Below are 54,702 nucleotides of genomic sequence, written 5' to 3' on the forward strand. Positions count from 1 at the left end.
AAGCTGCAAGACAGCCTCGACGCCGGCGTGGGCAACCTGGTCGACGCCGACCTGGCCAAGGAAAGCGCCAAGCTGCAGTCGCTGCAAACCAAGCAGCAACTGGGCATCCAGGCGCTCTCGATCGCCAACCAGTCGACCGGTTCGATCCTGAGCCTGTTCCGTTAATCGGACCAAGCCAAGTTCAGTAGCGTTAGTAGCGTAAGAAGGGCGGGTCCTCGGACCCGCCCTTTTCTATTGGGGAACCGCGCCCGGCAGGGCCTTGCCCATCCGCACCAGCGGCACCTCGACCCCGCTGGAGGTCGGGGCGGTGAACCGCTCGATCTCATGATAACCGCAGGCCCGGTACAGCGGCTCGCCCGCCAGGGTCCCCGCCAGCTCGCAGCGCGTGAACCCCTCCCCGGCGGCCGCGGCCTCGCAGGCGTCCAGGATCATCCGACCGACGCCCTTCCGGACGTGATCGGGGTGGGTGTACATCGCCCGCACCCTGGCCGCGTCGCGGGCCGGATCCAGCAGGGCGGCGTCGCGCCCGGCCGAATGGTCGCCGCCGAACAGGGTGGCCCGCCGGCTCCAGCCGCCGCAGCCGGCCACCGCGCCATCGTCCTCCACGACGAAATAGGTGCCGTCGACGATCAGCTGGCTGTCCAGTCCCATGATGTCGAAGGAGGCCGCCACCGCGTCCAGGGGCAGGAACGGCTTGAGCAGCTCGCCGATCGACGCGTTCATCAGGTCGCGCAGGACGGGCAGGTCCTCGGGAACGGCGAGGCGAAGGGTCAAACTCACGGGCGGCTCCTTCCGGGCGCTCGGAGTTTGGCGGCCCGCCTCGCCCTCGCCAAGACCGTCGGCCCAAGGAAACCAAGGTTTTCAGCGGCGCACGAAAAATATCCATGACAACGTTGTCACGAACAGGCGGTTGCGCTATAGAGATCCCAGCCCTTCTGGGCGTTTCCTCCTATGCGACTTCGGCCGTCTTCTCCTCCTGTAGAAGGCGGCCTTTTTTCATTTGTCGCTAGGTCCGGCGGCCGATCCGGGCGAACGCCCCCACCGCCTCCGCAGCGAACATGCCGCTGCGCCAGGCGCTCTCGCGATCGGGGGCCTCGCCCTGGGCGGCGACGCGGGCGTCGAAATCCATCACCTGCCAGGTCCACTCGTCATTGCCGGCGTGGATCACCACGGCGTAGTCGCGCACCTGGATCTGGTCGAAAGGCATCGCTCGGCTCCCTGCTCTGCCGAACAGGTCTAGGCAGGCGCGGTCGCCGCATCGTGGCGGAGGTTTCCACGGGCGGCGGACGGACCGTGGAGTTTTCGTGCAGACCTCAGGCCGTGACGACCCGCCCCTCCTCGACCCGGACCGGCCAGGGCGACAGCCGCGCCCCGACGCACGGGCCGCCGACGCTGACTCCGGTCTCGGGTTCGAACAGCGCCCCATGCCAGGAGCAGGCGATCAGACTCCCGTCGTCGGTCAGGTAGCGGTCCAGCACCTGGGCCAGCGGCAGGCCGGCGTGCGGGCAGCGGTCGACATAGCCGAACACCGCCTCGCCCCGTCGCACCACGAAGCCGTGGAAGCGCTTGTCGCCGATCTGCAGCACGTAGTTCCGCGCCCCGGGATCGGCGATCTGATCGACCGGACCCAGCTTGACGCCCGCCGGCGTGGTCCAGGCCCGGCCGGCGGGCGCCGCTTCTGGCGCGACTTCCGGCGCGGCGTCTTCGCTCAAATGCGCTCGACCGTCTGCTCGATGGCGCCGAAGATCGAGTGGCCCTTGGCGTCATGCATCTCGATGCGGACCGTGTCGTCGCCCAGCAGGAACGGCGTCTTGGGATGACCGGTCAGCAGGGTCTCGACCGTGCGGACCTCGGCCAGGCAGGAATAGCCGAGACCGCCGTCGGCCACCGGCTTGCCCGGGCCGCCGTCGGCGCCGCGGTTGCTGACCGTGCCCGACCCCACGATGGTGCCCGCCGACAGGGCGCGGGTCTTGGCGGCGTGGGCCACCAGGGTCCCGAAGTCGAAGGTCATGTCGACGCCGGCGTCGGCCTTGCCGAAATCCTCGCCGTTCAGGGTGACCAGCAGCGCGCCGTGCAGCTTGCCGTCCTTCCAGGCGTCGCCCAGCTGGGCCGGCGTCACGGCCACGGGCGAGAAGGCGCTGGCCGGTTTGGACTGGACGAAGCCGAAGCCCTTGGCCAGTTCCGCCGGGATCAGGCTGCGCAAGGAAACGTCGTTGCACAGCATAACCAGGCAGATGGCGGCCAAGGCCTCCTCGCGGGTCGCGCCCAGCGGCACGTCGCTGACGATCACGGCGACCTCGCCCTCCAGGTCGCAGCCCCAGGCGGAGTTGGCCAGCGGAATGGTGTCGCGCGGCCCCAGGAAGCCGTCCGAAGCGCCCTGGTACATCAACGGATCGGTCCAGAAGCTTTCGGGCATCTCGGCGCCGCGCGCCTGCCGAACCAGCTGCACGTGGTTCACATAGGCGCTGCCGTCGATCCACTGATAGGCGCGGGGCAAGGGACTGGCGGCCTCGTGCTCGTGGAAGCGCTCCTGGGGCACGCCGCCGTGCTCGAGGCTCTCGGCCAAGGCCCGCAGCATCGGTTCGCAGCGTTCCCAATCGTCGAGGGCGGCTTGCAGGGTCGGGGCGATCGTTCCGGCGTCGGTGAACCAGGCCAAGTCGTTGGAGACCACCACCAGCCGGCCGTCGCGGCCGCCCTTCAGAGACGCGAGCTTCATGGGCGCTTCCTCTTTGCTTCGTTGTTCTCAGGGCAGGCTTGCTTTGCCTAAGGCAGTTTGGCCTTGGGAAAGCCCGTCCAGCATGCGTCATAGTCGGCCTGAAGCGCCGAAGTCTCCAGAGCGTATTTCGTAGGGCGGATCACCCAGCGGCTCTCGAACATGAAGGCCATGGTTCCGTCGATCTTGTGGGGCTTCAACTCGACCCGCGTCGCCGCCTCGTGGCTGGCGACGTCGGGGCCGTGGTCGCTCATGGCGTTGTGCAGACTGGCCCCGCCGGGGCTGAAGCCGCCGGCCTTGGCGTCGTAGGCGCCGCGCACCAGTCCCATGAACTCGCTCATCACGTTGCGATGGAACCAGGGCGGGCGGAACGTGTGCTCGGCCACCATCCAGCGCGGCGGGAAGATCACGAAGTCGACATTGGCCGTGCCGGGGATCTCGCTGGGAGCGGTGAGCACGGTGAAGATCGACGGGTCGGGATGGTCGAAGCTGACCGTGTTGATCGTATTGAACCGCGCCAGGTCGTACTTGTAGGGTGCCAGGTTCCCGTGCCAGGCGACGACGTCCAGCGGGCTATGACCCCAGGTCCCCATCCACAGGCCGCCCTGGAACTTCTGGATCACCTGCGTCGGACACGCCAGGTCCTCGAAGGCGGCGACGGGCGAGAGGAAGTCGCGGCTGTTGGCCAGGCCGTTCGAGCCGATGGGCCCCAGGTCCGGCAGGCGGAAGGCCGCGCCGTAGCTTTCGCAGACATAGCCGCGCGCCGGGCCGGCGACCTCGACCCGGAAACGGACGCCGCGGGGGATCACGACGATCTCGCCCGGGGCGACGTCCAGGCGGCCGAACTCGGTGACCAGATGCAGGTCGCCCTGCTGGGGCACGATCAACAGCTCGCCGTCGGCGTTCTGGAACACCCGGTCGATCATCGAGCGGTTGGCCAGATAAAGGTGGGCGGCCATGCCGGCCTGGGTCGCCACGTCGCCGTTGCCGCCCAGGGTGACCAGGCCGTCGACGAAGTCGGTGGGCTCGGCCGGGATTTCCAGTGGGTCCCAGCGCAGGCGATTGGGCGTCGGGGCCGCGGCGTCGAACGGACCGCTCTTCAGGCGATCCTGGGCGTAGGGCGCATAGGGCCCATGGCCGGCGCTGGGCCGCAGACGGTAGAGCCAGCTTCTGCGGTTCTCGTGGCGCGGCGCGGTGAAGGCCGTGCCCGACAGCTGCTCGGCATAGAGGCCGAACGGCGGCGTCTGCGGCGAGTTCTGGCCCACCGGCAGGGCGCCGGGGACCGCCTCGCTGGAGAAGTGGTTGCCGAAGCCGGATTGGTGCTGGAGGTCCATGGTTGGGTCCCTGGCTCGTTCTCTCGGAAGCACCCTAACGCTGTCATCCCGGACAACCCCAGCAAAAGCTGGGGCCGATCCGGGACCGCCGGAAGCGCGGCGCTCGGGCGTCGGTCCCGGATCGGCGCGCTACGCGCTTGTCCGGGATGACAATCGTTATGGGATCAGGCCTCGACCGTGATCACGCCGCGACGGATCTGGTCCAGCTCGATGCTCTCGAACAGGGCCTGGAAGTTGCCGTTGCCGAAGCCTTCATTGCCCTTGCGCTGGATGATCTCGAAGAAGATCGGCCCGAACAGGTTCTCGGTGAAGATCTGCAGCAGCAGGCCTTCCTCGCCGACATTGCCGTCCAGCAGGATGCGGTTCTTGCGCAGCCGCTCGGTGTCCTCGCCGTGGCCGGGCACGCGCTTGTCGACCAGCTCGTAATAGGTCTCGATGGTGTCCTGCAGCTTGACGCCACGGGCCCGCAGCTTCTCGACGGTGTCGTAGATGTCGGGCGTGGTCAGGGCCAGGTGCTGGATGCCCTCGCCGTTGTACTGGCGGATGAACTCCTCGATCTGGCTCTGGTCGTCCTGGCTCTCGTTGAGCGGGATGCGGATGGCCTTGTCGGGGGCGATCATCGCCTGGCTGAACAGGCCGGTCGCCTGGCCCTTGATGTCGAAGTACTTCTGCTCCTCGAAGCCGAAGACGTCGCGATAGAAGGTCGACCAGGTGCGCATCTGGCCGCGTTTGACGTTGTGGGTCAGGTGGTCCAGCAGGTCGAGGCCGACGTTGTTGGCGGCTTCCGCCTCGGCCGCGCCGGGGACCGGGGCCCAGTCGGCGAACACCGCGTCGGGGCCGGCGACCAGGTACAGCATCGAGCCGCCGATGCCTTCCAGCACCCGGGCGTCCTGGCCCAGCAGGGTCTTGGACGCGTCGGCCGCCACAGCCCCGCGCTTCAGCGCCTCGGCATAGGCCTGTTCCACATTCTCCACGGTGAAAGCCATGCCGTTGGCCGAGGGGCCGTGGGCGGCGCGGAACTCGGCGACCTGGCCGGTCGGCTCATCATTGACCAGCAGATTGATGCGGCCCTGCTTGAAGCGGGTCACGGCCTTGGTCGGATGGGTCGAGGCGGCGACGAAGCCCAGTTGCTCGAACAGGGCCTTCATGGCGGCCGGTTCGGGGCTGGTGAACTCGACGAAGGCGAAGCCGTCGAGGCCCAGGGGGTTTTGAGCGTTGGTGGTCATGGGATGGCTCCAGCGAAGCGATCGTAGTGGAAAGGTGGTGCGCCCTCGTCCTTCGACAAGCTCAGGATGAGGTCGAATGTGACGGCGGAGCAGAAGAAGAGCGGCGCACGAACAACCTCATCCTGAGCTTGTCGAAGGACGAGGTTTCCGGCACGGCCGATCTCCATCACACCGCAAGAGCGGCCGGCAGGGCGGCGATCAGGCGGTCGTTGTCGGCGGGACGGCCGATGGTGATCCGGACCCAGCCGCCGGGCACCGGCGTGGGGCGCACGATAAGCCCATCCTGCAGCAAACGCATGGCGGTCGCTTCGGCGCCGGCCGGGCTGCGCAGGAAGACGAAGTTGGCGGCGCTGGCGGTGTGCTCCACGCCCATGGAGTCCAGCACGGCCTCGACCCGGCCGCGTTCGGCGATCGTCAGTGCGACGGTGCGCTCCAGATGCTCCACGTCGTTCCACGCCGCCAGGGCGGCGGCCTGGCTGATGGCGGTGACGTTGAACGGCGGACGGATGCGGTCCAGATAGCCGACCAGCTCGGCCGACGAGCAGATCCCGTAGCCCACCCGCATGCCGGCCAGGCCGTAGGCCTTGGAGAAGGTGCGGCCCGACACCCAGGTCCCGCCCCAGGCCTTCAGCAGGTCGAAGGTGTCGAAATCCTCGTGATATTCGCGATAGGCCTCGTCGACGAAGACCACGGTCGAACGCGGGGTGACGGCCAGGATCTCGCCGATGTCGACGCCGCTCAGGGCGTTGCCGGTCGGGTTGTTGGGGGTGCACAGGACCAGCAGCTTGGGGCCCTTGGCCGCCTCGGCCTTGAAGGCCTCGACGTCCAGGCCGAAGCCGGGAAGACGCGGCACGTCGATGAAGGTCGCCTCGGCGCAGCGGCCGAAGATCTCGTAGGTCGGGAAGGTCGGCGAGCTCAGCAGGATGCTGTCGCCCGGGTGCAGCACGGCGCGGAACAGGTAGTCGATCAGGGCCTCGGAGCCCGGGGTCATGACGATGCGGGCCGGGTCGACCTTCAGCCGCTCGCCGATCGCGGCGCGCAGGGTCTCGCAATAGGGGTCGGGATAGATCTCGGGGCTGGCGAGCGCCGCCTGCACCGCTTCGGCGACCTTGGGGCTGCAGCCCAGCAGGTTCTCGTTGCTGGCCAGCTTGGACAGGTCGGCGCGTCCGGCCAGGCGACCGGCCTGCGCCAGGGTCATGCCGGCCTTGTAGGCGGTGACGCCTTCCAGGGCCGGGCGCACCGGCGAGATCACGGCGGGCGACAGGGACTTTTGATCGACAACCAGCATGCGCCGCGCTCCGGGAGGGGTACGCGCGGCAGGATAGGGCGTTGCTGGTGGCGGGATGTGGCGATGATGACCGCAGATTATCCACAAACGGTCATTTTCTGCCATTTTTTGTTATTTCATTGGATCTTTGAGACCGCTTCGCCCGACCATGCCCTTGAACATGTCCTCAACGGACGCGGCGCCTGGTCTGGAACACGCGCGAGCGCATGTCCCCGTCCGGATCACGCCGGCGGGATGGGGAGGCGCGGAGCGGTCCGGGCCCAGCCCGGATGACCGTGGGTTTGAGTGTGCGTTTCGGCTAGACCTGACCGCTCCGCCGAACCGTTTTGACCGAGGGACGGCGACTGAGGGCCTGTTTCATCCCGATCGACGTTCCCCCTCGGACGGGCAGGATCAGGTCGCCCGGAAGGGGCCGTCGGCGACTCCGACTGATCCTGGAACAGGCCCCGCCAGGCCAGCCAGGCCCCGCTCGGTTCGATCTCCATCGCCTGCTTGGGCCGGTACCAAGAGCCCTCCCCCGCGATGGGGACGGGTTTATTGTGCAGGAGGTTTGAGCGCTGGCGGATCGGTGACGCTGATTATTTTTCAGGGCGTTGAAGTTGTTGGCGTTCTTCTAGCGGCTGACGGGGATGAACGCCGCTCGATCCCCCTAAACCACCGTCATCCCGGGCCTTGTGCCCGGGACCCCTGGTTCAGCTGACGGTGAAGCGAAATGGCGCGCCGGCGCGCCACACCTCCGCACCTGCGGCGGACAGAGGGGTCCCGGGCACAAGGCCCGGGATGACGGTTCCAAAAGGGGAAGGCCCTACCCCTTTAAACCTCCGCCCGCAGCGGCGAGGCCGCGCCTTGAAACCTTGGAGGCGAGCCTGCTCTGGCGTCTGGCCGTGTCAAGGACTGGCCTCCGGCCAGCCGCGTCGCGGCGGCGCGACGCGCCGTCCTTGACACGGCCAGACGCCAGAGCTCCGATCCACCAAGGCTTTAAGGCGCGGCCCCATCCGGGGCGGATGCGGGCTTGCGCCAAGCGGACGTTCCAAACGTCCGAGAAGGGTGGGGAGCGGTCATTGACAGATCGGAAGAGCANGCCGCGTCGCGGCGGCGCGACGCGCCGTCCTTGACACGGCCAGACGCCAGAGCTCCGATCCACCAAGGCTTTAAGGCGCGGCCCCATCCGGGGCGGATGGGCGGTCGACCGGCGGCCCAACCCAAGGGGGGACGATGAAGGCCTATCTCGTGCTCGACCTGGAGGTCCACGACTTCGCCAGCTTCAGCCCGTACATCGCGGCGATCCCCGCGCACATCGCCCGGCACGGGGGGCGATACATCGTCCAAGGCGCCGAGCCGACCTACATCGAGGGCGACTGGAAGCCCCAGCGTCTGGTGATCATTGAGTTTCCCGACCGCGCGAACGCCGAGGCGTTTCTGGGCGATCCCGGCATCCAGGATCTGTTCAAGGTTCGACACGACACGACGACCAGCAAGCTCGTGCTCGCCGACGGATGCTCGTAGCCCGCCCCCCTACTCCAGATAGTCCAGCGGCAACGCCGTCGCGTCCTTGATGGTCTCCAGCACGAAGCTGGAGCGGATGTCCTTCACGGCCGGCATCTTCAGCAGGCGCTTCATCGTGAAGTCGGCATAGGCGTCGAGATTGGGGGCCACCACCCGCAACAGGTAGTCGTAGCCGCCGGTCATGGCGTGGCAGCCCACCACCATCGGCTCGCGCCGCACGGCCTCGGCGAAGGCCTCGGCGGCGGTCTCGCTGTGGCGGTCGACCTGCACCTCGACATAGGCCAGAAGGTCCAGCCGCGCCTTGCGCCGGTCGAGCAGGGCGACGTAGCCGCAGATCAGGCCCGAGGCCTCCAACTGCTTGACCCGCCGCAGGCAGGGGCTGGGCGACAAACCCACCCGCTCGGCCAGCTCGACATTCGTGACCGAGCTGTCCTGCTGGAGGATTTCCAGGATCTTGCGATCGGCGCGGGTGAGCTTCATCGTGACCCAATCTTCAGGCGGCTTGGCAGATCATGCCAAGTCTAGCGCGATCGGGCGGCTTGGAACACCACGGCGGCGTTGGCCGGAGCCTTAAGGCAGGCCGGACGTTGGACCCCGCGAGGACGATCAACGTCCCCCTTCCGGAGAATCCCATGCGCGTCGCCCTACTGATTTCCGCCTCGATCGCCAGCCTGTCGCTGATGGCCTGCTCGCAGAAGACCGAGGACCACACGGCCGCCGCCGCCGATCAGGCCGGCGCCGCCGCCTCGTCGGCCGCCCAGGACACCGCCAACAACGCCAATACGGCCGCCGCCAACACCGCCGCGGCGACGGACAAGGCGGCCGACAACACCGCCGCCGCCGCCGACAAGGCCGCTGAAAACACGTCCGACGCCGTCGCCGCCGCCGAGCGCAAGACCGACGCCGCCGCCGACGCGGCCGCCAAGACCCACTAGATCATCCGCAAAGCAAAACCCCCGGAGCTCTCGCTCCGGGGGTCTCGGTTACGCTTACAGGTACGCCACTAAACTTATCGGGACTTTCAGTTGGCCAGGCGGCGCAGGAAGGACGGGATCTCCAGATCCTCGCCTTCGTCGGCCGCCGGCTGGTCCAGCGGCTGCAGCTGCGGGCGGGCCGAACCCGTCTGGCGCGGCTGCTGGGCCGTGGGTTGCTCGTAGCGCTGCTGGCGGCCGCCGCCGAACAGGCTCATCCAGCCGCCCGACTTCTGGGCTCGGCGGTCCTCGTAGGTTTCGCTGTAGAGCGGCTCGTCCTCGACCTCGGCGCCGTCGGCGACCAGCGGGTCGACGATGCGGGTGACGCGCGGCGCCGGGGCGGCGATGCGCGGCTCGACTTCCATCACCGGCTCTTCGAAGTGCAGGTCTTCCTGGGCTTCGACGACCGGAGCGGGTTCTTCATAGGCCGGTTCCGGCGCGTAGGACGCGGTCGCGGCCGGACGCTCGATCGGGCGCGGCTCGTAGCGCATGCCCGGACGGCCGGCCTCGGCGGTGACCGGGGCGGGCGCGGGCTGCGGCGCGGCGGGACGGGTCTCGGCGATCAGCGGCTGGGCCGTGGTGTTGCGCGAGACCGGCTTGGGTTCGATCTGGGCGATGGAGGCGCCGTCCATGCCGGTGGCGACCACCGACACGCGGATCACGCCGTCCAGCGACGGGTCGAAGGCGGCGCCGAAGATGATGTTGGCTTCCGGATCGACCTGGTCGGAGATGGCGTTGGCGGCCTCGTCGACTTCCAGCAGGGTCATGTCCATGCCGCCGGTCACGTTGACCAGCACGGCCTTGGCGCCCTTCAGCGAGACTTCGTCCAGCAGCGGGTTGGCGATGGCGTTCTGGGCGGCCATCAGGGCGCGGTCTTCGCCGGTGCCCTCGCCGGTGCCCATCATCGCCTTGCCCATTTCGGTCATGACCGTGCGGACGTCGGCGAAGTCGAGGTTGATCAGGCCCGGCAGGACCATCAGGTCGGTGATCGAGCGGACGCCCGAGTGCAGCACCTGGTCGGCCATGCCGAAGGCTTCGGCGAAGGTCGTGCGCTCGTTGGCGACGCGGAACAGGTTCTGGTTCGGAATGACGATCAGGGTGTCGACATAGCGCTGCAGCTCACCGATGCCGGCGTCGGCCAGGCGCATGCGGTGGCGGCCTTCGAAGTGGAAGGGCTTGGTGACCACGCCGACGGTCAGGATGCCGCGCTCGCGGGCGCATTTGGCGATGATCGGGGCCGCGCCGGTGCCGGTGCCGCCGCCCATGCCGGCGGTGATGAACACCATGTGCGCGCCGTCCAGGTGCTCGCCGATCTCGGGGAAGCTCTCCTCGGCGGCGCTCATGCCGACTTCGGGGTGAGCGCCCGCGCCCAGGCCCTGGGTCACTTGCACGCCGAGCTGGATGCGACGGTCGGTCTTGGCGAACTGAAGCTGCTGCGCGTCGGTGTTGGCCACCACGAACTCAACACCCTCGAGGCCGGCCTCGATCATGTTGTTGACGGCATTGCCACCAGCCCCGCCGACCCCGAACACCACGATACGCGGCTTCAGTTCAGTGGTGCGCGGCGCGGAAAGAGAAATAGCCATGGGAGCCTCGCGTCTTAAACGCCGAATTCGTCAACTGCCGAACAGATCACCGTCGGGAGTCATCTCGACGATCCGGTTAACAGAACAACCACCAACCTTAATCGGTGGTTAACTCCATAAAGTGAGTCGGCTCCCGGTCGACCCCGAACGGGTCGAAAAAATCCAGTTATCCAAAGGAATCACAGGGGATTCCGCAGGTTCCCCAGGGTACCCCGAAGGGCCATGCGGCGGAACGCCGCTGACCGGAAAAGCCTTGGAAAACCCCGTTTTCGGAGCCTTGAAAACTAGGCTGTTAGGTGTTTCCGACACTTAGATCGTAAACGCTTATGCTTAAGTTCTGTTAAGACTTGGCCGTTGTTCTTGGCGTCTGACGCCAAGACGAAAAAATTGCCGTCGACGGGGAATTTTACAGTCGCGCTCCGACGGGCGCGACTCAGCCAAGCTTGCGTCGCGCGGGCGCGCGTCCCGCGACCGCTCTATCAGAGATTGTCGCGCAGCCAGGCGGCGGCCTTGGCCACGGGACTGGCGTTGGGGTCCATCGGACGCTTGCGGATCGCCGCGCCGGCCAGGGCCTTGGGCGAGACCACCTCGCGCGGGCCGAACGCCGTGCGGTGCAGGACGCCGGCGGCGGCGCAGAAGGCCGGACCCGACGCGGCGTCGGCCAGGTGCGGCACCCGACGGGGACGGCCCAGGCGGACCGGACGATCGAAGACGCGCACGGCCACTTCGCGCACGCCGGCCAGCTGGCTGGCGCCGCCGGTCAGGACGATGCCCGCGCCCGGCTCGACCGGGGCGCCCGAGGCCTTCAGGCGCTCGCGCAGCAGCTCCAGCGTCTCCTCGACGCGCGGCTGGATGATGCCTTTCAGCAGGCTGCGGGGCGCGATCACCGGACCGGCGCCCGGATCGTCGCCGCGCGGCGGGGCCTCGATCATCTCGCGGTCCTCGTTGGCCGAGGCGATGGCCGATCCGTGCAGGGTCTTGATGCGCTCGGCGCCGGCGACCGAGGTCTGCAGGCCGCGGGCGATGTCCTGCGTCACGTGCCCGCCGCCGACGGCCAGGCTGTCGACGTGGCACAGGGCGCCGTTGTTGAACACCGCCACCGAGGTCGAGCCGCCGCCCATGTCGATGCAGACGGCGCCCAGGTCCATCTCGTCCTCTTCCAGGGCCGCCAGGGCCGAGGCGAAGGGCGCGGCGACCACGCCCTCGAACGACAGGTGGGCCCGCTCGACGCAGTGGGCCAGGGTGTGGAAGATGTTCTCGTTGATCGAGACGACCAGCAGCTCCAGACCCAGGGCGCGGCCGAACATGGCGCGCGGATCGCGGATGCCGCGCTGGCCGTCGACCGACCAGGCGATCGGCAGCAGGTGGATCGGCTTGCGGCCGGGAATGCGGACTTGCGCCAGGGCCGAGGCGATGGCGCGCGACAGGTCGCCGTCGCCGATCGGGCGGGCGCCCAGCGACACCTGGGTCTGGACGCGGTGGCTGGCCAGCTGGCCGCCGGCCGTGCAGACGCTGACGCCCTGGACGTTGACGCCGGCCACGGTCTCGGCGCGCTCGACGGCCTGGGCGATGGCTTGCGCCGCCTCGTCCAGATTGACGATCGCCCCGCCGCGCACGCCGCGCGACTGCACATAGCCGACGCCGGCCGTGGTCAGGGTGCGGTTGTCGCGATGGATCCCATCGGCCTTCATGATGAAGCAGGTGACCTTGGACGCGCCAAGATCGACGGCCGCGACCGCCGGCTGACGCACGAGCGTCGCCTTCAGGCCTTCGCGGGCCTGTTTCCGGTCATCCAGTCGCGACATCGCTACAGTCACCTCACACACAAGTTCATGTTCAAGCCCCGCCGGCGACGGGCTGCCCGGGCAGCACCGCGTCACGAGGCCTCACGGCCACCATCTCGGGATCGCGCAGATCGATGCGCGCGAAGCCGAGATCGAGGATTCGTTGTCGTTGATCGAGCTGATCCAATTGAATCAGCGCGGACTCTTCGTCAATGGCCGGAAGCTGGATCAGCGAACCATCTTTCAGGCGCAGGTCCCAGCGGCGGTCGTCGACGCGCACCAGGGCCTCCAGACGGTCGCGCAGGCGCGGCCGGGCGTTGACGGCCGGCAGGATGGCGCCGGCGGCCTGGTCGGCGCCCTGCCCCACCACCAGCGGCAGCTGCGGGAAGCGCGCGGCGTCGGCCTCGCGGATGATCCGGCCCTCGCCGTCGATCACCCGCATGGCGCCGGAATGCTGCCAGACGGCCAAGGCCGGGCGCTCCTCGACGGAGATGAACACGGTGTCGGGCAGCAGGCGCACGACCTTGGCGGACTTGACCCAGCCCACGGCCTCGACCCGCGTGCGCAGGGCGGCCAGGTCCAGGCCCAGGGTCGGCTGGTCCTGGTACAGGGCCGCGGCGTTCATGATGTCGGCCTTCGCCATCGGCGAGGCGCCCTCGATGTGCACGGTCTTCAGCTTGAAGCCCATGTCGGCGAACTCGCCGTCGACGCCGCGCATCAGGGCCTGGCCCAGGCGCTCGATCCGGTGGCCGGTGGCCAGGGTGGCGACCAGGGCGACGACCAGCGCTCCGCCGGCCACGGTCAGGGCCAGGCGGGGCGACACGCCCACGCCGCCGCGCGCGGCTTGCAGTTTCCCGGCCGGCGGCGCGGCGGTGCGCGCGGCCGATCGGGCCTTCGGACTTGCGGGCGCTTCGGCCCGGGGGCGCGTTGGCTTACGCGATCCCCCCCGCAAACCTGCGGGCATAAGCGTCCTCCACAATCCAGAACACTAAACGATCAAACGAAACACCGGCGTGGTCCGCCTGCTCGGGGGCGAGCGAAGTGGGTGTCATGCCGGGCTGCGTATTGACCTCTAGAAGGACCAGAAGGTCGTTAATGTCGTCATAACGGAAGTCGACCCGAGTCACACCTCGGCAACCAAGACTTGCATGGCCAAGCTCGGCGGCGCGCAGGGCCCGATCCCTTACGGCGTCGGGAATCGGGGCCGGCAGGAGGTGAATCGAGCCGCCTTGCGAGTACTTGGCGTCGTAGTCATAGAAACCTGTGGATGAGCGAATTTCGGTGACCGCCAGGGCCCTGGGACGATTTGACTCACCCACCACCGCGACGGCCAGCTCCAGTCCGGGGACATACGGCTCGACCATCACCGTTTCGCCGTAGGCCCAGCCCGGCGCGGCCAGTTCGGTCGGCGGGGCGTTGGCGCCCTCGGGCACGATGAACACCCCGACCGACGATCCCTCGGCGTTGGGCTTCACCACATAGGGCGGCGGCATCACATGGTCGCGGGCGACATCGTGGCGGTCGAACAGGCCGCCGCCCGGCACGGCGATCCCCGCCGCCGCCAGCACCGCCTTTGACCTGGCCTTGTCCATCGCCAGGGCCGAGGCCAGGACGCCGGAGTGGGTGTAGGCCAGGCCCAGGGTCTCCAGCACGCCCTGCACGCAGCCGTCCTCGCCCCAGCGGCCGTGCAGGCCGTTGAAGACGAGGTCGGGCCGCAGGGCGGTCAGGACCTGGGCGATGTCGGGGCCGGGATCCACGCGCGTGACCCGCGCCCCCAGCCGCTCGAGCGCGGCGGCGTAGGCCGCGCCGGTGGCCAGGCTGACCTCGCGCTCGGCCGACGGGCCGCCGAGCAGGACGACGATGTGCTGGTTGGCGAGGGGCTGGGTCATGGACCGCAGCGGTAGCGGGGCGATGTGGAGCTGGGAGGGAGAGAGAGTGGAGCTTTGATGCGCCCTCTCCTACCCCAGCTCGTCATCCGGGCCTTGTGCCCGGGAACCCTGGTTCAGCTGACGGTGAAGCGCCGTGGCGCGCCGGCGCGCCAAACCTCTGCCCTTGCGATGGACAAAGGGGTCCCGGGCACAAGGCCCGGGATGACGGCTGAAAGGTGGATGGACGAGCTAGTGACCCGCCGGCGTCGCCGCCTTCGCCGCCGTCAGCGCCCGGAAGTCGATGTCGCTGTCGGCCGCGAAGTACAGCAGCGACGCCCAGGCGGCGACGTTCTGAGCCAGGTTCTCTGGCTTGACCTTGTCCAGGGTGTCGTCGGCGCTGTGGTGCAGGTCGAAGTAGCGGCTGGCGTCCTGGGTCAAGCCGAAGGCCGGCACGCCGGCTTCCTGCAGGCCCTCGACGTCCGAGCCGGCGTGGCCGACCGGCTCGCGGGCCAGGAAGATCTTCAGCGGCAGCAGGGTGTTGACCGCCGCCTTCATGGCCGGATGGTCGGCCGAGCCGGCGGGCAGGCGGACCTCGAAGATCCGGTCGCCGCCGACGTCGCTCTCGCCGGTGAACACCGTGCGGGCGACCTCGTCCTTGTGGGCGGCCATGTAGGCGTCGCTGGAGCCGCCGGTCTCTTCCGAGCCGAACATCACCACGCGGATGGTGCGCTTGGGATGCTTGGGCAGGTCGCCGATCAGCTTGGCGGCGGCCGTGGTGATGGCGATGCCCGCGCCGTCGTCGATCGCGCCCTCGCCCGGATCCCAGGCGTCAAGGTGGCCGCCGATCACGATCAGTTCCTCGGGCTTGGACGAGCCGGGGATCTCGCCGATTACGTTCCAGGCCATGGCCTTCTCGTCGACGTGCGACTGCAGGTTCAGCTTGATCTTCACGGTTTTGCCACGCGAAGCCAGACGCTGAAGGAGGTCGGCGTCCGGCACGCCCAGGGCGCCGGCCGGCACCTTGGGGCCGTCGCCGACATAGGCCATGGCGCCGGTGTGGGCCTGGCGGCTGTCGCTGGTCGAGACCGAACGGGTCAGGTAGGCGACCGCGCCCTTCTTGCCGGCCAGGGCCGGACCGGTGTAGCGGACCATGGTGCCCGCGCCGTAGCCCGAGCCGTCCTGGGTGCGGGTCATCGGCTGGTTGATGACCACGATCTTGCCCTTCACGGCGCTGTCGGGCGCGGCGGCCAGGTCGGCCAGGGTGGTGAACACCACGATCTCGGCCTCGACGCCGCCCGCCGGGGTGGGGACCGAGTTGCCCAGGCCCAGGATCGACAGCTTCATCTCGTAGGGCGCGGTGATGGAGGCCGACTCCTCGCCGCGGATCCACGACGGCTTGGCGAACGGTTCGGCGCGGACGTTCTGGAAGCCCAGGGCCTTGAAGGTGGCCAGGCCCCAGTCCTTGGCGCGGATCGCGCCGGGCGAGCCGACGTTGCGCGGACCGATGTCGGTGGTCAGGGCTTCCAGGATGGTCCAGCCGGTCTTGTCGGTCAGGGCCTTGTCGCGCAGGGCCGCGCCCGTGGCGGCATCCTGGGCGTGAGACGCGCCGGCCATCAGGGCGGACACGGCGGCGGCGGTCAGCAGAGTGCGAAACAGGCGCATGGAGACTCCCTCGTTTGGGACATTCTCATAGCACCGCTCTGACCGGCGGATAGGCAACAGTCGGATGAACTATCGGTAACCTTTGGGATGCTCAACCTTGAGTCGCCCCGAACGAAGATGGGGACACACACTCGCGGCAAGACCTTGGCCACCTCGGCCGAAGCGGTGGGGCGAGTGTGTGTCCCCACCTCTGTCCCGGGCCTACTCCGCGACCCGCCCGATGCGCTTGATTTCCCAGTCCAGCTGCACGCCGGTCTTGGCCAGCACGTCGGCGCGGACCGTGTCGCCCAGGCCTTCCAGGTCGGCGGCGGTGGCCTCGCCGGTGTTGATCAGGAAGTTGCTGTGCAGCGGCGAGAACATCGCCCCGCCGTACAGCCGCCCGCGCCAGCCGGCCTCGTCGACCAGCTTCCACGACGAATGGCCCGGCGGGTTCTTGAACGTCGAGCCGCCGGTCTTCTCGCGGATCGGCTGGGTTTTCTCGCGGCGCTCGGTGATGGCGCGCATGCGGGACTTGATCTCGGACGGCTCGTCGGCCGCGCCTTCGAAGACGGCGTCCAGCACGATCGCGGTCTCGCCGTCCTGCAGGGCGCTGTGGCGATAGGTGTAGTGCAGGTCCTCGACCGCCAGTTCGCGCGCCTGGCCGGCGCGGTCCATCAGCCGGACGGACTTCACGACATTGACGGTCTCCGAGCCGTAGCACCCGGCGTTCATGATCACCGCGCCGCCGATCGTGCCGGGGATGCCGGCGTAGAACTCCAGCCCCGCGATGCCGGCGTCGGCCGCCTTGCGGGCCAGGATGGCGTCGGGCACGGCCGAGCCGGCCTTGATGCGGTTGTCGCCCAGCGCCTCGACCGTGTTGAAGCCCTTGCCCAGCCGGATCACCACGCCCTCGACGCCGCCGTCGCGGACCAGCAGGTTGGAGCCCACGCCGATGGCCAGCACCGGTACGGCCGGGTCCAGGGCCTTGAGGAAGTCGGCCAGGTCCTGCTCGTCGGCCGGCAGGAACACCAGGTCGGCCGGCCCGCCGACCCGGAACCAGGTGAACGGCGCCAGGGCCTCGTCGACCAGCAGCTTGCCGCGAACGGCGGGGAGTTGGGTTTTCCAGGTCAAGGCTGAACCTCCGCCTGCGCATAGCGGTCAGCGGCGACGTCGAAACCGCCGCCCTCCGCCGCCATGAGCATGTAGAAAGCCTCATCGGCGGCTTCGAACGGCGACAAATATTCCAGACCCGCATTCTCCTTGGTGCGATGCGCTTCGTCGTGGGCCTTGAGCGCCGCCTGGCGCTGCTCGCGTTCGCGAGGATAGTCAGCCCCAAAGAAACCCATTGTGGCGCGAACCATATTGGCCATGTTCGGCAGGCCCAGCGTATCGAAAGCCGCAACGGCTTCCGGCGCGACTATGCCGGACGAGTTCGAGAAGTATTGCCAGAAGCCGCCGTTGCAGACTTCGCCCATGGTCAGATCGGCCAGGAGCAGCACCCTGACCTTTTCCGGCATGACGGCAAGATCCGACTCGAAAGCCTCGGCTCCGCCGTAGATGTTCAGCTTGTCCTGATACGGTTCGATCAGGGCGACGTATCCGCTGTCGCTCATTTCCGACAGCCTCCGGTTACGGACAGGATGTTCACTTCGCCAGCGCTTCCAACTGCCCCGGCAGCGCATAGGCCCACGACGTGATGTCGCCCGCCCCCAGCAGCACCACCAGGTCGCCCGCCTGCGCCTCGGCGGCGATCAGGGCCGGCAGGGCGGCGGGGCTTTCCAGCGGCAGGGCGCGGCGGTGGCCGAACTTCTTGAGGCCCTCGACCAGGTGATCGCGGTCGACGCCCTCGATCGGCTGCTCGCCGGCTGTGTAGACGTCGGCGACGATCACCGTGTCGGCGTCGTTGAAGCAGCTGCTGAACTCGGTCATCAGGTCGCGCAGGCGGGTGAAGCGGTGCGGCTGGACCACGGCGATCACCTTGCCGGTCGAGACCGCGCGGGCGGCCTTCAGCACGGCGGCGATCTCGACCGGGTGGTGGCCGTAGTCGTCGACGATGCGAATGCCGTTGGCCACGCCCGTGGTGGTGAAGCGGCGCTTGACCCCGCCGAAGCCGGCCAGGCCGGCGCGGATGGCGTCGGCGTTCACGCCGAGCTCGCGGGCCACGGCCACGGCGGCGGTGGCGTTGAGCACGTTATGGTGGCCGGCCATCGGCATCTTCAGGCCCTCATAGAGGACCAGGTCGCCCGACAGCGGCGAGATCAGGATGTCGAACTTCGCGCCTTCCGGGCCCATCTCGATGTTGGAGACGCGGACCTCGGCCTGGGGATTGGTGCCGTAGGTCACCAGGCGGCGGTTCTCGATCCGCGAGGTCAGGGCCTGGACTTCCGGGTGGTCGGTGCAGACCGCCGCGAAGCCGTAGAACGGGATGTTCTCGATGAAGTCCTGGAAGCCCTTCTTGACGGCGTCGAAGTCGCCCCAGTGATCCAGGTGCTCGGCGTCGATGTTGGTGACGATGGCCACGGTGGACTTCAGCTTCAGGAAGCTGCCGTCGCTTTCGTCGGCCTCGACCACGATCCAGTCGCCCTCGCCGACCTTGGCGTTGGTGCCGTAGGCGTTGATGATCCCGCCGTTGACCACGGTCGGATCCAGGGCGCCGGCGTCCAGCAGGGCCGCGACCATCGAGGTGGTGGTGGTCTTGCCATGGGTGCCGCCCACGGCCACGGAAAACTGCAGGCGCATCAGCTCGGCCAGCATCTCGGCGCGGCGGACCAGCGGCAGGCGCTTGTCGCGGCCGGCGGCCATCTCGACGTTGTCGGCCTTGATCGCCGTCGAATAGACGATGGCCGAGGCGCCTTCGACATTGGCCGCGTCCTGGCCGATGAAGATGCGCGCGCCCAGCTTTTCCAGCCGCTCGGTGTTGGCGCTGGCCTTGGCGTCGCTGCCCTGCACGGTGTAGCCGATGCGGATCATGATCTCGGCGATGCCGGACATGCCGATGCCGCCGATGCCGATGAAGTGCACGGGGCCGAGTTCGAAGGGGACGGGTCGTCGACGCTGGATCATCTGGCTCGATTAGACGATTTGTCAGCGGGGTGAAACGGGATGTTTGGTGCAGATCGTGTGGATTTCTCTCTCCTCACCCGTGAAACGGGGGAGGTGGCCGCGCAGCGGACGGAGGGGGCGGCCGGCCGCCGCACGACGCCCCCTCCGTCGCGACGCGTATTCGCATCGCGCCACCTCACCCGTTTCGCCGCGCTGCTCGGGGGAGGAGTCATCGCCCTCGCCTCCCCCGCCTTTGCGCAGACGCCGGCCCCGGCCCCGGCCCCGCTGGAGTTGCGCCTGGCCGACGTTGGCCGCTTCGCCGTCTTCGTTGACATGGGCGGGATCGCCTGGACCGGCCGCACCGCTCGGCTGCGCGTGCTGCAGGTGGCCGAGGAGGGCTTCCTCGCCGGGACCGAGGCGTTCTGGGGCGGTTGGCGCCACGCGGTGCTCGACTGCGACGCCCGCACCATCGCCCACGCCGGTTTCTCCAGCGTGAGGGTCGGCGGCAAGGAGGGCCCAATCAGCGGCGACCAGCGGCCCGCCGAGCCGATCCCAACGGGCGGCGCGGACGACGCGGTGGCCAAGGTGGTCTGCGACGGCCGGCGGCCGTATGCGGGCGTGGCCGTGGCGACCAGCGTGGAAGACGCCGTCAAGCTTGGACGACCTCTTATCGCGACGGGCGCGGAGCCCTGATCGCTCTTTCGGAAGCGGCGCCATGCGGGACGACCTCGTCGCGGAAGAATGGCGCGGCCTCGCGCTCCATTGATCCGCCGTTTCAGGTCACGACGGCTTCAGGTCCTCGCCATGGCGTCGACGCCAGAGGCGCGACCTGAGCCGAGGACCAATCACCACGGCGATCGGCAACGCGATGACGAAGGTCGCGGCGATCATGACTGGAAACAGGCTGGAGGGCGCGCCGAAGACCAGCAAGCCAAGTATGCCCAGTCCGAAAACCACGGCCTGCACCATGGGATAGATCAGGGCGATGATGGCGATGTTCGTGCGCATGAGTGTTCTCCCGAACACGGAACCAGGTCTGAGGAACGCGCGAACGGGTTCGCTGATCCTTCGCCGGCGGGCGGCTTCGATTTTCGCAATCGCCCCCAAGCGCGACACAGGAGGAGCGCTATCCTGGGCGACAACCTCCATAGTCCCCCTGAAAGGTCGTCATGACGGCGAGTTCTCCGCTCCAGACCCGCCGCGGCGCGATCGCCGCGGGCCTGATCACCAGCGTCCTGGCCGCGACACGCGCCGAGGCCCTCCCCGCGGGCGAGGATCCGAGTCAGGGGATCACCGGCGGCCCCGACGACTGGGCGTTCCTGGTCGGGCGCTGGAAGGTCCAGCATCGCCGCTTGAAGGAACGGCTGGTCGGCAGCACGCAGTGGGAGGATTTCGCCGGCACCTGCGTCAACTGGCCCCTGATGGACGGCCAGGGCAATGTCGACGACAACGTGCTGGAGCTGCCGGGCGGGACCTATCGCGGCGTCGGCGTCCGGGCCTTCGACAGCCAGACGCGCCAATGGTCGATCTGGTGGATCGACTCACGCCTCGCGACAATCGACCCGCCGGTGCGGGGCGGCTTCAAGGACGGCGTCGGGACGTTCATCGGCGCCGACACCTACAAGGGGCAGCCCGTCACGGTGCGCTTCCGCTGGTCGGAGCTCACCGCCAACACGGCGAAATGGGACCAGGCCTTCTCGACCGACGGCGGCAAGACCTGGGAGACCAACTGGCTGATGTGGTTCACCCGGGCGCCCGCCTAGGCTCCACGCGGCGGCCAGCTACCGCGCCGTCTTCTCCACCAGGTCCGCCAGCTTCTCGGCCGCGTCGGGCGTGGCCACTTTCCGCGCCCCCGCCGCCATGCGGCCCAGGCGTTCGGGGTCCTTGAGCAGGGCGTTCAGCGCCCCGGCCATGGCGTCGACGGTCAGTTCGTCTTCCAGGCACACGGCGGCGGCGCCGGCCTCTTCCAACTGGCGGGCGTTGAAGCGCTGGTGGTCGTCGGCGGCGATCTTCAGCGGGATCAGGATCGACGGGCGGCCGGCGACCGCCAGCTCGCAGCAGGTCGAGGCGCCGGCCCGGCCGATCACCAGGTGGGCCTGGCGCAGATAGCCGGCCATGTCGCGGAAGAACGGCGCGACCTCGCACTCGACCATGGCGTTGCGATAGATCTTGCGGGCGCCTTCCATGCTCTCGGCGCGGGCCTGCTGGAACACCTTCAGGCGGCCGCGCAGGTCCTCGGGCAGCTTGGCGACGGCCTCGGGGATCAGCTCGGACAGCAGGCGCGCGCCCTGGCTGCCGCCGGTGACCAGGATGCGCAGCTGCACCTCGGGCGGCAGGTAGGGCACGTCGTAGAGGGCCCGGATCGCCGGCCGCACGGGATTGCCGACCACGTGGGCGCGGGCCTTCACGGCCGGCTTGGCCAGCTCCAGGGTCGGGAACGCGCAGGCGACTTCGTTGACCTTGGGGGCGAGATAGCGGTTCACGCGGCCCAGCACCGCGTTCTGCTCATGGATCACGGTCGGGCGCTTCTGGCCCACGGCGGCCAGCAGGGCCGGCAGGGCGGGATAGCCGCCGAAGCCGACGACCACGGCCGGGTCCAGCCGCTTGAAGGCGGCCTTGGCCTGGCCGACGCCCTGCATGACAACGATCCCGGCCTTGAGCATGCCGATCGGGTCGCCGGACTTGGCGGTGGCGGCCGACAGCGCCAGGCGCTCCTCGGCGGGGAACTTGTCGGCGTAGAGCGCGCCGCGCTCGTCGGTGGCCAGCACGATGCGCCAGCCGCGCGCGGCCAGGGTCTCGGCCAGGGCCTGGGCGGGGAACAGGTGCCCGCCGGTGCCCCCGGCGGCGACGACTGCCAGCTTGTTCATTTAACTGCGGCTCCGATACGCGAGCGGTTCATGGGCGAGAGGCCCTCAACAAGAATGGCTGCGACAAGACGGGCCTCCTTGAGAGCGCTCAGTCCAGGCCCCCAGCCTGATCGAACTCTCCCGCTCCGCCATAGGCCCCCGGACGCTTGCGCGTCAACGCCAGGGCCATGCCCAGGGTCAGGCCCATGGCCAGCATCGACGAGCCGCCATACGAGATGAAGGGCAAGGTCATGCCCTTGGTCGGGATCATGTTGAGGTTCACCGCCACGTTGATGAACGCCTGCTGGCCCACCAGCACGAACAGACCCGAGGCGGCCACCTGCTCGAAGGTGTCGGAAAGCTTCATCGCCTTGTAGAGCCCGCGCACCACGATGAAGGCGAACAGGGTGATCAGGGCCAGGGAGAACACCAGGCCGTATTCCTCGGCGGCGACCGAATAGATGAAGTCGGTGTGCAGGTCGGGCACGTGACGCTTCATGACGCCCTCGCCCGGGCCGCGCCCGAACAGGCCGCCGGCATGGATGGCCTCGGCGGCGCGGGTGATCTGGTGGGTGTCGGCCTGGTCGGGGCTGAGGAACTTCTGCACCCGGGCATGGACGTGGTCGAACAGGAAATAGGTCGACATCAGCCCGCCGACCGCCACGGCGCCCAGGCCCATGATCCACGAGATCGGCACCCCGGCCATCCAGAAGGCGGCCCCGAAAGCGATGGTGATCAGCACGGTCTGGCCGACGTCGGGCTGGATCAGCAGCAGGGCCACGGCGACGAAATACAGGAAGAAGGCGATCGAGACGCCCGGCACCCCCTCGCCCTTCTGGCCCTCGGCGAACATCCAGGAGACCAGCACGATCAGGGCCGGCTTCATGAATTCCGACGGCTGGAACGTGAAGCCGCCGATCAGCAGCCAGCGGGCCGCGCCCTTGGCGCTGTGGCCGATGAACGGCAGGGCCGCCATCACCCCGATCGCCAGGAGGTAGATGAAGAAGGCCGAGCGCCGGATGCCCTTGGGGCTGAGCATCGACACCGACAGCACGATGAAGGCCGCGCCCAGGCCGAACACGCACTGGCGCACGGCGAAGTGGAACTGGTCGTCCAGGCCGATCCGCGCGGCCGCGGCCGGGCTGGAGGCGAACGACAGCAGCACGCCCACGGTGACCAGGATCGCGGTGGCGCCCAGCAGCCAGCGATCGGTCGTCCACCACCAGACGCCGAGCCGCGAACGGTCGGTGCGGGCGAAGGCGTGGGTGGTCTGGAACGTCATGGCCGGAGGGTCGGAGTTTAGGGTTAAGCGAGTGTTGTTGTTGAGCTTGGAAGCCGTGTGGCGAATGGACTCAAACTTGCCCCACCTGGCGGCTACGCCGCCGTCCGTCCCCATGGGGGCGGAGGAGCCGCGCTCGTGAACCTCTTCCCCCTCTGGGGGAAGACGGTCGCGCAGCGACCCGTAGGGGACAAGTGTCAGCCGCCGAAAACTAGGCCCTTTTCGCCGAAGCCGGAGCCTTGCCCAGCCCATTCACCGCCGCGCGGAACGCCTCGCCCCGCTGCTCGAAGTCGGCGAACTGGTCGAACGAGGCGCAGGCGGGCGAGAGCAGGACGATGGCCTCCTCGCCGCTGGCGGCCGCGTCGGCGTAGGCGGCGGCCACGGCGGTCTCGATGTCGCCGCACTGGCGCACCGGGGCCTTGCCCTCCAGGGTCTTGCCGAAGTCCTCGGCCGCCTGGCCGACCAGATAGGCGGTGGCGACGCGCGGGAACAGGTCGACCAGATCGTCGATGCCGCCGGCCTTGGCCACGCCGCCGGCGATCCAGTAGAACTTGGGATAGCTGGACATCGCCTGGCGAGCGGCGTCGGCGTTGGTGGCCTTGCTGTCGTTGACGAAGCGGACCTTGCCGATCTTGCCGACCGTCTCCATCCGATGGGCCAGGCCCGGGAAGCTCATCAGGCCGTCGACGGCCTGGTGCGGCGGGATGCCCAGGGCGCGGGCGGCGGCGTAGGCGGCCGCGGCGTTCTGCCAGTTGTGGCGGCCCGGCAGGCTTCTGGCGCGAAGAAGATCGGCCATCTCGGTGACCCGCTCGCCGGTGGCGTCGTACAGCACGCCCTGCAGGGCGTAGACGCCGCGGCCCATGGCCTTGCCGGCGCTGATCGGCCAGATGGTCCGGCGGTTGGCGGCGGTGATCTCGGTGCAGATCTGCTGGCACCAGGGATCGTCGACGCCGATGATCGCCGTGTCGCCCTTGCCCTGGTTCAGGAAGATCCGGCGCTTGGCGGCGATATAGCCGTCCATGCCGCCGTGGCGGTCCAGGTGGTCGGGCGAAATGTTCAGCAGCACCACGGCGTCGGGCTTGAGGCTGGAGGTCAGGTCCAGCTGGTAGGACGACAGCTCCAGCACGAAGACCGCGCCGCCGTGCATGTCCTCCAGGCCCAGCACGCCCTCGCCGATATTGCCGCCCACCCGGGTGTCGCGCCCGGCCTGGCGGCACAGGTGGCCGATCAGGGCGGTGGTGGTCGACTTGCCGTTGGTGCCGGTGATGGCGACGATCTTGGGCTTCTTGTGCTCGGGCGCGGCGTTGACCGTGCGGGCGAACAGCTCGATGTCGCCCAGGATCTCGACCCCGGCGGCCTTGGCCTTGCCGACCGTCCAGTGCGGCTTGGGATGGGTCAGCGGCACGCCCGGCGACAGCATCAGGGCGGCGAACTGGCTCCAGTCGGCGGTGGTCAGGTCGACGACGTTCAGGCCCTCGGCCACGGCGGCCTGGCGGCTCTCGGGCTTCTCGTCCCACAGCGCCACCTTGGCCCCGCCGGCGATCAGCGCGCGCGCGGCCGTCAGCCCCGTCCGGCCCAGGCCGAACACGGCGACGGTCTTGCCCTCGAAACCGCGGACCGGGATCATGGCGCGCCCTCTCCTATCTCAGCTTCAGGGTGGCGAGGCCGACGAAGCTGAGCATCATCGCCACGATCCAGAAGCGGACCACGACGGTGCTCTCGGCCCAGCCGAGCTTCTCGAAATGGTGGTGGATCGGCGCCATCAGGAAGATGCGCTTCTTGGTCTTCTTGAAGTAGGCGACCTGGATCATCACGCTCAGCGCCTCGGCGACGAACAGGCCGCCGACGATGCCCAGGACCAGCTCGTGCTTGGCGCAGACCGCGATCGAGCCCAGGGCCCCGCCGAGAGCCAGCGAACCGGTGTCGCCCATGAAGATCTTGGCCGGCGGGGCGTTGTACCAGAGGAAGCCCATGCCCCCGCCGATGATCGCGCCGCAGACCACGGCCAGCTCGCCGACGCTGGGCACGAAGTGCAGGTTCAGATAGCCGGCGAACTTGTAGTTGCCCACCAGGTAGGCGATCAGGCCGAAGGTCGAGGCGGCGAACATCACCGGCACGATGGCCAGGCCGTCCAGGCCGTCGGTCAAGTTCACGGCGTTGGAGAAGCCGGCGATCGTGACCGCGGCGAAGGCCACGTAGAACCAGCCCATGTTGATCACCAGGTTCTTCAGGATCGGGAAGACCAGCGAGGTCTCCAGGCCCGGGGTCATCTGGGACTTGGGCGCGAACAGGATCAGCGCCACGGCGGCCAGGATCGAGATGATGAACTGGGCGATCAGCTTCTGGCCGCTGGAGAGCCCGGCGGTCGTCTGCTTGGTGACCTTGGCGTAGTCGTCCATGAAGCCCAGCACGCCGAAGGCGGCGGTGATGCCCAGCACCACCCAGACGTGGACGTTGCGCAGGTCGGCGAACAGCAGCGAGCCGACGAACAGGCCGGCCAGGATCATGAAGCCGCCCATGGTGGGCGTACCGGCCTTCTCGGTGACGTGGCGGGCGATGCCGTCGGTGCGGATCGGCTGGCCCTTGCCCTGCTTGGCCTTCATCCAGCGGATGAAGCGCGAGCCCATGGCCACGGCCACGACATAGGCCGTCAGCATCGACATGCCGGTTCGGAAGGTCAGGTATTTCAGCAGGTTGAGGACCGGAACGTGCTCGTGCCCGCCCTGCGAGAGCCAATTATAGAGGAAATACAGCATCAGCCCTGTCCCTGGAGGTCGAGCGCGCCCAAGGCGGCGGCCACGGCCCCGGCCTTCGACCCATTCGATCCCTTCACCATCACCACGTCCCCCGCCCGCATCGCCGAAACGACCTGGGGCGCGAGTTCGGCGGCGCTCTGGGCGTACCCGCCTCGCCGAGTCGGCGGAAGCGCTTCCCATAAAGATTTCATTAACGGTCCGCCGCAGAACACCAGATCGATGTCGGCGGCGGCGATCGGCGCGGCCAGGTCGCCATGGAAGCGGGCGCTCTGCGGGCCCAGCTCCAGCATGTCGGTCAGAACCACGATCCGGCGGCCGGCCACCTTGCGGGCGCCCAGGGTGGCCAGGGCGGCCTGCATCGAGACGGGATTGGCGTTGTAGCTCTCGTCGACCAAGGTGAAGGTCCCGCCGGGCAGGTGGACCAGACGCTCGGCGCCGCGGCCCTCGATCGGCTCGAACTCGGCCAGGGCCGCCAGGGCGGTCTCGCGGTCGACGTCCAGGGCCTCGAGCATCAGCAGCACGCATAGGCTATTGAGGCCCCAGTGGACGCCGGTCTGCAGGATAGGGAAGCTGAGGGTCTCGCCGCGCACGACGGCGGTGATGGTCGCGCCGTTCGGGCCGGCGGCGAAGCCGGTCAGCTGGGCGGTGACGCCCTCGCCCGCGCCGAAGCTCCAGACCTGGGCGCCGGCCTTCTCGGCCTCGGCCTTCAGCAGCGGGAACCAGGGATTGTCGGCGTTCAGCACGGCGACGCCGTTGGGCTCCATGCCGGCGAAGATCTCGGCCTTGGCGCGGGCGACGCCCTCCTCGCCGTCGGCGAAGTTCTCCAGGTGGACCGGGCCCACGGTGGTGATGGCGACCGCATGGGGCCGGATGAAGTCCGACAGCGGCGTGATCTCGTCGGCGTGGTTCATGCCGACCTCGAACACCGCCCGCTGGGTGTCGCGCGGCATGCGCGCCAGGGTCAGCGGCACGCCGATGTGGTTGTTGTACGACTTGACCGAGGCGTGGGCCTTGCCCGCCCGGCGCAGGCCGGCCTCGACGGCGCGGGTGACGCTGGTCTTGCCGACCGAGCCGGTGACCGCGCCGCGCCGGGCCTGGGGCGCGCGCTCGCGGGCGGCGACGCCCAGGCGCTCCAGGCCCCGGAAGGTGTCCTCGACCAGCACCGCGGGAATGGCGACGGGCTTGGAGACCAGCGCCCCGGCCGCGCCCTTGTCGGCGGTCTGGACCACGAACTCATGGCCGTCGCGCGCGCCCGACAGGGCCACGAACAGGTCGCCCGGCTCGATGCTGCGGCTGTCGATCGACACGCCGGTGGCTTCGAAGTCGGCCAGCACCCGGCCCTGGGTCGCGGCGGCGATCTCGTGGGCGGTCCACAGGGGAACGATCTTGGCGGCGTCAGGCATGGACGGCCTCCAGCGCCTTGGCGGTTTCGGTCACGTCGTCGAACGGATGGTTCACGCCGGCCACCAACTGGCCCTGCTCGTGGCCCTTGCCGGCCACCACCAGCACGTCGCCGTCGGCCAGCAGCGACGCGCCGGCCCGGATGGCTTCGCGACGGTCGCCATATTCCTTCGCGCCCGGCGCGGCGGCCAGGATGGCGGCGCGGATCGAGGCGGGCTCCTCGGAGCGGGGATTGTCGTCGGTGACGATGGCCACGTCGGCCAGACGGGCGGCGATCTCGCCCATCAAGGGTCGTTTGCCGCGGTCGCGGTCGCCGCCGGCCCCGAACACCACGATCAGCTTGCCGCGGGTGTGGGGACGCAGGGCGGCCAGCACCGTCTCAAGCCCATCGGGGGTGTGGGCGTAGTCGACATAGGCCTCGCCGCCGCGCGCGCCGGTTCCGACCCGCTGCAGCCGGCCGGCCGCGCCTTCGAGGGTGGCCAGGGCGGCGATGGTCGCGTCGAGGTCCTCGCCGGTGGCCAGGACCAGGCCCGCGGCGACCAGGACGTTGGAGGCCTGGAAGTCGCCGGCCAGCGGCAGCAGCACGTCGAACTCGCGGCCCTGGGCGGCGATCTTCAGGCGCTGGCCTTGCGGCACGGGGGTGCGCGAGACCAGCGTCAGCCCCTGCCCTTCATGACCGACCGACAGGACGGTCTGGCCCGAGGTGACGGCGGCCGAGGCGAAGGCCGGGAAGGCGTCGCTGTCGGCGTTCAGAACGGCGGTGCGGGCGCGCGGCAGCAGGGTCTCGAACAGCCGCAGCTTGGCCGCCCGGTAGCAGCCCATGGTGCCGTGATAGTCCAGGTGGTCCTGGGTGAAGTTGGTGAAGCCGGCGGCGGCCAGGCGCACGCCGTCCAGGCGGCGCTGGTCGATGCCGTGCGACGAGGCCTCGACCGCCAGATGAGTGACGCCCATGGCCGCCAGCTTGGCCATCATTTCCGCGACGTCGGCCGCGTCCGGCGTGGTCAGGCCCGGCGGGGTCAGTTGCTGGTCCGGCGCGCCCGGTGCGCTGACCACGACGCCCAGGGTGCCCATGCTCGCCGCCTTATGGCCGAGCCGGGCATAGATCTGGCGGCAGAAGCCGGCGACCGAGGTCTTGCCGTTGGTGCCGGTCACCGCCACGCAGGTCGCCGGCTGCTCGGCCCAGAACTGGGCGGCCGCCAGGGCGTAGGCGCGGCGCAGGTCGCCGGCGTGGACGACGGGAACCGACAGGCCCTCGACGTCGTCCGGGGCCAGCACGGCCGCCGCGCCGGAGGCGATCGCGCCGGGGATGAAGCTGCGACCGTCGGCCTTGCTGCCCGGCAGGGCCGCGAACAGGAATCCTTCACGCACCTTGCGGCTGTCGGCGGTGACCCCGGTGATCACGGGATCGACCTCGCACGGCCGGTTCAGAATCTGCGAAAGGGTCTTGCTCAAAGTCCCGCCTCCGAAGCGGCTTGCGGCGACTGGGCCACGGTGAAGATGTCGCTCTGCCGGCGGACGCCGAGGAACGGAGCGATGCGGTCGATAACACGGCCGGCGGCCGGCGCGGCCACCCAGCCGCCGGTCGAGAAGCCGGCGGTCCTGGCGTTGCCCTTGGGCTCGTCCAGCAGCACCAGCACGAAGTAGCGGTCGGCCTCGACCGGCCCCTCGGTCGGGAACACCGCGGCGAACGACGAGACCTGGCGCTGGTGGTTATAACCCCGGATCGCCGGGTCGTACTTCTCGCCGGTGCCGGTTTTGCCGCCGACCGACAGGCCTGGAATGTTGGCCGACTTGCCGCTGCCGCCGGTGACGTTGGCGCGCATGATCCGCAGCATCTGCTGGGAGGTCTCTTCCGAGACGGCGCGCGGGGCTTCCGGACGCACGCCCTGGGCCAGCTTGTGGATGGTCAGCGGCTGCAGCGTGCCGCCGTTCAGCACCGCGCCCATCGCCTGGGCCAGGGCGAGGGGCGAGACGTTGATGCCGTGGCCGAACGAGGTCGAGGCCACCGCGTCGTCGTCCCACTTCTTCGGGGTCAGCGGGCGGGCCGACTCCAGCAGCTCGACCTTGGCCGGCTTGGTCAGGCCCAGGGCCGTGAAATAGCGGCTCAGGCGCTCGCCGCCGATGCGCTCGGCCAGCATGGCGGTGCCGATGTTGGACGAGTGCTGGAACACCTCGACCAGGGTCAGGATCTTCCGCGCGGCGTGGAAGTCGTGGATCGTCCGGTAGCCCAGCTTGAAGGGCTCGCGGGCGTCGAAGGTCGAGGCCGTGGTCGCCGCGCCGGTGTCCAGGCCGATGGCCACGGTGAAGGCCTTGAAGGTCGAGCCCATCTCATAGACCGAGGCGGCTGCGTGATTGGTCATCTGCTCGGCGGACGCCTGGTCCAGCCGGTTGGGGTCGTAGTCCGGGAAGCTGGTCATGCCGAGGATCTCCCCGGTATGGACGTTGGTCACGATGCCGACGGCGCCCTTGGCCTGGAACTCGATCGCGGCCTTGCGGACCTCGTCCTCCAGGGCGGCCTGGACGCGCAGGTCGATCGACAGCGGGATCGCGCCGTCCGGTCCCTTGGCGGCGGCCTCGCGCACCGACTTGTCCAGAGCCTTCTCGACGCCGGACAGGCCCTTGCCGCCCTTGTCGACGAAGCCGATGAAGTGGGCGGCGCTGGAGCCCAGCGGATAGACCCGGGCGGCCTGTTCCTCGAACTCGACGCCGGGCAGGCCCAGGTCGAAGATCGCGTCCTTCTCGGCCGGGGTCATGCCGCCGACCACGAAGCTGCGGCGGTCGGAGAGCACAGCCTGGTCCAGGCGCTTGGCCGGAACCGCCGGCAGGGCCTTGCCCAGGGCCCGGCGCGTGGCCTTGGCGTCCCAGACGTCCTTGGGATTGATGTAGAGGGCGTAGTGGGTCAGGTCGACGGCCAGCAGCTGGCCGTTGCGGTCGACCAGGTCGCCCCGCGCCCCGTCGGTGGAGGCCAGATAGCCGTTGCCGCCCACCTTGGAGAACACCGCCGCCCAGGTCGCGCCCAGGGCCAGCACGGTGAAGGCCAGGCCGAAGATGGCCATGACGAAGAAGATGCGGATGCGGGTGTCGTCCTGCGGCCGGGCGGCGGCGCGCGAGCGCTCGAAGGCGTGCTCCAGCCGCCAGACCCGTTCGATCAGCCAGCGCCAGGCCGCGGGCGCGCCGCCGGGAGCGAGGTTGGCCAGGCTCATCGCGGAGCCTCCCCAGAGGGCGCCTGGCCGGTCGCAGGCTGGGGCGGCGGATAGTCGTCCGGCGTCGCCTCGGGCGCCTCCGCCGAGGCCGCCTCGTTGTTCGCCGCCGCCGTCGGCGAGGCCGGGGCGTGGGCGGCGGGCGCGTGGCGCGCCACGTCGATCAGGGCGTCCTCGGTCGTCTCGTGTTCGGGGCTGATCGGCGCCAGCTGCAGCTGCTGAGCCAGTTGCTCGATGCGGCGCGGCTGCTCCAGGTAGGCGACCTCGGCCTTGAGCAGGCGGACGCGGGCCTTCTCCTGGACGATCTGCTCCTCGACCGAGGCGATCTGGGCCCGCTCGCGGCCGGCGAAGGTCTTGGCCATGTAGACGCCCAGGACCAGGATCAGCAGGATGGTCAGGCAGACCAGCTCGACGACCCGGAAGCCCCGCACGCGGCGGTCGAAGATGCTCGACAGGCTCATGCGGCGCTCCAGACGGGAGCTTGGGTGCGCACGGCGGCGCGCAGCTTGGACGACCGGGCGCGCGGATTGACCGCCAGCTCGGCCTCGCCCGGCGCGATGGCCTTGGACGAGATCAGCTGGAAGCTGGGCGGGGCGCCGGCTTCGACCGGCGGCGCGTGGCGCGATCCGCCGGGCGTGCGGCCCGCGCGTTCGGCCAGGAAATTCTTGACGATCCGGTCTTCCAGCGAGTGGAAGGTGACCACCGCCAGGCGGCCGCCGGGCTTCAGCACGCGCTCGGCGGCCACGAGGCCGGCCTCCAGCTCTTCCAGCTCGGCGTTGACGGCGATCCGCAGGCCTTGGAACGAGCGGGTGGCGGGGTGGACCTTGGCGCCCTTGCGACCGCCCAGGGCGCGCTCGATCACGTGGGCCAGGTCCAGGGTGCGGGTGAACGGACGCTCACCCCGACGCTTGACGATGAAGCTGGCGATGCGGCGCGAGGCGTGCTCCTCGCCATAGACGTAGAGGATGCGGGCCAGCTCGACCTGATCCAGCTCGTTGACCAGATCGGCGGCGGTGGGGCCGTCGGCGCCCATGCGCATGTCCAGAGGACCGTCGCGCATGAAAGAGAAACCGCGCTCAGCCTCGTCGAGCTGCATGGAGGAAACGCCAAGATCCAGGGTGACGCCGTCGACCGACGCATCCTCCAGATACTCGGTGATTTGCGAAAAGCGGTCCTGAATCAACCGAAAGCGACTATCCGTCGCGGAAGAATTGGCCGTCGCGGCGAACTCGGCGGCGAAGCGAGCGACGCTGGGATCGCGGTCAAAGGCGATGACCGAGGCCCCCGTCGCCAGGATGGCGCGGGTGTAGCCGCCGGCCCCGAAGGTGCCGTCGACGACCACGTCGCCGGGCCCCGAGGCCAAAGCGCCGACCACCTCGTCGAGCAGCACCGAGACGTGCGGCGCGCCGGGCTCCCGGACGGTTTCCTGGTCGCTCATGCCGCGCCCCCGATCCGGGCGGTGCGCTGCTGGGCGCGCATGGCGGCCAGGCCGTCGCGGGCCAGTTCGCGCTGGGCGGCGCGGTGGGCCTGGAAGGCCTCGCGCGACCAGATCTGGAACCGCTCGCCCAGGCCGACCACGGCGACCCAGTCGGTCAGGCCGAACATCTCGCACAGGGTGTCGGGAAGCGTGATGCGGCCGGCGGTGTCGAACGACAGCCGCGCCATGCCGCCCAGCACGCTAGTCTCCAGGGCCGAGCGCAGGGGATCGCCGAACGGCAGCTCGTCGATCACGCCCTGGTAACGGTCGAACAGGCTTTTTCCGCCGGCTTCCAGGCAGTCGGCCTCGATGGAGGGGAAGCAGAAGATCCCGTCGAACGGACCCGAGAGCGCGGCGCGGAAGTCCTGCGGCACGACGATGCGCCGCTTGCTGTCCAGCTGCTTCTCGAACGTCGAGAGAAACACCTCGCCTACCCCTGTTTAAGCCCGCCGCCGGACGCCCTGCCACGATCGCTCCGGCAGAAGTGGGTTAACATGGGATTGATTGGGACACAATGACACCAACGGCCGTTTAGCCGTCAAAACAAAGGTGTCGCGGCGCTCTTTCACAGAGCGCTAGAATCTATCCACAGAACATACATGGAACTTGTTAAGACTTGCGGCGCGCTAGACTCTGCGCGAGTCCCTTGCGGATAAGGGAACCCACGGCCGCGCTGTCGACGTCTTGGGGAGAAGTGGGGCTGAAACCCACTTTTTCGTGGCCCCGATGCGGGGCGAATGGACCAGATGGTCTGTAAGCCGGGTTCTGTCTGACGCCCGCCCCTCCCGAAAGAAAGACGACCGCGAGACGGCCATTCCTCTGGACCGCCCATCGCTGGACGGTTCTCGCGACCTACCCGGACCCTCTCAGCCAGTGACGGCCTATCCGACGCGAGGCCGGCGCGGGGTCCCTATTCGGTCTTGCTCCAGGCGGGGCTTGCCATGCCGTCCCTGTTGCCAGGTCCGCGGTGGGCTCTTACCCCACCCTTTCACCCTTCCCGCCCCGGAGGGAGGAGGTTTGCTTTCTGTGGCGCTATCCCTGGGATCGCTCCCGGCGGGCGTTACCCGCCGCCTTGTCACCGTGGAGCCCGGACTTTCCTCGACATCCGAAGATGCCGCGGCCGCCCGACCATCTGGTCCGGGGGTTGTGTGACGGTTGGGAGCGTTGGGGTCAAGCCGTGGCGCGAATTCCTCGTCCTTCGACAAGCTCAGGATGAGGAATTCGAATGTCGGCTTCGCGAAGTCGTCCTCATCCTGAGCCTGTCCAAGGACGAGGGCGGGCCCGCAGGCATCGCTCAACGAGACCTAGGGATCTCGCATCAACCCCGCGATCGGATGATCGCCCAGCGCCGCGACCACGCCGGCCCGCTCGGCGGCGGTCCTGTTCTGCGACAGCTTCCAGGTCCCTTCCAGGCGCTCGACGCTGAGCCGGCAGCCGATGACGCCGCGCATCATGGTCTCGAAGCGGCCGGGGCTCATCTTGGCGCGGGTCCAGGGCGTCTTGGGCAGGAGCCGCGCCTCCTCCTGGGCCGAGAGGTCGTCGAGCAAGGCCACGAACTCGGCGTCGCTGAGCGGCGCGACCAGGCCCTCGGCCTCGGCCGAGACGTAGTTCCAGGTCGGTACATGGTCCTCCGTGCCGTACCAGTCGGGACTGACATAGGCGTCCGGACCGGTCGCCAGGGCCACGGCGCGGAAGCCCTGGACCACGTAGGGCGCCAGGGCGTTGCCGCGCGACAGGTGGAAGTCCAGCGCCACCTCGCCGAAGTCCAGTTCGCGGACCACCACCGGCGCCTGGGCGGTGAATGGCCGCCCGCCCACCGCCGCCGCGATCGTCACGAACGGACGCGCGCGGAAGAAGCCGAGCAACGTCTCGCGGTCGTCGACGTGGAACGGCTTGGCAGGATGCATCAGCCGGCGGCCCGCAGCAGGGCCACCAGCCGGGCCCGGGTCTCGCCGTCGGCGACGCCGTCGAAGCGGGTCTGCAGCCAGTGGCGCTGGAAGGCGGCGACCACGGTCTCGGTCCACTCATCGTACTGGCCGGACGGCGGACAGTTGTAGCCCAGGCGGGTCAGGCCGGCCTGCAGGGCGAAGACGCCGGTCCCCTCCTCGCCCTGGCCCAGCGGCGCGCCGGGCGACGGCGGCGGCTCGACCCACAGGCCGTGGCCGGCCTCGGCCAGACGCTTCCAGGGGAACAGCTCGCCCGGATCGATCTTGCGGCCGGGGGCGATGTCGGAGTGGCCGATGATCATGTCGTCGTCGATCATCCAGCGCGAGCGAATGTCGGCCAGCAGGTTGATCACCGCGGCGATCTGGGCGTCGGGGAACGGGCGATAGCCGAACTCGTGGCCGGGATTGACGATCTCGACGCCGATCGAGGCCGAGTTGATGTCCTTGACGCCCCTCCAGAAGGCGGCCCCGGCGTGCCAGGCGCGGCGCTCCTCGGGCACCAGGCGGAAGATCCGGCCATCCTCCTCGACCAGATAGTGGGCCGAGACCTTGGCTTCGGGGTCGCACAGCCGCGCCAGGGCGGCCGGGCCGGTCTCCATGCCGGTGTAGTGCAGGACGACGCAGTCGGGCACGGCCTTGCGCGCGTCGAAGTTCGGCGACGGGGCGTCGATCAACGTCATTGAGAGCGGTTCCTCGTCAGCATCAGCAGCGGCATCACCTGGTTCTTGCGCAGGGCGATGATCAGCACCCCCACTAGCGCGAGCAGCGTGCCGATTCCCATGCGGGCGTCGAAATGATCGTGCGTGATCAGAACGCCCAGGCCAATGGTCATCAGCGGGGTCATCAGGGTCAGCGGCGCGACCAGATTGGCGTCGTGGCGTTGGATCAGGCCGTAATAGGCGGTGTGGGCCAGGACCGAGACGATCAGGGCCGAGAACAGCAGCGCCGCCAGGAACGGCCAGCCGGCCTTCAGGGCCAGGTCCAGGCCGCCGGGTTCGGTCGCCAGGCTCAGCAGGGCCAGGGGCGCGACCGAGGTGGCGCCGACCCAGGCCTGGAACTGCAGCGGTTTCACGCCCTCGATCTGCTTCATCATCACCGCGCCCAGCGAACCGGTGAACGCCGAGGCGACGATGAACCACAGGCCCGGCGACAGCTGCAGGCCGTGCGGGTTCCACATCACCACCACCGCGCCCGCCAGGGTCAGGGCGATGCCCAGGCCGCGTTTCCAGCGCACCTTCTCGCCCAGCATCAGCATCGACAGGAGCGTCGTGAACGGCACGCCCAGCTGGATCACCACCGCCGAGGCCGACGGCGAGGCGGTCTTGAAGCCCATGAACAGCAGGGCGAAGTTGCCCGCCCCCATCAGCAGACCCACGGTCACGATCCGCCAGGTCGGGCGCGGCGCGGGCAGCAGCCACGGCAGGGTCACCGCCGCGACGATGGCGAAACGCACCGCCGCATAGAACAGCGGCGGCACGCCCCAGTGGGCGACCACGATCTTGGAAATGATGTTGTTGCAGGCCCAGACCAGACAGACCAGGACCAGCAAACCAAAGTCGCGCAAAGACATGGGAATGACCGATACGCGCCGCTGACGAGGGTTTGCAATCAAAACCGATGACCGCCGACATCGTCTTGCGCGACGCCGCGGTTGACGGATGGGCTAAACGGTCGTTTGCTGGTGAACAATGTTCACATACGCGAGCGCCCGGACCACCGGGCCGGGTGAACTTCAGGGCGGAGGCACGATGGCCATCGAGCATTTCGACGTATTGATCGTGGGCGCGGGCCTGTCGGGCATCGGCGCGGCCTACCATCTTCAACGCGACTGTCCGAAGAAGACCTACGCCATCCTCGAGGCGCGGGCGGCGATGGGCGGCACCTGGGACCTGTTCCGCTATCCGGGCATCCGGTCCGACAGCGACATGTACACCCTGGGCTACGCCTTCAAGCCGTGGCGCGAGGCGAAAGCCATCGCCGACGGCCCGTCGATCCTGAACTATGTCCACGAGACCGCCGCCGAGAACGGCATCGACCGCCACATCCGCTACGGCCACAAGGTCAAGCGGGCCAGCTGGTCCTCGGAGACCGCCACCTGGACCGTCGAGGCCGAGCACGACGGCAAGACGGTGAAGGTGACCTGCAATTTCCTGTCGATGTGCAGCGGCTACTACAACTACGACGCCGGCTACACGCCTGACTTCCCCGGGGTCGAACGTTTCCAGGGCCGCCTCGTCCACCCGCAGCACTGGCCCGAGGACCTGGACTACGCCGGCAAGCAAGTCGTGGTCATCGGCAGCGGCGCCACGGCCGTCACCCTGGTGCCGGAAATGGCCAAGACCGCCGGCCACGTGACCATGCTGCAGCGCTCGCCGACCTATGTGGTCTCGCGCCCGGCCGAGGACGGGATCGCCAACTGGCTGCGCGCCAAGCTGCCGGCCATGACCGCCTACGGCATCACGCGCTGGAAGAACGTGCTGATGCAGCTGCTGTTCTTCAACATCGCCCGCAAGAAGCCGGAGAAGACCAAGGAGCGGCTTCTGGGCCTGGTGCGCGAGCACCTGGGTCCCGACTACGACATCGCGACCCACTTCACGCCGCGCTACAATCCCTGGGACCAGCGGCTGTGCCTGGTGCCGGACGCCGACCTGTTCGACTCCCTGAAGGCCGGGACCTCGTCGGTGGTCACCGACCAGATCGAGACCTTCACCGAAACCGGCCTGAAGCTGAAATCGGGCGCGAGCCTGAACGCCGACATCATCGTCACCGCCACCGGCCTGCGCATGCAGCTGCTGGGCGAGATGGAGGTGGTGGTCGACGGCCGGAAGATCGCGCCGCACGAGACCACCAGCTACAAGGGCATGATGTTCAGCGACGTGCCGAACCTGGCCTCGACCTTCGGCTACACCAACGCCAGCTGGACCCTGAAGGCCGACCTGACGGCCGAATATGTCTGCCGCCTGCTCAACCACATGGACCGGACGGGGGCCCAGATCTGCACCCCGCGCCTGCCCGAGGGCCAGATGGAGATCGAGCCCTGGCTGGACTTCTCGTCGGGCTACGTCCAGCGCGCCCTGAAGATCCTGCCCAAGCAGGGCGCCAAGACGCCGTGGAAGGTGCACCAGAACTACGCGCTGGACCTGGTGACCTTGCGCTACGGCAAGGTGGACGACGGAACGATGGAGTTCTCGAAGGCCAGGGCCCCGGCCAAGGAGAAGGTCGCGGCGTAAGGTCCTCCCCCTGTGGGGGAGGCGATCGCGCAGCGATCGGTGGGGGGATTCTTTGGGCGATCGATCCGGGATGCGGAAAGAGCCGATCGCTCCCCCCTCCGTCGGCTTCGCCGACACCTCCCCCACAGGGGGAGGGCCGCTCATCTATTTCGGCTTCTTCGTCGACACGTTGGCGGTCTTGAAGCTCTTGAGAAGCTTGAGGGCGTAGTCGGCGCGGGTCTTGACCTCGGGCCTGGGATCGCGCTCGAGCGCGGCCTGGTACCACAGCTCGACCACCTCGATGTCCTTGAGCGGCACGCCGCCCTTGAACGCATAGGTCCCTGGGCCAGGCTTGCGGCCGCCCGTCATCTCCGAAAACAGCTGGTCGGCCATCAGGATGCAGGCGGCCTGATCGCCCGCCTTCTCGGCGGCGCCCCACAGTTCGAGCGCTTTCTTGGTGTCGCGCTTGCCGCCCTCGCCGCTGGCGTACAGATCGCCCAGCTTGCGCGCGGCCATCAGGGGGTTCTCCTTGACGGCCATCTCGTACCATTTGCGCGCCTCGCGCGGATCGCGGGTCACGGGCTTGCCGGCCAGATAGGCCGAGCCCAGGGCCAGCTGCGCCTCGTTGTCGCCGGCGCGGGCGGCTTCCTTGCATAGCGCCAGGCCGCGGTCGACCGAGGCCGGCTCGGCCATCAGCATCTGACCCAGGGCGCACTTGGACTGCGGATAGCCCATCTGCATGGCGCGGGTGTAGGCGGCCTTGGCGCCCTCGACGTCGGGCTTGCCGCCCGCCAGGCCGTACTGCAGGCACCGCGCGCGCAGGTGCATGGCGTCGGCGCGCTCGTCCGCCGCCTTGGCGGCGTAGGCGCAGCCGCGCGGCGGGTTCGGCGCGATCTTGCCCCGCCCCATGACGAACAGCAGCCCGGCATAGGCCTGGGCGTCGGCCCTGCCGCTGTCGGCCAGGGTCGTCAGGGCCTCGGGCGAGCCCGTGGCCGCCCTGTCCAGCGCGGCCTGGAGATCGGCGGCCGGCGGCGGCGGCGTCCAGGTCTTGGCCGCGGTTTGGGAGCTGGTCTGGGCCGAAACCGGCGGGCCGCTCGGCAGGACGCTCAGGCTCGCGGCGAGGAAGAGACAGCAGGTCGCGAAGGGCGTCGTGGCGACGCGGAAGATCATCGCGGAGGCGCGGGGCGCGGTCATCGGTTGAACCCTGGACAGACGCGCCAGTCTAGCCGCCGACGCGGGCCGCCCCCATCAGGTGGATCACGCGCGCGCCGCGGGCCGAGACCCGATGGGAACGAGCCGCGCCTCAGTCCTCGTCGAACCCCTGATCCTCGTCTTCAACCGGCGCGGGCTTCACCGCCGCCCCGCCCTTGCGCCTGACGAACCGCAGCGCCGTATGGGTCTTGGAGAAGGCGCAGACCTTGGTGTCGACCAGGCCCTGCTCGCGCGCGGCGGTCAGGATCTCGACGTCCTTCAGCGGCGCGCCCTTGCCCTTCTGCGCGACGATCCAGATCGCGCCCTTGGGCCCGAGCCCGCCGACCAGGTCTTCCATCTGGTCGAAATCGGCCAGATCCTCGACGCCCAGGAACAGCAGGTCGATGTCCTCATAGGCCTCGACCGGCTCGACGCGGGTCGACAGCTCGTCCAGGAACTCGCCGTCGTCTATGGCCTGGACCACCACCGTCTGGCCGGCCTTGACGCCCAGCTTGTCCAGCCGCCCGGGCGGATTCTGGATGGCGTGCAGCCACTTGTCGGCCTGGCCTGGCTCCAGGGTGAAGCGCGTACCGTCGGTCAGCACCAGGTCATCGCCCTCGACCCGCAGGTCGCGCAGGGCGTGCCCCTGGAAGATGCCGCGCACCGCCCCGCGGAAGATCAGCTTGGGCGGCTCCCAGACCAGCTTGCCGTCGCTCTCGCCGTCGGAGAGCTGGCCCCAGACGCCCTTGGCCTCCTTGCCCATCACGAACCCCGGAAGTTGGGCTGGCGCTTCTCGAGGATGGCGTCGACGCCCTCCATGTGGTCGTCGGTGTGGTGGGCGATGGCCTGGGCGGCGGCGCTCATCTCCATCAGGGTGTCGTAGCTGGCGGTCTGGCCGTGCTTGAGCAGGCTCTTGGCCATGCGCAGGGCGTGGGGCGGCTGCTGCGCGATCCGCGTGGCCAGGGCCATGGCCTCGTCCATCAGCGTCTCGGCCGGCACGGCCTTGCTGATCAGGCCCCAGGCCTCGGCCTTGGCCGCATCGATGACGTCGCCGGTGAACAGCAGTTCGGCCGCGCGGCTCATGCCGATGGTGCGCGGCATCAGCCAGGCGCCGCCGTCGCCGGGGATCAGGCCCAGCTTCAGGAAGGTCACCCCGAACTTGGCGGTGTCGGCGGCTATGCGGATGTCGGTCATGCAGGCCACGTCGCAGCCCAGGCCGATGGCCGCGCCGTTGACCGCGGCGATCGACGGAACCTCCAGGCCGTAGATGGCCCGCACAACGCGGTGGATGTTCTTGCGGTAGCCGTCGCGGATCTTGACGCCGTTGCCCCCGAACGCCCCTTCCCGCGCCTTCATCGCCTTGACGTCGCCGCCGGCCGAGAAGGCCCGGCCCGCGCCGGTCAGGATCACGCAGCGGATGTCCTGGTCGTCGTTGATCGCCTCGCAGGCCGCCGCCACCTGGTCGCCGTCGCCGGGCGCGCCCAGGGCGTTCATGGCGTCGGGTCGGTTGAGCGTCAGGATCGCGACGTGGCCGCGTTTCTCGGTGAGGATCAGCGGCGGAAGGGTGGAAGGGGTGTCTTGCGACATGGCGAGGGCGCTCCTGCGGGGTTTCTGGCCTGGGCCATTTTTGATCTGCATAGCGCAAATCGGCGAGGGAGAGGCAAGAGACCAACGCTCGGCGGGCTTTGTTTTACAAACTAAGGTAAATCCCGGACTTCGACCGAGATGGACAAGACCCAGCGCTTCTTTTTGTGATCACACACAACACCTGGAAGAACTTGCGAGCTGCGAACCAGACGCAACAACGGCCCAGCGGCTTTTTAGACAAGCTGAGCCGTAAAAAGCGTTGGCGCGGAAGGGAATCATAGGCTTCTACTAACTGCAGGGACGATTTTAAGAAGCGGTGGCGTGCAGTGCACATGTCCCAGAGACATGCTTTGATCATCGAGGATGAAATCCTCATCGCGATGGAGGTCGAGGCTTTGCTCAGCGAGCAAGGGTTCGACACCTTCGATATCGCGGAAAGCCCCCAGGCGGCGCTCGATTGCGCCCTAAGGCGCCCGCCGGATCTGATCACGGCCGACTATCGCATCATCGGCGGCACCGGCGTCGAAGCGGTCACCGCGATCCTCGCCCGGCTGGGGCCGATTCCCGTGGTCTATGTGACCGGCAACGCCGACCAGCTGTCCCCTCGCACGCGCGCCGTGGTCGACAAGCCGATCTCGCCCCACCGCCTGGCCGAGGCCTGCGCCATGGTCCAGAACGCCAGCGTCTAGGCGCGCCGCCGAGACACCCGCTATGCTGGCGGCCCTTGAGGGGAGCCGCCCATGATCATCGACGACCTCGAAACGCTCGAAGCCCTCTACGCGCCGGCCCCGGTCCCGGCCTCGATCGTCAAGGTCGCCGACCGCATCACCCCGCACTATCGCGCCCTGATCGAGGCCTCGCCGTTCCTGGCCCTGGCCACCGTCGGCCCCGAGGGCCTGGACTGCAGCCCGCGCGGCGACCAGGCCGGCTTCGTCCGCATCCAGGACGAGCGGACCCTGATCCTGCCCGACCGTCGCGGCAACAACCGCATCGACAGCCTGCGCAACGTGGTCCGCGATCCGCGCGTGGCGCTGATGTTCCTGATCCCCGGCTCGGGCACGACCTTCCGGGTCAACGGCCGGGCCGTGGTCAGCGCCGATCCCGACCTGCTGCGGAGCTTCGCCGTCGACGGCAAGGCGCCGCGCACCTGCTTGGTGGTGACCGTGGTCGAGGCCTATTTCCAGTGCGCCCGCGCCATCGTCCGCTCGGGCCTGTGGAAGGCCGAAAGCCAGGTCGATCCCCGCGACCTGCCCTCGCCCGGCGCCATGCTGGCGGCGATGAGCGAGGACGCGGTCGGGGGCGATGACTACGACAAGGCCTGGCCCGAGCGGGCGGCGGCGAGTCTGTGGTGAGCCGCTAACCCGCCACGTACCGATCCACCACCTCGGCCAGCACGGTCAGCGGCACGCCGCCTGTCGAGACCACGGCGTCGTTGAAGTCGCGCAGATCGAACTTTCCGCCCATCTTGGCCTTGGCCATTTCGCGCAGGCGGACGATCTCGGTGTGGCCCACCTTGTAGCCGCAGGCCTGGCCGGGGTTGGCGCAGTACCGGTCGACCTCGCTGGTCATGGCCGGTCGCGCCCGGCCGGTGGTGGTGACCAGGTAGTCGATGGCCTGCTCGCGGGTCCAGCGCTTGTGGTGCAGGCCGGTGTCGACCACCAGCCGCGCGGCGCGGAACTGCTGGGCCTGCAGATAGCCCAGCTGGCCCAGCGGATCGCCGTCATAGAAGCCGCCCTCGTCGGCCAGCTGCTCGGCATAGAGCGCCCAGCCCTCGATGAAGGCGTTGAAGCCCATCAGCGAGGCGATCAGCGGGATCTGGCTGGACCGTTCGGCCAGGTAGGCGCCCTGCCAGGCGTGGCCGGGGATGGCCTCGTGTGTGGTCAGGGTCGGCAGGGTGAACTTCGGCCAGTTCCCGATGTCCTTGAGGTTGATGTAGTAGATCGCCGGCCGCGAGCCATCGAGGGCGGCGAAGTTCATGTAGCCCTGCGGCGCGCCGGCCTCGATCTCCTTGGGCACGGCCTTGACCCGGACCTCAGCCTTCAGCCCCAGGCGCGACAGCTTGGGCATCATCAGCCGGGTGGCGGCGATGCGGTCCTCCAGATAGGCCAGCAGCTGGGCCCGGCCGGCGTCGCTGTCGGGGTACAGATAGCGGGGATCCTTGGTCAGGGCGGTGACCCGCTCGCCGACGCCGCCCTGGGTCAGGCCCTGGGCCTTGAGGATCGGGTCCATGCGGGCGGCGATGGCCGCGCCCTGCTCCAGGCCCATCGCGTGGATCTGGTCGGCCGACATCGTGGTGGTCGTGCCCACGCGCAGGGCCCAGGCATAGTATTCGTCGCCCTTGGGCAGCTTCCAGACGCCGGCGTCGGCCGTGGCCTTGGCGCGCGCCGCCTTCAGGGCGGCCAGCTGCCGGTCGAGCGCCGGGAACACCTCGTCGGCGACGATCCTGGTCTCGGCCGCCGAGGGATCGGCCAGCCCCTTGGCCTTGGCCCGCTCGGCCAGGGAGGCGACCAGCTGGGTGCTTCCGGCCGCCTGGCCGCGCAATTCGGTCAGCTGGGCGATGGCGGTGTCGAGGATGAAGGCCGGGGCGATCACCCCGGCGCCGGCGTCCTCGCCGATCCGGGCGGTCTCTTGGTCCAGCACCTTGGCGAAGGCGTGGGTGCGGGCCAGGTAGGCGTCGACGTCCGCCGCGGTGTTGACGGCGTGCTGCGAGTTGAGGAATTCGGGAACGCCGGAGACCGCGCCGCTCTGCTGGGTCACCACATAGGGGTTGGCGTAGTCGACGCCGTACGAGAAGGCCCCGCCCTCGACAGTCAGGGTCTGGGCGGCCAGCACGGTGTCGCGGATCGTCAGGTCGTGGGGGTTCAGGCTCTTGGGGTCGATGGCCGACAGTCGCTTGACCCGGTCGGCGGCGGCGGCCACCTGGGCGCGGCGATCGGCGGTCGAGGCGCCCGACAGCCGCGATTTCAGCCCGGCCCGCGCGCCCTTGTCGAGGCCCAGCGAGGTGGCGGTTTCCGGCGAGTCGGTCAGCATCTGCTCGACGAACCTGTCCAGCAGGGCGGCCAGCTTGGCGTCGGCGACGGGTCCCGCGACCGGCGAGCCGGCCTGCGCGGCGAAGGCGGCGGCGAAGGGCGCGAGGCTCGCGGCCGCCGTGCTGGTCGCCAGGAGATGGCGACGCGTCATGGTCATGATGAAATTCCCCGGTCGCCGCGGCCCTTCCGGGGCGAAGACTTCAGCAAATCACCTCAGTCCGACCATGGAAACACCCGAAACGAAAACGGCCCCGCCGTGGGGCGGGGCCGCTCGAAAACACATCCAGTCGAGGTCGGTGACCTCAGTCGTCGCGGTGAACCCGTTCCCGACGTTCGTGACGCTCCTGGGCTTCCAGGCTGAGCGTCGCGGTGGGCCGCGCGTCCAGTCGAGCCAAACCGATCGGCTCGCCGGTTTCCTCGCAATAGCCGTAGGAACCGTCCTCGACTCGGCGCAACGCCTGGTCGATTTTCGAGATAAGTTTTCTCTGACGATCCCGGGTGCGAAGTTCCAGCGCCCGATCAGTTTCCGACGACGCGCGATCGGCGAGGTCGGCATGGTTTTCAGTCTCAGCTTGCAGATGGGAGACCGTCTCGCGAGATTCGCGGAGGATCTCTTCTTTCCATGCCAGGAGCTTCTGCTTGAAATACTCAAGCTGACGCTCGTTCATGAAAGGCTCGTCATCCGACGGACGATACGAGTCTGGTACCTTAAGAACAGTGGCCGTTTGCATTAACGCCTCACGCCCCGATGAACTCCGCCCAGGTCAGGCCGGGTGCTTATACCAAAACGATAGCCCGGTTCAATGAACGTCGCGTGAGCGGCGTGTTCACCGCCGTGCACGAATGCCGCGTTTCTGGGGATATTCAGAGAACCGTGTTTCTTAAGATACGGTTTCATCAGCGTTTTCAGCCCAGTCGCATCTGTTCGAGCTTGGCCGCCTCGACGGCCGCGCGGGTCTCGATTTCATTGAGAATGGCTTCGAGCTTGGGATCGTCGGTCGCCTCGCGATGCTCGCGCACGGCGCTCTTGAGTCGCGACAGCGTGCCGGTGGAAACCTCGCCGTCCAGGGTGGCCAGCTTCAGCGCGTCCAGCAGGTCCAGCAGGCCGCCGGCCCGCTTCACCGCCCGGCGCTTGCGCTCGGTGGGGTCCATGTCGGCCTGCAGGGCCAGGAGCGCGTCGAGCGATCCGATCCCGGCCACGCCGCCCGTCTGGGCGACTCCGGAAGCGGCGCCGGCGCCGCCGACCGAAGGTAGGGAAAACCCCGATCCGCCGCCCACCGGTTTGGCCCGCGATGCGCCAACCGCGCCCGCGCCTCCCGTGCTGGAAACCTTCATGACGAAATCCTGTTCCGACTGCCGATCAAGGGAGTCACCCCCTCCCCGTTAACCACATCTTGCTGGGCGCCGCTTGCGGTATGGTTAATGCCGGGCAGAATCTGCCGAACCAGAATGTCGCAGGCAGAAAATCGCCGCCTTTCGACTGATTTCATTGGGCTTTTCAACACATTCAGACTGGCCCGGTTCTCGCATGGGACGGCGCGGGGATGCCACCCCGCCGCAGGATCGCCATGTCTCGTTCATTCTTTGCTTCCGTTCTGGGCCTCGCCCTCGCCGCCGTCGCCCTGGTTTCGACCCCGGCCGACGCCAAGTCGCGCATCAAGGACATCGTCGCCTTCGAGGGCGTGCGCGACAACCAGCTGGTCGGCTACGGCATCGTCGTGGGCTTGAACGGTTCGGGCGACAGCCTGCGCAACGCGCCGATGACCAAGCAGAGCCTGGAAGCGATGCTCGAGCGCCAGGGCGTCAACGTCCGCGACGGCAACCTCAACACCAAGAACACCGCCGCCGTCATGGTCACGGCCAACCTGCCGCCGTTCTCGGCGGCCGGCGCGCGCATGGACGTCACGGTCTCGACCCTCGGCGACGCCAAGAGTCTGCTGGGCGGCACCCTGCTGGTCACCTCGCTGCAAGGCGCCGACGGCCAGACCTACGCGGTGGCCCAGGGCTCGGTGCAGACCGGCGCGGTCTCGGCCGGCGGGGCCTCGGGCAGTTCTGTCACGAAAGGTGTTCCGACCGCGGGCCGGATCGCCGCCGGCGGCATCATCGAAAAGGAGACCGGCTTCCAGATGGTGAGCATGGACGTGCTGCGCATGACCCTGCGCAATCCGGACTTCACCACCTCGCGCCGCATCGCCGACGCCATCAACGGCCGCTTCCCCAACTGCGCCCAGGCCCAGAACCCGACGATCGTCGCGGTCCGTCCGCCCGCCGGCATGGACATGATCAGCTTCGTCACCGCCATCGAGAACCTGGAGGTCGAACCCGACGCCCCGGCCAAGGTGATCATCGACGAGGTGGCCGGCGTGATCGTCATGGGCGACGACGTCCGCATCAGCCAGGTGGCGATCGCCCAGGGCAACCTGACCATCTCGGTCCAGGAGACTCCGGCCGTCAGCCAGCCGGCCCCGTTCAGCCAGGGCCAGACCAAGGTCGTCCCGCAGTCGACCGTCAGCGTCAACGAAGAGACCGGCCGGCAATTGCTGACCCTGGGCGGCGGCGCCTCGCTCAAGAGCCTGGTCGGCGGCCTCAACGCCCTGGGCGTCACCCCGCGCGACATGATCTCGATCCTGCAGGCCATCAAGGCCTCGGGCGCCCTGCAAGCCGAAATCGAGGTGATGTGATGAACCTCTCCACGATCGCGACCCCGCCCATGACTTCTGGCGTCGACATCGTCGGCCCGACCGCCGCCTCCACCGCCGAACTGCTCAAGCGCGGCAAGATCCGTGAGACGGCCCAGAAGTTCGAGGCCTCGTTCCTGTCGGTGATGATGCAGTCGATGACGGCCGGCATGAAGACGCCGGACATCGGCGGCGGCGGGGCCGGCGAGGACATGTTCAAGTCCCTTCTGGCCGAGGAGATGGCCAAGCAGGTCTCCAAGGCCGGCGGCATCGGCGTCGCCGCCGCCGTGCAGAAGGAAATGCTGAAGATGCAAGGTCTGAAGGAGTAGCCCATGGCCCTCACCGCCCTCGATTGCGACGACCGCGTCGAACAGCTGATCATCCTGACCGAGCGCCTGACCGACCTGATCGCCCGGCAGTCGGCCGCCTTCGAGGCTCGTCGTCCGCACGAGGCGGCGCAGTACGTCGACGAAGTGGCCAAGCTGGCCAACCTCTATCGCCACGAGTCGACCCGGGTCCGCGGCAACGTCGCCCTGGTGTCGGGCGCCTCGCTCCAGCGCCGCCAACGCCTGGTGCGCGCCACCGAGGCCTTCGACTCCGTCCTGGCCCGCCAGGGCCGCGCTGTCACCGCCGCCAAGACCGTCACCGAAGGCCTGGTTCGCGCCATCGCCCAGGAAGTCGCCGAACAACGCCCCACCGCCTCCGGCTACGGCCCCGGCGCCCAGGGCGCGGCCTATCGCCAGAACGGCACGGCGATCACGCTGAACCAACGGGCCTAAGGCTCGCCGGGGGCGATATCCGCTCGTCGGACCGAGGCGCGTCGCCCCGCTTCACATCGCCAAAGACCACCTCGCCCTGTCCCCGCTCCATCGCGGGGGCGGGGCGATGCGCATGGGCTCCACGACCGTGACCGCCGTCACGCGTGGGCTTCGGCGGATGATGGGACGCTGCGTCGTCCGGGCCGTCGCCAGCCGCTCCGGACGCCATCAGTTCCACCCAGCGAAGGGGCCTGGTCCGCGCGGCCGGCCGCCCGCGCCGAACGGAGAGACACGCATGTCCAGCGAACACGGGCGGCTCCTTCGCGGATTGCCGCCAACCGGGGTCGAGGTCCAGGACCTGGTCCGATCAGAGTCAGGCTTCGGACGGTTCGGCCGGATGTTTCCGGACCTTCCCGTCGCCGTCTATGGCGCGGACACCCAGACCACCTTCCCCGGTTCGCTGGAGGCGCTGATCGCGCTGGCCGGCAGCATGCTCAAGGCCGATCCCGGCGCCCCGATCACCGAGGCGGAGCCCGAGGACGAGAACCCGGAAATCACCGCCGGCTACACCTATTTCGGCCAGTTCATCGACCACGACCTGACCTTCGACACCGCGTCCAGCCTGGACCGGGTGAACGATCCCCGCGCCGTGCAGGACTTCCGGACCTCGCGCTTCGACCTCGACAGCCTCTACGGCAAGGGCCCCTCGGATCAGCCCTATCTCTACAGGGCCGCCGACGGGTTCTGCAGCCTGCACCAGGGAGAAGACAAGGCGCCGACGGGCCTGCCGCCGCGCTTCGACCTGGCCCGCAACGCCGACGGCCGGGCCATGACGGGCGATCCCCGCAACGACGAGAACAAGCTGGTCTCGCAGTTCCACGCCCTGTTCACCGACTTCCACAACATCCTGATCGGCTTGACGCCCCAGGGAACGCCCGATCGCTTTCTCAAGGTCCAGCAGCAGGTGCGCTTCCACTACCAGTGGCTGGTGGTGAACGACTTCCTGAAGACGATCCTCGACCGGAACGTCTGGGCGACCTATTTCAGCCAGGGTCTGCCCGCCTTGCGCTTCTATCGCAAGGAGCCGGAAACCTACCCCTTCATCCCGGTGGAATTCGCGGTGGCGGCCTATCGCTTCGGCCACTCGATGATCCGGCCCAGCTATTCGCTCAACAATCCGGTGCTGACCGACATCGACGCAAAGCACCCGCGCATCCCCGTGTTCTCGGGCGATCCCGAACCCCGCAACAATCTGAACGGCTTTGGCCCCCTCCCCGATTTCTGGGGGATCGACTGGAGCTTCTTCTTCGCCGGAGTGGCCGCCACGAGCGCCCTCGACGGTCAGATCGTTCCGCAGCCCAGCTACCGGATCGACTCCCTGCTGGTCGGCCAGCTCGCCGAGCTTCCCGAGATGCAGGGCCAGACGCCCGACTGGCGCCGCTCGCTGGCGGCCCGCAACCTGGTGCGGGGACGCGCGCTCGGCCTGCCCTCCGGCCAGCGCGTCGCCCTGGCGATCGGCGAGACGCCCCTGAGCGACGACGCGCTGTGGCGCGACCCCGGCAACCTCGATGCGGCGACCGCCGCCAAGCGCCTGGCCGTGTACGACCAGTTCCATGGGTTCAAGATGAACGCCCCGCTCTGGTACTATGTGCTGCGCGAGGCCGAGATCACCCAGAAGGACGGCGGATCGCTTGGCGGTCACCGGCTGGGCGTGGTGGGCAGCACGATCGTGGCGGAGACCTTCGCGGCGCTGCTGCTCAACGACCAGTTCTCCTATCTGAGCGTCTTTCCGGCCTTCCAGCCGGATCTGGAGGGCGAGGATCCGGCAAGCTTCACCATCGCGTCGCTGATCAACTTCGTGGACCGGCATCACTGACGATCCGCCGCTCCACCCCCACGGCGTCGAGGAAGTCCTGGTCGTGACTGGCGATCAGCAGGGCGCCGTCATAGCCCGCCAGGGCGCTCTCCACCGCCTGGACCGAGTCGAGGTCCAGGTGGTTGGTCGGCTCGTCCAGGATCAGCAGCTGGGGCGGCTCGGCGGCCATCAGCACGCAGGCCAGGGCGGCCCGCAAGCGCTCGCCGCCGCTGAGCGTGGCCACCGTCTGGTGGGCGGCGACGTTGCGGAACAGGAACCGCGCCAGGGCGGCGTGGGCCTCGTTCTGGCCGGCGGCCGGGTTCAGGCGACGGAAGTTCTCCAGGATGGTCTGGGTCTCGTCCAGCACCGCCGCCCGCTGGTCCAGCAGGGCCGCCGGAACGCCGCGGGTGACGGCGCCGGCGGTGGGCGCGAGGCCGCCGGTCGCCAGCCGGATCAGGGTCGACTTGCCCGTCCCATTGGCGCCGACCAATCCCACGCGCTCGGGACCGGTCAGACGGAAGCTCAGGTTCGACAGCACCGGCGGCCCCTCCGGATAGGCGAGGCCGACGGCGTCGAAATCCAGCACCAGCCGCCCGGCGGGCAGGCCGCAGGACGGCAGGTCGAAGGCCAGGCGGCGCAGACGCTCGACCCGGGCGTCGGCGGCCTCGCGGGCCTGTGCGGCGTCGTGGGCGGCGCGATCGGCCAGCCGTCCATCGCGCGCGCCGCTCAGCTCGGCCCGCTCGGCCTGGGCGCCCAGCAGGATCTTCGGCTCGCTGCCCTTGGCGGCGAACCTGCGGCCGGCGGCGTCGCGGCGCGCCTTGCGCTCACGGGCGACCTGGGCCTCGCGGGCCGCCTGGCGCACCTGGCGCTCGGCGGCCTCCAGGTCGTGCTCGGCGGCGGCCACGGCCTGGGCCTTGCGTTCGGCGTAGAGGTCGTAGCCGCCGCCGTAGCTGGTCGCGCCCAGGCTGCTCAGCTCGACGATGCGGTCCATGCCGCGCAGCAGGGCCCGGTCATGGCTGACCACCACCGCCCCGCCCTTCCAGCGCCGCAACACGTCGGCCAGCAGGCTGCGGGCGGCGGCGTCGAGATTGTTGGTCGGCTCGTCCAGCAGGACGACGTCGGGAGCGGCGATCAGCAGCCCGGCCAAGGCCGCGCGGGTCATCTGGCCGCCGCTGAGCTCGGCCGCCGGACGCGAGGCGTCCCAGCGCGACAGCCCGACCTCGGCCAGGGCGGCGGCGACGCGGCCCGGCAAGGTCCAGTCGGCCTCGACGAGGTCCTCCTGCGTCCCCTCCTCCGCCTCGATGCGGCACAGCCGGTCCCAGGCGGGTCCGACGCCCAGCAGGTCGGCCAGGCGCGCGCCCGGCGGCGGGGCGTGCAGCTGCGGCAGCACCCCGACGACGCCGGCGCGATTGATCGTCCCCGAGGTCGGCGCGCGGGCCCCGGCGATCAGCGACAGCAGCGTGGACTTGCCCACGCCGTTGCGGCCCACCAGGCCGATGCGCTCGGCCCCGATGGTCAGGTTCAGATGGTCGAAGAGAACGCGGCCGTCAGGGGCGGCGGCGCTGACGGAATCCAGGGTGATGAAGGCGGGCATGGGAAACCACGGTCAGGTCAGTGGGAAGGGCGAAACGGTCGTCCATCGCAATGTCCATGGTTGCCTCCATCGGTCGGCCCGGGGTTTCGAGCACGACTTTCTAAGCGATCGACCGGCGTTCGGCAAGTTTCGGCCGACCGCAAGGATCGGGTGTCGGCCTGGTCCGGCCGACGTCAGGATCAGGCTCCGATCTCAGGAGCCCGCCATGTCCTTCACCGTTTCCAGCTTGCCGATCGAGCCGTTCGCGCCGCTGTTCGCCCTCGACGACGCGACCCTGGCCGAGCGCGGCATGCTGCGCGTCGTCGCCGACGCGCCGTTCGCCTTTCCGTGCCGTGTGACCTTGGAGGACGCCGCGCCGGGCGAGACCCTGATCCTGCTGAACCACGAGCATCAGGCCGCCGACACGCCGTTCCGCTCGCGCCACGCCATCTATGTCCGTGAAGCCGCCCGGGCCCCGGCCTCGACCAACGACGCCCTGCCCCCGGCCCTGCGCCGCCGATTGCTGTCCCTGCGCGGATTCGACGCGGCCGGCATGCTGCGCGACGCCGACGTGATCGAGGGCGCCGTCGCCGTCCCGGTGATCGAGAGAATGCTGGAAAATCCCGACGTGGCCTACCTGCATGCCCATTACGCCAAGCCCGGTTGCTACGCTGCAAGGATCGACCGCGCGACCTAGACTTCGTCCGCGAACGGTAGCGGTCTCAATTGCAACTTAACCCCGATCTCCTAGGGTGCCGCTCAAGCCAGAAGGCAGAAAGGGCGCGCAGCTCATGAGGCGTACGATCGGCAGGCTCGAGCCCATACCGACGCAGGAAATCGTCGGGTCGTACCTGCCGATTCTGCGTGGCTATCTGGTGGCCGCCGCGACCTATTACTGCGTGATCAGCCTGTCGCACCCCTTCTATGAAAAGGGCGCGGCCCTGGTCGTGCTGGAGGGGCTGGCGGTGGTCGCCGCCGCCGCCGGATTCTGGCTATGGCGCCGGCTGAAGACCAACCCGCCCCGGATGCCGGCGCTGGAAGCCGCCGCCGTGGCGATGAACGCGCTCTTCATGGCTAATGTCGCGGCCTACCAGTCCTTCCACTTCGAACCGGCCAAGCTGGTCTATTTCGTGCTGATGGCCCTGGTGTTCGCCACCTCGGCCCCGACCCGGCGCGTGGCCCTGGCCAGCGTCGGCGCGGCGACCGTCGGCCTTGTGCTGATGGCCCGCAACGCGCCGGGCGACCTGGTCAGCCAGTACGGCTTCATCGGCGTGGCCGGCGCCTTCGCCGCCCTGGGCATGTCGACCCTGATGCGCGGCGCGGTGATGCGCGAACTGCGGGCCCGCCTGGCGTCCGACGCCCTCAACCGCAAGCTCGAGTCCGAGCTCGAGGAGAACCGCCGCCTGCGGACCGAGGCCCAGGAGCTGGCCGTCGTCGCCCAGACCGCCAGCCGGGTGAAGACCGAATTCCTCGAGACCATGAGCCACGAGATCCGCACGCCCCTGAACGGCGTGCTGGGCATGGCCCAGGCCATGGAGCGGGACACGCTGTCGGCCGCCCAGCGCGCCCGTCTGGCCATGATCCACGACTCCGGCGCCACCCTGCTGGACGTGATCAACGCGGTGCTCGACATCTCGCGGATCGAGGCGGGCAAGATGGAGATCGTCCGGGCGCCGTTCGACCTGGACGCCCTGACCCACACCCTGGGCCAACTCTATGGCGGCCTGGCCCACGACAAGGGTCTGGCGTTCACCCTCGAGGTCGCGCCCGGAGCCGGAGGCTGGCGCGACGGCGACGTCGCGCGGCTGCGCCAGGTGCTCAGCAACCTCATCTCCAACGCCATCAAGTTCACCGACTCGGGCCACGTGGCCGTGCGCATCGGCGGCGACGCCTCGACCCTGACCTGCGCCGTGACCGACACCGGCCTGGGCGTGCCCGAGGCCCGCCGCGCCCAGATCTTCGAGAAGTTCGTCCAGGTCGACGGATCGAGCACGCGCCGCACGGGCGGCAGCGGGCTGGGCCTGGCCATCTGCCGCGAGCTGATGACGCTGATGGGCGGCCAGATCAGCTTCGAAAGCCCGGCCCAGGGCGGCGCCTGCTTCACCTTCGAGGCGCCCTGCCCGGCCCTGGCGCCGCTGGCCCCGCCGGCGCCCGCGCAAGCGGCGCACGACGAACCGGCGATGGACGGCGAATTGAAGATGCTGGTCGTCGACGACAACGCCACCAACCGCACCGTCCTCCAGGCCATGCTGAGCCATATGGGCGTCGCCTGCGGCGTGGCGCGGGACGGTCACGAGGCGGTGGCGATGTGGGAGGCGGCCCCCTGGGACGCCATCCTGATGGACATCCACATGCCGGGCATGGACGGGCTGGAGGCCGGTCGGGTCATCCGCGCGCGCGAGGTGGTCGAGGGCCGGAGCCGCACGCCGATCCTGGCGGTCACCGCCAGCGTCCTGACCCACGAGACCGACCGCTATCTCGCCGCCGGCATGGACGGCTTCGTGGCCAAGCCGATCGCGGCCCAACGCCTGGTGGCGGCCTTGGACGCGGCCTTGAGCGGTCCACCGAAAGGCGCGGCCGCGGCGGTGCTGGGGTAACTGCTCCAGCTACATCCTAGAGCTGTCATCCCGGACGTAGCGCAGCGATGATCCGGGACCGCCGGAAGCGCCGAGTTCACGCGTCGGTCCCGGATCGGCGCTGCGCGCTTGTCCGGGATGACAGCGTCTTTGACGGCTGAAAGATCGGGCGACGCCGATCGAGCCGCCTAGAAGCTCAGCGCGCCCAGGTCGACGATGATCTTGAGGGCCCAGATCGTGCAGGCGACGCAGACCACCAGGGTGATGATGTCGTCGATCTCGGACCGCTGGCGAGCGACCTTGGCGGCCTTGCCGCCCTTGCCCTTGCCCTTGGCCGGAGCTTCCGAGGCCGCGGGGGTCGCCGGCTTCGCATCCATTTTCGCCGCCGCCTTGGCCACGCTGGTCGTCCTCGAACGGCGCGCTCGATGCGCGGCCTTGCTTCGTTAGACACCGGCGGTGCTGAAGGTTGCGCTTCCAAAGGCGGTTTATTGTTCGTGAACGCTGTAACCTTGACCCGCCCCGCCGCGAACTGATCCTCGACGGTCAACAGGGACGCGCGCCATGACACGAACGACGATGCGGAAGACGGCCTGGGCCAGCCTGGCGGCCGGCGGCGTCCTGGCGGCGGCCGTCGGGGCCTGGGCCCTGTCGGCCCCGGGGGCGGCCGCCGGCGGCTCGGCCCAACGCCCGGTGGTGCTGGAGCTGTTCCAGAGCCAGGGCTGTTCGTCCTGCCCGCCGGCCAACGCCAATCTCAACGCCGTCGCCGACCGGCCCGATGTCCTGGCGCTCAGCTTCGGGGTCACCTATTGGGACCAGCTGGGCTGGAAGGACACCTTCGCCAAGCCGGCCTTCACCGACCGGCAGAAGGCCTATGCCCGCGGCCTGGGCGCCCAGTTGGGCACGCCGCAGATGGTGGTCGAGGGCCGCGAAGACCTGATCGGCGTGAACGCCCGCGAGCTTGACGCCGCCCTGCGCCGCGCCCGGCCGGCCGTGGACGCCAGCGTCGCCCTGTCGCGCGGCCGGGTCGAGATCGGAGCGGGCCAAGCGCCCAAGGCCGGCGCCGATGTCTGGCTGGTGCGCTACGATCCGCGCGTCCAGCAAGTGGCCATCCAGCGCGGCGAGAACAACGGCAAGACCCTGCCCCACCGCGACGTGGTCCGTGAACTGACCCGGCTGGGCGGCTGGAACGGCGCGCCCGTCGCGTTCGCCACCCTGCCGCCCGCGGATCCGGCCCTGCGCACGGCGGTGCTGGTCCAGGCCAAGAACGGCGGCCCGATCCTGGCGGCGGCGCGGCTCTAGTTCAGAAGCGTGACGGACGCCGAAACCGGCATCCACTTTCGGCTGTCACGCTCTAGCCGCCGTAACGCTTCTTCACGTCGTCGGTCAGGACGTTGCAGAGCTTCATCTGGTCCTTGAGGAAGGCCTTGTCGACCTCGCCGGCCTTATGGAATCGCGGGATCAGGGTCGAGGCGAACTGGAAGCGCGCCTTGACCACCTCCTCGCGCTTGACCTGGCCGACCAGCACCAAGGTGTCGAGCGCGTCGTTCAGCGAGGGCGTGTAGAGCGTCTTTTCCGGGATGAAGAGCGGCTTGTAGAGAATGCCCCCGCCTGGCGCGATGATCGTGCCGGCCTCCAGGTCGGGATTCGACAGGAAGAACCGGGTCATGTCGCAGGCGGCCAGGGCGTCCGCCCATCCCTGCGCCTTGTTGATGTCCAGCGACGCGAACACCGACGGCTCGGCGGCGTGGCCGGGCGCGGCCACGAGCAGGGCGGCGAACGAAGCGGCGGCGGCGAGAATCTGGCGAACCCTGTTCATGCGACAACCTTAGGAACCTTCGCCGGACTTAGACAAGGGGCGAGCTTGACCACACAGCGAGCCTCCTGCTGACACCTACTGTCAGCAGCTGGAGCAAGCACGCACCCGCGACATTTGTTCGCATCTTGTTCTTGTGTTAATTCCCGTCCCGCGCCCTACATATAGCCGTCGCGCCGCGGCTCCCCCCACGGCCCCCACGCGTTCCGGAAAACATGGCTGAACAACTGAACTTCATCCGCGTGCGCGGCGCGCGGGAGCACAATCTCAAGAACGTCAGCGTCGACATCCCGCGGGGAGAGCTCGTCGTGCTGACCGGCTTGTCGGGCTCGGGCAAGAGCTCGCTGGCCTTCGACACCATCTACGCCGAGGGGCAGCGCCGCTATGTCGAGAGCCTCTCGGCCTACGCCCGCCAGTTCCTGGAGCTGATGAGCAAGCCGGACGTCGACCTGATCGAGGGCCTGTCGCCGGCCATCTCGATCGAGCAGAAGACCACCTCGCGCAACCCGCGCTCGACGGTGGGCACGGTCACCGAGATCCACGACTACATGCGCCTGCTGTGGGCGCGG

At 69.1% G+C, this 54,702-nt stretch carries 55 protein-coding genes and 1 other RNA gene (1 of these 56 only partly in view); 16 read left to right on the top strand and 40 right to left on the bottom strand.

Annotated features, from left to right (window positions below):
- Positions 1–165, top strand: a 165-nt coding sequence (locus ASD21_RS05410; protein WP_268761068.1) for a flagellin, incomplete at its 5' end; no start/stop codon positions are given.
- Between the two features lie 66 nt (positions 166–231).
- Here ASD21_RS05410 and ASD21_RS05415 read toward each other — a convergent pair.
- The 7 genes from ASD21_RS05415 to ASD21_RS05445 all read right to left on the bottom strand — a co-directional run bounded on the left by ASD21_RS05415 (position 232) and on the right by ASD21_RS05445 (position 6,561).
- A complete protein-coding gene (locus tag ASD21_RS05415; protein ID WP_056437881.1) occupies positions 232–780 on the bottom strand; it encodes a GNAT family N-acetyltransferase in 549 nt (182 codons plus the stop codon).
- Positions 781–1,006: 226 nt separating this feature from the next.
- On the bottom strand, positions 1,007–1,207 hold the full coding sequence (locus tag ASD21_RS05420) for a hypothetical protein (RefSeq protein ID WP_056437884.1): 201 nt from the start codon (positions 1,205–1,207) through the stop codon (positions 1,007–1,009).
- Positions 1,208–1,313: 106 nt separating this feature from the next.
- A complete protein-coding gene (locus tag ASD21_RS05425) occupies positions 1,314–1,712 on the bottom strand; it encodes a Rieske (2Fe-2S) protein (RefSeq protein WP_056437887.1) in 399 nt (132 codons plus the stop codon).
- Positions 1,709–2,716 carry a fumarylacetoacetate hydrolase family protein gene (locus tag ASD21_RS05430; RefSeq protein WP_056437890.1) on the bottom strand — a complete coding sequence of 336 codons (1,008 nt, stop codon included), beginning with the start codon at positions 2,714–2,716 and terminating at the stop codon, positions 1,709–1,711. The genes ASD21_RS05425 and ASD21_RS05430 overlap by 4 nt, the downstream gene beginning before the upstream one ends.
- A gap of 47 nt (positions 2,717–2,763) precedes the next feature.
- Positions 2,764–4,047 (bottom strand): homogentisate 1,2-dioxygenase, encoded by a 1,284-nt coding sequence (gene hmgA, locus ASD21_RS05435; protein WP_056437891.1) that lies wholly within the window; start codon positions 4,045–4,047, stop codon positions 2,764–2,766.
- Positions 4,048–4,211: 164 nt separating this feature from the next.
- On the bottom strand, positions 4,212–5,273 hold the full coding sequence (gene hppD, locus ASD21_RS05440; RefSeq protein ID WP_056437895.1) for a 4-hydroxyphenylpyruvate dioxygenase: 1,062 nt from the start codon (positions 5,271–5,273) through the stop codon (positions 4,212–4,214).
- 166 nt (positions 5,274–5,439) lie between these two features.
- Positions 5,440–6,561, bottom strand: a complete 1,122-nt coding sequence (locus tag ASD21_RS05445) for a pyridoxal phosphate-dependent aminotransferase (RefSeq protein WP_056437898.1) — start codon at positions 6,559–6,561, stop codon at positions 5,440–5,442.
- Between the two features lie 1,215 nt (positions 6,562–7,776).
- Here ASD21_RS05445 and ASD21_RS05450 point away from each other — a divergent pair.
- Positions 7,777–8,067 carry a DUF1330 domain-containing protein gene (locus tag ASD21_RS05450; RefSeq protein WP_056437901.1) on the top strand — a complete coding sequence of 97 codons (291 nt, stop codon included), beginning with the start codon at positions 7,777–7,779 and terminating at the stop codon, positions 8,065–8,067.
- A gap of 9 nt (positions 8,068–8,076) precedes the next feature.
- Here ASD21_RS05450 and ASD21_RS05455 read toward each other — a convergent pair whose 3' ends face one another.
- On the bottom strand, positions 8,077–8,547 hold the full coding sequence (locus ASD21_RS05455; protein ID WP_056437904.1) for an Lrp/AsnC family transcriptional regulator: 471 nt from the start codon (positions 8,545–8,547) through the stop codon (positions 8,077–8,079).
- A 152-nt stretch (positions 8,548–8,699) separates the two neighbouring features.
- Here ASD21_RS05455 and ASD21_RS05460 point away from each other — a divergent pair, with 152 nt between their 5' ends.
- Complete coding sequence (locus ASD21_RS05460; protein ID WP_056437907.1) at positions 8,700–9,002, top strand: hypothetical protein; 303 nt, start codon at positions 8,700–8,702, stop codon at positions 9,000–9,002.
- Positions 9,003–9,088: 86 nt separating this feature from the next.
- Here ASD21_RS05460 and ftsZ read toward each other — a convergent pair whose 3' ends face one another.
- The 8 genes from ftsZ to murC form a co-directional block, all read right to left on the bottom strand.
- Positions 9,089–10,624, bottom strand: a complete 1,536-nt coding sequence (ftsZ, locus tag ASD21_RS05465; protein ID WP_056437911.1) for a cell division protein FtsZ — start codon at positions 10,622–10,624, stop codon at positions 9,089–9,091.
- Positions 10,625–11,103: 479 nt separating this feature from the next.
- Positions 11,104–12,429 carry a cell division protein FtsA gene (gene ftsA, locus ASD21_RS05470; RefSeq protein ID WP_056437914.1) on the bottom strand — a complete coding sequence of 442 codons (1,326 nt, stop codon included), beginning with the start codon at positions 12,427–12,429 and terminating at the stop codon, positions 11,104–11,106.
- A 31-nt stretch (positions 12,430–12,460) separates the two neighbouring features.
- Positions 12,461–13,372 (bottom strand): cell division protein FtsQ/DivIB, encoded by a 912-nt coding sequence (locus ASD21_RS05475; RefSeq protein WP_056437917.1) that lies wholly within the window; start codon positions 13,370–13,372, stop codon positions 12,461–12,463.
- Complete coding sequence (locus tag ASD21_RS05480; protein ID WP_056437920.1) at positions 13,341–14,297, bottom strand: D-alanine--D-alanine ligase; 957 nt, start codon at positions 14,295–14,297, stop codon at positions 13,341–13,343. The genes ASD21_RS05475 and ASD21_RS05480 overlap by 32 nt, the downstream gene beginning before the upstream one ends.
- Positions 14,298–14,525: 228 nt before the next feature.
- On the bottom strand, positions 14,526–15,938 hold the full coding sequence (locus ASD21_RS05485) for a M20/M25/M40 family metallo-hydrolase (RefSeq protein WP_056437923.1): 1,413 nt from the start codon (positions 15,936–15,938) through the stop codon (positions 14,526–14,528).
- Between the two features lie 201 nt (positions 15,939–16,139).
- On the bottom strand, positions 16,140–17,048 hold the full coding sequence (murB, locus tag ASD21_RS05490; RefSeq protein ID WP_056437927.1) for a UDP-N-acetylmuramate dehydrogenase: 909 nt from the start codon (positions 17,046–17,048) through the stop codon (positions 16,140–16,142).
- Positions 17,045–17,530, bottom strand: a complete 486-nt coding sequence (locus tag ASD21_RS05495) for a DMP19 family protein (protein ID WP_056437930.1) — start codon at positions 17,528–17,530, stop codon at positions 17,045–17,047. The genes murB and ASD21_RS05495 overlap by 4 nt, the downstream gene beginning before the upstream one ends.
- Before the next feature lie 31 nt (positions 17,531–17,561).
- Entirely contained in the window at positions 17,562–18,980 is a 1,419-nt protein-coding gene (gene murC, locus ASD21_RS05500) for a UDP-N-acetylmuramate--L-alanine ligase (RefSeq protein ID WP_056437933.1), read from the bottom strand.
- 270 nt (positions 18,981–19,250) lie between these two features.
- Here murC and ASD21_RS05505 point away from each other — a divergent pair, with 270 nt between their 5' ends.
- Complete coding sequence (locus ASD21_RS05505; protein WP_235524845.1) at positions 19,251–19,652, top strand: hypothetical protein; 402 nt, start codon at positions 19,251–19,253, stop codon at positions 19,650–19,652.
- An 87-nt stretch (positions 19,653–19,739) separates the two neighbouring features.
- Here ASD21_RS05505 and ASD21_RS05510 read toward each other — a convergent pair whose 3' ends face one another.
- Positions 19,740–19,967 (bottom strand): hypothetical protein, encoded by a 228-nt coding sequence (locus tag ASD21_RS05510; RefSeq protein ID WP_056437937.1) that lies wholly within the window; start codon positions 19,965–19,967, stop codon positions 19,740–19,742.
- 161 nt (positions 19,968–20,128) lie between these two features.
- On the opposite strand from ASD21_RS05510, the gene ASD21_RS05515 reads away from it, so the two are divergent.
- A complete protein-coding gene (locus tag ASD21_RS05515) occupies positions 20,129–20,722 on the top strand; it encodes a DUF1579 domain-containing protein (RefSeq protein ID WP_200941396.1) in 594 nt (197 codons plus the stop codon).
- 18 nt (positions 20,723–20,740) lie between these two features.
- Here the strand turns inward: ASD21_RS05515 and murG are convergent, their stop codons facing one another.
- The 14 genes from murG to ASD21_RS05580 form a co-directional block, all read right to left on the bottom strand.
- Complete coding sequence (murG, locus tag ASD21_RS05520; protein WP_056437940.1) at positions 20,741–21,826, bottom strand: undecaprenyldiphospho-muramoylpentapeptide beta-N-acetylglucosaminyltransferase; 1,086 nt, start codon at positions 21,824–21,826, stop codon at positions 20,741–20,743.
- An 88-nt stretch (positions 21,827–21,914) separates the two neighbouring features.
- Positions 21,915–23,087, bottom strand: a complete 1,173-nt coding sequence (gene ftsW, locus ASD21_RS05525; protein WP_056437943.1) for a putative lipid II flippase FtsW — start codon at positions 23,085–23,087, stop codon at positions 21,915–21,917.
- Positions 23,088–23,295: 208 nt separating this feature from the next.
- Positions 23,296–24,711 carry a UDP-N-acetylmuramoyl-L-alanine--D-glutamate ligase gene (gene murD / locus ASD21_RS05530; RefSeq protein ID WP_056437945.1) on the bottom strand — a complete coding sequence of 472 codons (1,416 nt, stop codon included), beginning with the start codon at positions 24,709–24,711 and terminating at the stop codon, positions 23,296–23,298.
- Positions 24,712–24,724: 13 nt separating this feature from the next.
- Positions 24,725–25,840, bottom strand: a complete 1,116-nt coding sequence (mraY, locus tag ASD21_RS05535) for a phospho-N-acetylmuramoyl-pentapeptide-transferase (protein ID WP_056437948.1) — start codon at positions 25,838–25,840, stop codon at positions 24,725–24,727.
- Positions 25,840–27,243, bottom strand: a complete 1,404-nt coding sequence (locus ASD21_RS05540; protein ID WP_056437951.1) for a UDP-N-acetylmuramoyl-tripeptide--D-alanyl-D-alanine ligase — start codon at positions 27,241–27,243, stop codon at positions 25,840–25,842. Before ASD21_RS05540 ends, mraY begins: the two co-directional genes overlap by 1 nt.
- Positions 27,236–28,693, bottom strand: a complete 1,458-nt coding sequence (locus ASD21_RS05545) for a UDP-N-acetylmuramoyl-L-alanyl-D-glutamate--2,6-diaminopimelate ligase (RefSeq protein WP_056437952.1) — start codon at positions 28,691–28,693, stop codon at positions 27,236–27,238. The genes ASD21_RS05540 and ASD21_RS05545 overlap by 8 nt, the downstream gene beginning before the upstream one ends.
- On the bottom strand, positions 28,690–30,444 hold the full coding sequence (locus ASD21_RS05550; protein ID WP_056437955.1) for a peptidoglycan D,D-transpeptidase FtsI family protein: 1,755 nt from the start codon (positions 30,442–30,444) through the stop codon (positions 28,690–28,692). The genes ASD21_RS05545 and ASD21_RS05550 overlap by 4 nt, the downstream gene beginning before the upstream one ends.
- Positions 30,441–30,902 carry a cell division protein FtsL gene (gene ftsL / locus ASD21_RS05555; protein WP_056437957.1) on the bottom strand — a complete coding sequence of 154 codons (462 nt, stop codon included), beginning with the start codon at positions 30,900–30,902 and terminating at the stop codon, positions 30,441–30,443. Before ftsL ends, ASD21_RS05550 begins: the two co-directional genes overlap by 4 nt.
- Positions 30,899–31,879, bottom strand: a complete 981-nt coding sequence (rsmH, locus tag ASD21_RS05560; protein WP_056437960.1) for a 16S rRNA (cytosine(1402)-N(4))-methyltransferase RsmH — start codon at positions 31,877–31,879, stop codon at positions 30,899–30,901. Before rsmH ends, ftsL begins: the two co-directional genes overlap by 4 nt.
- A complete protein-coding gene (locus ASD21_RS05565) occupies positions 31,876–32,343 on the bottom strand; it encodes a division/cell wall cluster transcriptional repressor MraZ (RefSeq protein ID WP_056437963.1) in 468 nt (155 codons plus the stop codon). The genes rsmH and ASD21_RS05565 overlap by 4 nt, the downstream gene beginning before the upstream one ends.
- 313 nt (positions 32,344–32,656) lie before the next feature.
- Positions 32,657–33,054, bottom strand: an RNA gene (gene rnpB, locus ASD21_RS05870) — RNase P RNA component class A.
- Between the two features lie 168 nt (positions 33,055–33,222).
- Complete coding sequence (locus tag ASD21_RS05570; protein WP_056437967.1) at positions 33,223–33,825, bottom strand: FMN-binding negative transcriptional regulator; 603 nt, start codon at positions 33,823–33,825, stop codon at positions 33,223–33,225.
- A complete protein-coding gene (locus ASD21_RS05575) occupies positions 33,825–34,544 on the bottom strand; it encodes an N-acetylmuramoyl-L-alanine amidase (protein WP_056437972.1) in 720 nt (239 codons plus the stop codon). Before ASD21_RS05575 ends, ASD21_RS05570 begins: the two co-directional genes overlap by 1 nt.
- The gene (locus ASD21_RS05580) at positions 34,541–35,434 is read right to left on the bottom strand and encodes a DMT family transporter (RefSeq protein ID WP_056437975.1); all 894 of its coding nucleotides are present in this window, start codon (positions 35,432–35,434) and stop codon (positions 34,541–34,543) included. Before ASD21_RS05580 ends, ASD21_RS05575 begins: the two co-directional genes overlap by 4 nt.
- Before the next feature lie 178 nt (positions 35,435–35,612).
- On the opposite strand from ASD21_RS05580, the gene ASD21_RS05585 reads away from it, so the two are divergent.
- Positions 35,613–37,094 (top strand): flavin-containing monooxygenase, encoded by a 1,482-nt coding sequence (locus ASD21_RS05585; RefSeq protein WP_056437977.1) that lies wholly within the window; start codon positions 35,613–35,615, stop codon positions 37,092–37,094.
- 144 nt (positions 37,095–37,238) lie between these two features.
- On the opposite strand, the gene ASD21_RS05590 is transcribed toward ASD21_RS05585, so the two are convergent.
- The 3 genes from ASD21_RS05590 to ASD21_RS05600 all read right to left on the bottom strand — a co-directional run bounded on the left by ASD21_RS05590 (position 37,239) and on the right by ASD21_RS05600 (position 39,851).
- The gene (locus ASD21_RS05590) at positions 37,239–38,267 is read right to left on the bottom strand and encodes a tetratricopeptide repeat protein (RefSeq protein ID WP_056437980.1); all 1,029 of its coding nucleotides are present in this window, start codon (positions 38,265–38,267) and stop codon (positions 37,239–37,241) included.
- Between the two features lie 109 nt (positions 38,268–38,376).
- The gene (locus ASD21_RS05595) at positions 38,377–39,027 is read right to left on the bottom strand and encodes a DUF3052 family protein (protein WP_056437983.1); all 651 of its coding nucleotides are present in this window, start codon (positions 39,025–39,027) and stop codon (positions 38,377–38,379) included.
- Positions 39,027–39,851 (bottom strand): crotonase/enoyl-CoA hydratase family protein, encoded by an 825-nt coding sequence (locus ASD21_RS05600; RefSeq protein ID WP_056437986.1) that lies wholly within the window; start codon positions 39,849–39,851, stop codon positions 39,027–39,029. The genes ASD21_RS05595 and ASD21_RS05600 overlap by 1 nt, the downstream gene beginning before the upstream one ends.
- 332 nt (positions 39,852–40,183) lie before the next feature.
- Between ASD21_RS05600 and ASD21_RS05605 the strand changes: the two genes are divergently transcribed.
- Both ASD21_RS05605 and ASD21_RS05610 read left to right on the top strand, forming a co-directional pair.
- Positions 40,184–40,540 carry a response regulator gene (locus ASD21_RS05605; protein ID WP_056437988.1) on the top strand — a complete coding sequence of 119 codons (357 nt, stop codon included), beginning with the start codon at positions 40,184–40,186 and terminating at the stop codon, positions 40,538–40,540.
- A gap of 51 nt (positions 40,541–40,591) precedes the next feature.
- Positions 40,592–41,203: a pyridoxamine 5'-phosphate oxidase family protein gene (locus tag ASD21_RS05610; RefSeq protein ID WP_056437991.1), complete on the top strand. Its 612-nt coding sequence runs from the start codon at positions 40,592–40,594 to the stop codon at positions 41,201–41,203.
- A 4-nt stretch (positions 41,204–41,207) separates the two neighbouring features.
- Here ASD21_RS05610 and ASD21_RS05615 read toward each other — a convergent pair whose 3' ends face one another.
- The 3 genes from ASD21_RS05615 to fliX form a co-directional block, all read right to left on the bottom strand.
- On the bottom strand, positions 41,208–43,037 hold the full coding sequence (locus ASD21_RS05615) for a DUF885 domain-containing protein (RefSeq protein ID WP_056437994.1): 1,830 nt from the start codon (positions 43,035–43,037) through the stop codon (positions 41,208–41,210).
- Between the two features lie 145 nt (positions 43,038–43,182).
- The gene (dksA, locus tag ASD21_RS23210; protein ID WP_012287706.1) at positions 43,183–43,611 is read right to left on the bottom strand and encodes an RNA polymerase-binding protein DksA; all 429 of its coding nucleotides are present in this window, start codon (positions 43,609–43,611) and stop codon (positions 43,183–43,185) included.
- Between the two features lie 175 nt (positions 43,612–43,786).
- Entirely contained in the window at positions 43,787–44,215 is a 429-nt protein-coding gene (fliX, locus tag ASD21_RS05625; RefSeq protein ID WP_056438001.1) for a flagellar assembly regulator FliX, read from the bottom strand.
- Positions 44,216–44,448: 233 nt separating this feature from the next.
- Here fliX and ASD21_RS05630 point away from each other — a divergent pair, with 233 nt between their 5' ends.
- The 4 genes from ASD21_RS05630 (at position 44,449) to ASD21_RS05645 (ending at position 48,192) form a co-directional block, all read left to right on the top strand.
- Positions 44,449–45,561 carry a flagellar basal body P-ring protein FlgI gene (locus tag ASD21_RS05630; RefSeq protein ID WP_056438004.1) on the top strand — a complete coding sequence of 371 codons (1,113 nt, stop codon included), beginning with the start codon at positions 44,449–44,451 and terminating at the stop codon, positions 45,559–45,561.
- The gene (locus ASD21_RS05635) at positions 45,561–45,887 is read left to right on the top strand and encodes a rod-binding protein (RefSeq protein ID WP_056438007.1); all 327 of its coding nucleotides are present in this window, start codon (positions 45,561–45,563) and stop codon (positions 45,885–45,887) included. The genes ASD21_RS05630 and ASD21_RS05635 overlap by 1 nt, the downstream gene beginning before the upstream one ends.
- A gap of 3 nt (positions 45,888–45,890) precedes the next feature.
- The gene (locus tag ASD21_RS05640; RefSeq protein ID WP_056438010.1) at positions 45,891–46,337 is read left to right on the top strand and encodes a hypothetical protein; all 447 of its coding nucleotides are present in this window, start codon (positions 45,891–45,893) and stop codon (positions 46,335–46,337) included.
- 274 nt (positions 46,338–46,611) lie between these two features.
- A complete protein-coding gene (locus tag ASD21_RS05645; RefSeq protein ID WP_082554645.1) occupies positions 46,612–48,192 on the top strand; it encodes a peroxidase family protein in 1,581 nt (526 codons plus the stop codon).
- Here ASD21_RS05645 and ASD21_RS05650 read toward each other — a convergent pair.
- Complete coding sequence (locus ASD21_RS05650) at positions 48,167–49,765, bottom strand: ABC-F family ATP-binding cassette domain-containing protein (RefSeq protein WP_056438016.1); 1,599 nt, start codon at positions 49,763–49,765, stop codon at positions 48,167–48,169. The two genes, ASD21_RS05645 and ASD21_RS05650, sit on opposite strands and share 26 nt — an antisense overlap.
- Before the next feature lie 205 nt (positions 49,766–49,970).
- Here ASD21_RS05650 and ASD21_RS05655 point away from each other — a divergent pair, with 205 nt between their 5' ends.
- Together ASD21_RS05655 and ASD21_RS05660 are read left to right on the top strand one after the other, a co-directional pair.
- Positions 49,971–50,441 (top strand): DUF1203 domain-containing protein, encoded by a 471-nt coding sequence (locus ASD21_RS05655; protein ID WP_056438019.1) that lies wholly within the window; start codon positions 49,971–49,973, stop codon positions 50,439–50,441.
- A 94-nt stretch (positions 50,442–50,535) separates the two neighbouring features.
- Positions 50,536–52,341: an ATP-binding protein gene (locus tag ASD21_RS05660; RefSeq protein ID WP_056438022.1), complete on the top strand. Its 1,806-nt coding sequence runs from the start codon at positions 50,536–50,538 to the stop codon at positions 52,339–52,341.
- Positions 52,342–52,508: 167 nt separating this feature from the next.
- Here ASD21_RS05660 and ASD21_RS05665 read toward each other — a convergent pair whose 3' ends face one another.
- Positions 52,509–52,697 (bottom strand): hypothetical protein, encoded by a 189-nt coding sequence (locus ASD21_RS05665; protein ID WP_056458630.1) that lies wholly within the window; start codon positions 52,695–52,697, stop codon positions 52,509–52,511.
- 184 nt (positions 52,698–52,881) lie between these two features.
- Between ASD21_RS05665 and ASD21_RS05670 the strand changes: the two genes are divergently transcribed.
- Positions 52,882–53,619 (top strand): DUF1223 domain-containing protein, encoded by a 738-nt coding sequence (locus ASD21_RS05670; protein WP_056438027.1) that lies wholly within the window; start codon positions 52,882–52,884, stop codon positions 53,617–53,619.
- A 52-nt stretch (positions 53,620–53,671) separates the two neighbouring features.
- Here ASD21_RS05670 and ASD21_RS05675 read toward each other — a convergent pair whose 3' ends face one another.
- Positions 53,672–54,136, bottom strand: coding sequence for a hypothetical protein (locus ASD21_RS05675; RefSeq protein WP_056438030.1), 465 nt, complete (start codon positions 54,134–54,136; stop codon positions 53,672–53,674).
- A gap of 212 nt (positions 54,137–54,348) precedes the next feature.
- Between ASD21_RS05675 and uvrA the strand changes: the two genes are divergently transcribed.
- Positions 54,349–54,702, top strand: partial view of an excinuclease ABC subunit UvrA gene (gene uvrA / locus ASD21_RS05680; protein ID WP_056438033.1) — the start only. The gene runs 2,556 nt beyond the window's last position; only the first 354 of its 2,910 coding nucleotides appear in the window; the start codon lies at positions 54,349–54,351; its stop codon lies beyond the right edge, outside the window.

It is taken from the genome of Caulobacter sp. Root1455, from assembly GCF_001426905.1.
Lineage (GTDB): Bacteria > Pseudomonadota > Alphaproteobacteria > Caulobacterales > Caulobacteraceae > Caulobacter.

Excerpts from the sequence above, each read along its gene's own strand:
- ftsW (WP_056437943.1), bottom strand. The coding sequence starts at position 23,087 with ATGACGTTCCAGACCACCCACGCCTTCGCCCGCACCGACCGTTCGCGG.
- murC (WP_056437933.1), bottom strand. The coding sequence starts at position 18,980 with ATGATCCAGCGTCGACGACCCGTCCCCTTCGAACTCGGCCCCGTGCAC.
- ASD21_RS05420 (WP_056437884.1), bottom strand. The coding sequence starts at position 1,207 with ATGCCTTTCGACCAGATCCAGGTGCGCGACTACGCCGTGGTGATCCAC.
- ASD21_RS05445 (WP_056437898.1), bottom strand. The coding sequence starts at position 6,561 with ATGCTGGTTGTCGATCAAAAGTCCCTGTCGCCCGCCGTGATCTCGCCG.
- ASD21_RS05480 (WP_056437920.1), bottom strand. The coding sequence starts at position 14,297 with ATGACCCAGCCCCTCGCCAACCAGCACATCGTCGTCCTGCTCGGCGGC.
- ASD21_RS05655 (WP_056438019.1), top strand. The coding sequence starts at position 49,971 with ATGTCCTTCACCGTTTCCAGCTTGCCGATCGAGCCGTTCGCGCCGCTG.
- mraY (WP_056437948.1), bottom strand. The coding sequence starts at position 25,840 with ATGCTGTATTTCCTCTATAATTGGCTCTCGCAGGGCGGGCACGAGCAC.
- ASD21_RS05475 (WP_056437917.1), bottom strand. The coding sequence starts at position 13,372 with ATGCCCGCAGGTTTGCGGGGGGGATCGCGTAAGCCAACGCGCCCCCGG.
- murG (WP_056437940.1), bottom strand. The coding sequence starts at position 21,826 with ATGAACAAGCTGGCAGTCGTCGCCGCCGGGGGCACCGGCGGGCACCTG.
- ASD21_RS05540 (WP_056437951.1), bottom strand. The coding sequence starts at position 27,243 with ATGCCTGACGCCGCCAAGATCGTTCCCCTGTGGACCGCCCACGAGATC.
- murD (WP_056437945.1), bottom strand. The coding sequence starts at position 24,711 with ATGATCCCGGTCCGCGGTTTCGAGGGCAAGACCGTCGCCGTGTTCGGC.
- ASD21_RS05495 (WP_056437930.1), bottom strand. The coding sequence starts at position 17,530 with ATGAGCGACAGCGGATACGTCGCCCTGATCGAACCGTATCAGGACAAG.
- ASD21_RS05510 (WP_056437937.1), bottom strand. The coding sequence starts at position 19,967 with ATGCGCACGAACATCGCCATCATCGCCCTGATCTATCCCATGGTGCAG.
- hmgA (WP_056437891.1), bottom strand. The coding sequence starts at position 4,047 with ATGGACCTCCAGCACCAATCCGGCTTCGGCAACCACTTCTCCAGCGAG.
- ASD21_RS05640 (WP_056438010.1), top strand. The coding sequence starts at position 45,891 with ATGGCCCTCACCGCCCTCGATTGCGACGACCGCGTCGAACAGCTGATC.
- ASD21_RS05635 (WP_056438007.1), top strand. The coding sequence starts at position 45,561 with ATGAACCTCTCCACGATCGCGACCCCGCCCATGACTTCTGGCGTCGAC.
- ASD21_RS05580 (WP_056437975.1), bottom strand. The coding sequence starts at position 35,434 with ATGTCTTTGCGCGACTTTGGTTTGCTGGTCCTGGTCTGTCTGGTCTGG.
- ASD21_RS05600 (WP_056437986.1), bottom strand. The coding sequence starts at position 39,851 with ATGTCGCAAGACACCCCTTCCACCCTTCCGCCGCTGATCCTCACCGAG.
- ftsA (WP_056437914.1), bottom strand. The coding sequence starts at position 12,429 with ATGTCGCGACTGGATGACCGGAAACAGGCCCGCGAAGGCCTGAAGGCG.
- dksA (WP_012287706.1), bottom strand. The coding sequence starts at position 43,611 with ATGCAAACGGCCACTGTTCTTAAGGTACCAGACTCGTATCGTCCGTCG.
- ASD21_RS05670 (WP_056438027.1), top strand. The coding sequence starts at position 52,882 with ATGACACGAACGACGATGCGGAAGACGGCCTGGGCCAGCCTGGCGGCC.
- ASD21_RS05645 (WP_082554645.1), top strand. The coding sequence starts at position 46,612 with ATGTCCAGCGAACACGGGCGGCTCCTTCGCGGATTGCCGCCAACCGGG.
- ASD21_RS05610 (WP_056437991.1), top strand. The coding sequence starts at position 40,592 with ATGATCATCGACGACCTCGAAACGCTCGAAGCCCTCTACGCGCCGGCC.
- ASD21_RS05595 (WP_056437983.1), bottom strand. The coding sequence starts at position 39,027 with ATGGGCAAGGAGGCCAAGGGCGTCTGGGGCCAGCTCTCCGACGGCGAG.
- ASD21_RS05590 (WP_056437980.1), bottom strand. The coding sequence starts at position 38,267 with ATGACCGCGCCCCGCGCCTCCGCGATGATCTTCCGCGTCGCCACGACG.
- ftsZ (WP_056437911.1), bottom strand. The coding sequence starts at position 10,624 with ATGGCTATTTCTCTTTCCGCGCCGCGCACCACTGAACTGAAGCCGCGT.
- ASD21_RS05605 (WP_056437988.1), top strand. The coding sequence starts at position 40,184 with ATGTCCCAGAGACATGCTTTGATCATCGAGGATGAAATCCTCATCGCG.
- ASD21_RS05665 (WP_056458630.1), bottom strand. The coding sequence starts at position 52,697 with ATGGATGCGAAGCCGGCGACCCCCGCGGCCTCGGAAGCTCCGGCCAAG.
- ASD21_RS05675 (WP_056438030.1), bottom strand. The coding sequence starts at position 54,136 with ATGAACAGGGTTCGCCAGATTCTCGCCGCCGCCGCTTCGTTCGCCGCC.
- ASD21_RS05660 (WP_056438022.1), top strand. The coding sequence starts at position 50,536 with ATGAGGCGTACGATCGGCAGGCTCGAGCCCATACCGACGCAGGAAATC.
- ASD21_RS05485 (WP_056437923.1), bottom strand. The coding sequence starts at position 15,938 with ATGCGCCTGTTTCGCACTCTGCTGACCGCCGCCGCCGTGTCCGCCCTG.
- ASD21_RS05650 (WP_056438016.1), bottom strand. The coding sequence starts at position 49,765 with ATGCCCGCCTTCATCACCCTGGATTCCGTCAGCGCCGCCGCCCCTGAC.
- ASD21_RS05615 (WP_056437994.1), bottom strand. The coding sequence starts at position 43,037 with ATGACCATGACGCGTCGCCATCTCCTGGCGACCAGCACGGCGGCCGCG.
- rsmH (WP_056437960.1), bottom strand. The coding sequence starts at position 31,879 with ATGAGCGACCAGGAAACCGTCCGGGAGCCCGGCGCGCCGCACGTCTCG.
- ftsL (WP_056437957.1), bottom strand. The coding sequence starts at position 30,902 with ATGAGCCTGTCGAGCATCTTCGACCGCCGCGTGCGGGGCTTCCGGGTC.
- ASD21_RS05570 (WP_056437967.1), bottom strand. The coding sequence starts at position 33,825 with ATGCATCCTGCCAAGCCGTTCCACGTCGACGACCGCGAGACGTTGCTC.
- ASD21_RS05450 (WP_056437901.1), top strand. The coding sequence starts at position 7,777 with ATGAAGGCCTATCTCGTGCTCGACCTGGAGGTCCACGACTTCGCCAGC.
- ASD21_RS05550 (WP_056437955.1), bottom strand. The coding sequence starts at position 30,444 with ATGAGCCTGGCCAACCTCGCTCCCGGCGGCGCGCCCGCGGCCTGGCGC.
- hppD (WP_056437895.1), bottom strand. The coding sequence starts at position 5,273 with ATGACCACCAACGCTCAAAACCCCCTGGGCCTCGACGGCTTCGCCTTC.
- ASD21_RS05575 (WP_056437972.1), bottom strand. The coding sequence starts at position 34,544 with ATGACGTTGATCGACGCCCCGTCGCCGAACTTCGACGCGCGCAAGGCC.
- ASD21_RS05515 (WP_200941396.1), top strand. The coding sequence starts at position 20,129 with ATGACGGCGAGTTCTCCGCTCCAGACCCGCCGCGGCGCGATCGCCGCG.
- ASD21_RS05460 (WP_056437907.1), top strand. The coding sequence starts at position 8,700 with ATGCGCGTCGCCCTACTGATTTCCGCCTCGATCGCCAGCCTGTCGCTG.
- ASD21_RS05585 (WP_056437977.1), top strand. The coding sequence starts at position 35,613 with ATGGCCATCGAGCATTTCGACGTATTGATCGTGGGCGCGGGCCTGTCG.
- ASD21_RS05630 (WP_056438004.1), top strand. The coding sequence starts at position 44,449 with ATGTCTCGTTCATTCTTTGCTTCCGTTCTGGGCCTCGCCCTCGCCGCC.
- ASD21_RS05455 (WP_056437904.1), bottom strand. The coding sequence starts at position 8,547 with ATGAAGCTCACCCGCGCCGATCGCAAGATCCTGGAAATCCTCCAGCAG.
- ASD21_RS05430 (WP_056437890.1), bottom strand. The coding sequence starts at position 2,716 with ATGAAGCTCGCGTCTCTGAAGGGCGGCCGCGACGGCCGGCTGGTGGTG.
- fliX (WP_056438001.1), bottom strand. The coding sequence starts at position 44,215 with ATGAAGGTTTCCAGCACGGGAGGCGCGGGCGCGGTTGGCGCATCGCGG.